This is a genomic window from Thermococcus sp. (assembly GCF_026991495.1).
Lineage (GTDB): Archaea > Methanobacteriota_B > Thermococci > Thermococcales > Thermococcaceae > Thermococcus.
The window spans coordinates 1-49235 of record NZ_JALXBJ010000055.1; the positions used below are offsets into that span (position 1 = coordinate 1).

Here is a 49235-nt window from a genome sequence, read left to right on the forward strand (position 1 = left end):
TTGGGGACGGGAGTTATAAAGTTTTCCTCCCGGCCACATCAACCTTTACTTTTGTAAAGGTCCTGGCCGAATGTAGAAGGGCAGAAGGATTTTGGCGCCGGGGCAGGGATTTGAACCCTGGCGGGCTAACGCCCACGGACTCTCCAGGCCCGCGCCTTCCCAGGCTAGGCTACCCCGGCGCATAAAAGGAAATCAGGATATGAGCTCGATCTCAATCGTAACGTCTTCCGGAACGCGGATGCGCATGATCTGGCGCATCGCCCTCTCGTCGGCCTCGATGTCCATGAGCCTCTTGTGAACGCGGAGCTCGAACTTGTCGAAGGTTGCGGTTCCTTCACCGTCCGGGCTCTTCCTCGTGGTTATCCTTATCCTCTTCGTTGGAAGAGGTATCGGCCCGCTCATCCTAACGCCGGTCCTCTCGGCGATCTGCTTGATCTGGTCGGTGACCTCGTTGAGGGCCTTAATGTCCGTGCTCGCAAGTTTGATCCTTGCCTTCTGCATTCCCTTCCCTCCCAAAAGTCAGGAATTAAAAAGAAAGGCCTTCACTCGGCCTTCTGGATGGAGATGACCATACCGGCCGCGACGGTCTGCCCCATGTCGCGGATGGCGAAGCGGCCCATCTGGGGTATCTCCTTGACCGGCTCGATTACCATCGCCTTGGTCGGCCTGAGGATGACGATTGCTGAGTCACCGGTCTTGATGAACTGCGGGTTCTCCTCGACGATGTTTCCAGTCCTCGGGTCGAGCTTAGCGAGGAGCTGCTCGAACCTGACCGCGACCTGGGTGGTGTGGGCGTGGAGCACTGGGGTGTAGCCGACGGTTATGGCAGTCGGGTGGTTGAGGACGATGATCTGGGCCTTGAAGGTGTCCTTCGGTCTAACCACGGTCGGCGGGGTGTTGGTGTGGCCGGCGACGTCACCGCGCTTTATGTCGTTCTTGCCTACACCGCGGACGTTGAAGCCGATGTTGTCACCCGGAAGGGCCTGCTGCATGGGCTCGTGGTGCATCTCGATGGACTTGACCTCGCCCTGGATCGGCTTGTGGAAGATCGTGCTGGCGGGCTCGAAGATGACCACGTCGCCAACCTTGAGGACACCGGTCTCGACACGGCCGACTGGAACGGTACCGACGCCCTTGATGGAGTAGACGTCCTGGATCGGAATGCGGAGCGGCTTGTCGGTCGGCTTCGGCGGCTCCGGGATCTGGTCGAGGGCCTCGATCAGGGTTGGACCCTTGTACCAGGGGGTCTTGTCGCTCTTCTTGACGACGTTGTCACCCTCCCAGGCGCTGATGGGTATTATCGGGAAGTTCTTGTAGCCGAGCATCTGAAGGAGCTTCTTGACCTGGTTCGCGACCTGCTCGAACTTCTTCTGGTCGTAGTTCACCATGTCCATCTTGTTGATGGCGACGATTATGTGGCCGATGCCGAGGGTCCTCGCGAGGAAGGCGTGCTCCTTGGTCTGGGGCATGACGCCGTCGGTGACCGCGACGACGAGAACAGCAGCATCGGCCTGGCTGGCACCGGTGATCATGTTCTTAACGAAGTCCCTGTGGCCCGGGGCGTCGATGATGGTGATGTACCTGTGCGGGGTCTCGAACTTGGTGTGGGCGACGTCGATGGTGATACCCCTCTCGCGCTCCTCCTTGAGTCTGTCCATGACCCAGGCGAACTTGAAGGACTTGCCCTTCTCACCCATCTGCTCGAACTTCTTGATGATGTTCTCCGGTATGTTCGCGGTGTCGAAGAGCAGCCTTCCGATGGTGGTGCTCTTGCCGTGGTCGACGTGGCCGATAAAGACTATATTAACGTGTGGCTTCTCCTTTGCCATTTTCAAACACCTCCGTACTTTTGTCTAGTCCGATTGACTAGGACGGCTTTTTAAATCTTTCGAACCTCGGCCTCCTCCGGCGGGGAACCCGCCATTTAGGGGGAGACCTCACGAGTCCCGTCCCTATCTCGGGGGGTCGATTTAAAAACTTAACTACCAGGCGATGGACTGCCTCTAACTGTCCCCGGGGCATTCTCGACTTCTCCGGTCAGGACGTCCCTGTGCCTGGCCCAGTAGTAGAAAACCACAGCACCCATACCAGTCCAGAGGCCGAGGGAGACCAGCCAGGCTGGATAGCGGTCGAGGAGCGGGCCGGCTGCCAGAAGGCCTAAGGGGCCTGAGGCATTCATCAACACTATGAGGGCCGACATGACCCTGCCCCTGAGTTCGGTGGGGATCGCCCTCTGGATTTTTGAGTTGAGGGGCACGTTAACGAAGGCCTCACCGGCACCCCAGGCCGCTCCAATGGCTGCGAGGGTTATGAAGGCCTGATGTCTCGTTAGACTGGCAAGGGGGCTGATTACCCACACGAACGCCAAAATCATCAAACCGCTGAGGAACAGGGCGGTAAAGAGGAATCTACCTGCCTTCTTCCCCACTTTCAGGGCTATTATCATGTTCCCCACGAGCATGCCGCCCATGAAGAAGCTCTCGAGCAGTCCGAACTGCTGGCTGGAAAACCTAAGAACCACCCTGAAGGCGTAGGGCATTACAACCGCCCCAAAAGGCTGGCCCAGCGCGGCCATGAACAGGGCAAACGTCATTATCGTCATCAAGTAGCGGTTGGAACGAAGGAAATGCAGGCCCTCTTTTATGTCCCTTACGACCTGGGAGGCGCTTTCAAGCTCCCTGACTTCCCACTCGTACTCGATGAGGGTCTCGAAGAGGCCCGAGCCAAAGAAGCTCACCGCGTTCACGAGGAGGGCCAGTGCAATGCCGCCAGCGGCGTAGATCATGCCTCCAAGGGCGGGGCCTATGAGCCTGGCGAGTATGTTGGAGGAGCCCGCTATGGAGTTGGCCCGCTCAAGCTCGTCCGGCTCAACGAGATCCGGGAACATCGCGTTCGTTGCCGCGCCGAAGAAAGCGCTCATCGTCCCCATCACAACCTGGACGAGGAGAAGCTGGTAGACGCCGAGGAGATGGAACGCGAGAATGCCAAACAGGAGAAGACCCCTCGCGAGGTCAAAACCAACCATCAGCCATTTTCTGTTGTACCTGTCCCCGATAACTCCGGCGAACGGCATTACGATGAGAACGGGAACAACTTCGGCCAGGATGAAGGCCGTCATCATACCTCCGCTGTGCGTTTTATCAAGGACGTAGAGCGGCAAAGCCACATCCTGAACCGCCCAGCCGAGCTGGCTGATAAAGCGGCCCACAGCGAAGAGCCAGAAGTTCCTGCCGAGCATTCCTCAGCCTCCTTGATTAGCCAATTCGACAATCGCATAATTCTAAAATGTGAAAATCAGGTCAGCTCTACTCTCACGTCCCCGTTCACCGTGCTAACTTCCACCTCAAAGGTCCCCGCCCCTACGACCGGGTTCGCTGGATCTATGCCGATGAACCGAACGTCACCGTTCACGCTTTTTGCCCTAACCCTTGCATCGCAGAAGTCCGTGAGACGAAGCGTCACGTCGCCGTTCATTGAGTTTACGTTCATATCGTCGTCGAGCTCTTCAACCGTCAGTTCTATCTCACCGTTGACCGTCGAGACCTTCCGCGGGCCAACCAGCATGTGCACCCTTATCTCACCGTTGACCGTCTTTATGAGCTCTGCCTCACACTCTCTAAGTTCGATTTCCCCGTTGACTGTCGTGACGTTCGTGAAGCGGATGCCATTGGCTTTAATCTCCCCATTGATGTTTTTAGCCCAGACGATGGCCCTTTTTGGCACTCTCACATCAATATCGGCCCAGCCCTCTCTACCTCCAAAGAGGCGAAATCTTTTCTTTGGCCTTTCCTCTACCCTCAAGACGTCCCCGTTCTGTTCGAGAACGACGTCAACATCGCCGTGAAGGGTGTAGTTTACCTCTGCGTAGTCGTTTTCCCAGACTTCAAGGCTAATCAGGCCGTTGATGGCCTTCACCCTGATTTCCCGGACGTTTTCAAACCTCATCCCCCTCCCCCCACAGGTCAACAATAACGGCTCCCCTCACGCTGGAAATCCTTACCCTGTGTTCTCCGCTCCCGAGGAGCCTTTCAGGGTTTACAACAACCTCTCCGCCCTGCTGGACGGTTTCTATCACCGCATCGCAGTCCTCCGGAAGTTTCAGGACTATTGAACCCATCACCGTCGAGAGGTCGAGGCTTCCCTCAAGCTCCAGTACCTTGAGCTCAAGGCTCCCCATCGAAACGGCCACTTGGGTGTCTTCCGTTACGTACAACGAGCCCTCAACCCTTGCTGTGGCAACTCCGAGACTATTGACACCGCATTCCTCAAGTTGGGCGGTGGCTTCACCGATTGCAAGGGAATCGAACCTGATTCTCCTCGCTTTGAGAGAAGCCCTCTTCATACCCCCGCTGACCCTCACATCTCCAGGAACACGCAGGGCTAATCTGGCGCGCTCCTTCTCCTTCACCGGCAGGTTCCTGAGCTTCCAGCGGGTCGATGTCAGCACCTTAAGGATAGTCCCATCCCTTTTCACGGTGAACGCGTTCTCGGGCTCGGCATCAACATGAACCGTCCCATCTTCAGTGGGTACCACCTCAACGTCCGCGTCCACGAGCTTCATCCAGACCTCCTCGATGCCCTCAAACCTCACAGCCATCCCTCCGAGGTGAAGTCAAAGAGGGGCCCTCTCCCCCACCCAACTGTTCTGGCTCTCTCGGGTTTCATCCCCCTCACCCCAAGTAGTCCATCAGCTCGTCAATGAGTTCCTTCACGCGCTTGTTCAGGAGCGTCCTGTCAACGCCCAAACCTTCGATGAGGCCGGCGCTCTGCTCCTCAACTATCTCCTTTGCCTTCCTCACGACGAGCTTGTAAGCCCGCTCGTCCTCTATGGTATAGGTCTTTCCTCCCGTCCTTATCCTGACTGTGCCGTCTCTGGCCGAGATTACGACGTCCTCGATGCGTATCTTCGCCCTGCCTTTCCCAACAGTGACGGAAACGTCTCCCGAGCGGAGCGATACGGAATCGCCCAGACTCAACGTCTCATCTCCGCTCCTGTAGGTGACCCTGTTGCCTTCGACTTCAATCGAGAACTCCTCAGTCTGAATTTTCAACCTGTCTCCAACTTTTGTGAGCTGGAATCCGTTGCGGAGCTCCTTGATAGTAAGCATCCTCTCCGGTTTCTTAACCCTGCCTTCGTGGACGTGTATCGGCCCAACCTTGACCTCCTGACCGGTGGGTGTCTCAATGACCTCGATGAAGGGCAACTTCACGTACTCAAAGTCCTCTCCCTCGTAAACCTTGATTATTCCAAGGTCAACGGCCATTGAACCTTTCCTGGCCTTCCCGTAAAGCCTGTCCGGGTTGATTAATCTCGATGCCGTCTCGACAAAGGCCTCGTCGGCTTTAACTTTCTTCCCAACTTCCAGCTCGCCCCACACGGCTACTGGACTTGAGAGGACTTTCCTTATCTTTCCAAGTGGTGTCCCCGCCTCAACCTCGACGGTTCCGTCTATAACCCATCCGACCATCTTTCCGCCGAACTTTACTGGATAGGCTTTTCCGTTTCCCCTCAATATTACATCGCCGAAGTCGGCACCGCTGAACTCGTAGGCCTTCTTCTCTACCTTCCAGTCAAACCTACTCTTCTCGGCCCTTCCGAGGAGGAGGCCGGCTATTGCCAGCACAACCGAGTAGGCGAAGGCCCTTCCAGCCATCCCGTGGAGCTTTGACGGTATTCCAAGCCAGCCCCCGAAGTAAAAGAAAACGCTCGTCCAGAGGAAGGCCTTGGAAAACGCGAAGATTACTCCGCTGATGGTGACGCCGAACCATTTGCCAACGCTCAGCAGTTCGAAGGCGAATATGAGGGCTATTATCGCGTAAACCAAGTACTCGTTGTAGTTCTCCAGTCCTAGGTAACCTTTGAAGAGCCATACTATCAGGAGCACCGCGGTGAACTTCTTCAAGTAGTCCGCAATTCTAAAGCGCGGACTGTCGTAAACGAATGGGTAGCTCATTCTTCCACCTCCTCAAGGGCGGTAATTATCTCGAGCAAACGCAAAAACAAACGTCCGTTTGGAGAGATCTCGTATCCCTCACCCTTCCTCACCATTCCCGTCTTCGTGAGGAGCTTCAAATGGTGGGAAACAGTAGGGCTCTCAACGCCCAAAGCCTCCTTAATCTCCTTGAAGCCCATCGGCCTCTCGGAGAGCATCTTGAGTATCCTTATCCTGTCCGGGTTTGCGAGGGCCTTGAGGGTCTTTGCCGCTTTCTCCTCGTCGAGTTCTGGCAACTTTCCGCCCTCAAGCTTCCTCCTCAGGCGGGCCTTTATCGAGAGCATGACCTCGTCAACAGGATCTATGTTCTCCTCAAGCAGTTCAAGGCGCTTCTTCAGCTCCTCAAGTTGGGCCCTTAGCTCGTCCATGCTACCACCGGGTACAGATTTTTGTAGTACAATTTTCTGTACCTAATTGGGTGTAAAGGTATATAAAAGTTTATCGGTTGCCACTCCATGAGGAGGCCTTGGGTGAATTGGAAGGTTTGTTATTCGCTTCGGCTTTATTTCCACACCTGAGCGAAATACTGGTGAAGGTTTCAGAAGGGGTTGATGAAAGGGTTGCGAAAATCGCCGTGGAGAGAATACGCCAGCGACTAAAAATTGCCAACGAGGCCTTTGGGCACTCAATGTGGGCGCAGAATAACCACATCGAGAAACACGTTCAAGCCCTTTAAACGGGCTACGCTGATGCTCCTGTTCCGAGTCTCGACACCCTTTTAAACGCTGAGACCTTCAGTTAAACCATGAACATCTACGAGATGCTCGCGCTCATTGTGGCTGGCTACGTTTTAAAGTGGCTGGTTGGGAACGAGAGGCCCTTCCACTGGCTGAATATTCTGTCCACGCGGGTTCTCCTTACGCTCTTCGTCTTCGGGAACGTTGCGAGCAAGGATTTAGGCTATTTAATCAGCATAAAGCTCGTCTTCATCTACGTGATCCTCATAATAGCCCTCTGCCTCGGCTTCTCCTACCTCTACGCCCGCTTTTTCGTGAGGGACGAGCGCTGGGCAGGGGCCTTAATGGTGCTCTCGGTTTATCCCAACACCGCCGCGATGGGCTTCCCGATAGCGAGCCTCTTCCTCGATGATATAACGCCGGCCATACTCTACTCCACAACCAACAGCCTCATAGTTCTCCCGCTGGCGAGCTTCATAGCGGCCCACTACTCCAGCGGAAAGGCCTCGATACGGAAAAGCCTCATCAAGGCCCTCAAGTTTCCGCCGACGGCGGCGAACCTTCTGGCCTTAGCGTTGGTAGTTTCGGGCATTAAACTACCCAGCTGGTTCCTCGAGCCGGTCAAGGCCGTTGGCTGGTGGAGCATTCCGCTTCTCCTCATATACTTCGGTACGATAATAGACCTCCGCGAGTTCAGGCTCAGGCACCTTCTTGAGGTCGGCCTCTTCAGGAGCGTCCTTCCATTCCTCTTCGTCATCTTCACCCTCAGGAGCGCCGGGAATACCTACTACGCCGTCCTCGTCGAGTCCGCGATGCCCCCAGCGATAATGGCCAACGTCCTCCTCGCCCACTACAGGCTCAAAGCTGGAGAGGGGATAGCGGTAACCGTTGTTCTGAGCCTTCTCGTTCTCTTATTCTTCACCAGCCTCAGGTTCTTCACGGGTTAGGAATTCGGATGCCCTAAGAAAATCCTAATAAGGTTCCACCTCCAATAACAGTTAATACTCCCGCGGGGTGTGGGTATGGGTCTGTTTGGAAAGCTGAAGTCCGGACTCAGCTCCGCCTCTAAGCACCTCAAGAAGAGGCACTTCAAGATGACCGCGGCAGAGCTTGCAGACAACTGGGAGAAGCTTAGAAAAGCGGGAAGCGTTTACTTCAGCTTCAAGAGGGAAGGTCAGGCTTACGAGATAGACAAAGTCCGCAGGGAGGGAGAAGGGAGGTGGGAGAAGATTGAAATCTGGTACTACGAAGAGAGCGAAGACGAGGGCGTTTACGAGACCAGAAGGGAGAGAGTCGACCCTACCTTCGAACTGTGGATTCATCTGAGCGAGGCCCAGTACGAGAAGCTGGTTGAAAAGCACGGGGACTTTCTTGAGAGGTTTGAGAAGGGATAAGTGCCGGAGGTAGTGGAAGTGAAGCCGGGAAGGCTTTTTCTCGTTGTCGTGCTCGTCCTCCTCGTTATGGCCACCGGCTGCATCAGCCAGGGAACAGGGACATCAACTTCCCATGCTTCCCCAGCAAAGACCTCACACACAACACCTCCCTCCGGAACTGGGCCTTCTCAGACAACAACGGAAACCGGGGAAACCTCGACGAGGATCGTTCAGCATCCAACCGGAGTCCAGACCTACAGACTGCTCAACCGCACGGTTGCGATAAACGCCTCTCTCGTTCCAGATTCCGTCTGGGAGTGCTCCGACAAAGCGCCGTCGGTCATAGAAGGCTACTACAGCGCGGTCAAGAACGAGGAGAACATCTCGGGATTCTTTGACCTTTCGGTGGTTGACGAAAGTTCTCTGGTAGAACTCCACGAAGCTCTCTATGAAGCGGTTGACTTCAAAGACCTGAAGGTTGAAAACCTGGAGTGCTTTCCAGTAAGTACGAAGCTCGTGGCCTGCAAATACCACTATTCAGCTGTTATCGTCAAGGACAGCAGAGAGATGGGCATTGAGAGGGACTACGTCACGTTTCTCTCAGGAGACAGATGCAAGATAGTCTGGACGGAGGTGGAAGGATGAAGCTCGCTCCGCTCCTGCTAATGGGGATTTTAGTGCTTTCGCTGTTTGCAATCCCACAGGCCCTCTCCAGTGACAACGGGACGAACCCGGAGAACCTCGACACGGACGGCGATGGGCTGAGCGATGCATTCGAGCGTTCTCACGGGACTTTACCCAACGACCCAGACAGCGACGGCGATGGGTTGAGTGACGGACTTGAGTTCTACTATGGAAGCGACCCCAATCGGCCGGACAGCGATGTGGATCATTTAACCGACGGCGAGGAGGTCTTCAAGTACGGGACGAGTCCGGTAAGCTACGACACCGATGGGGACGGCTTTACCGACTACAACGAGCTGACAGGCAGATACCTCGTTCAGGGAGTGGAGAAAGGGGTTCCCAGCGACCCTACCAATCCAGACACCGATGGCGACGGGCTGGACGACTACTACGAAGCGAGAGTTCTCACATACCTCTTTGGCAATGAGGATAAACCCTTTTACACGAACCCTGACTGGGACGACGACGGGATTCCGGACGGCGAGGAGCTTTACCGCTACGATGGGAGGTATCCGGCCGATGCGCGGGTTTACAACGCCGAGGAGTGGCCCGCCCCGAGTCCGCTCTTCAACACCCCCTACTACCTCTGCTTCCTCAGTTCAGACTGCGACGGCGACGGTCTAAGCGACAGGGAAGAGCTGGAACTGGGAACGCTCGTCTACGCCAGAGACACCGATGGAGACGGCCTCTGGGACGGCTGGGAGCTCAAGCTCGGCAGTAACCCCTTCAACAGGGATACCGATGGCGACGGTCTGAGAGACATAGAGGAGATTATGCCAGAGCTGGTAGAGATGGAACTGGGTGGTGGAGTTCCATCGTGGCTACCAGAGGACCTCAAAGAAACGAAAATCTGGGACGGAGTAAGTGAGACGGAAATGAACCTCTTAGAATACCTTGAGTACTATACCATCCAGGCCAGGTGGGGAAGGAGTCTCTTCTGTTCCCCTGATGAGAAAAGTTTGAGCGTTCGTTATAGCATTCCAGAGGACGTTTTCAGAGGAAAGACCTTTGAACACGATGGTCAGGTGTGCTTTATCCTACCCGCTACAGACCCAACGAATCCAGACACCGATGGTGATGGCCTGACCGACTACGAAGAGCTACACTTCGATTATCTCTACACCTCCTACAACCGCGAGAGCAACGCCACGTACCTCCTTGAAGGAAACCCGATAATCCTCGACCCAACGAATCCAGACACAGACGGAGATGGAATCCTCGACGGGAGCGATGCGGTTCCGGCCCATTACGACTTCGACGGGGACGGCCTGATAGAGGAGGACGCCTGCGCCTTCGCTCTGGACTGCGACAAGGACGGCGTCACCGATTCCGTTGAAAACCGCTCGAAGACCGATCCAGCAAACCCAGATACTGACGGCGACGGCCTTACCGACTGGCAGGAGCTCTTCTGGTACGGCACGAATCCCCTCGCTCAGGACACCGACGGGGACGGCTTTACGGATTTTGAGGAGGTCAAAGCGGGAAGCGATCCGAACGATCCAAACTCAAAGCCCTCCTCGCCACCCAGCGCAGAAAAGCCCGAGTACAAGAAGGTGGACACGGCAATTAAGGAAACGCCGAGGCCAAAGGTCCACAGGCACGTTGAGTTTTTCCTCGATGGAAAGAGAATCGAGCCCGATAACTTTATCACGGTAGTCGTTGACAGTGACTCGGTCAGCTTTGAGATAAAAGCCGAGCCGATAACGGTAGCGTTCCCCGATGGGAAGGAGAAGGAATACCATCTCACCGGCGTCTCGCTGGGAGGGGACGACAGGGACAGGCTGGAGAAGGTAAGCGGAACCGAATACACGCTCAACCTGCCGAACGTCACGAAGATTGGCTTTGCCTTTGTCTCGTTCAATGTGGAGCTCACCTTCTCCGACGGGAACGAAGAGAAGTCCTACACCTACGAGTTCAACATTGAGGCAAAGTACAAGGCAAAGCCCGAAGTAAAGCTCGTAAGCTCGGAGTGGCTCAACAGCACCGACGTTGGACTCCTCTACTTCGAGTGCCACCACTGCAAGAACGTCACCATAAGCGCGCCGGGAGCTTTAATCAACGGAAAGCCCAAGAGGATCATAGACTTCGGCTCGACGAGGCCGGTTAAGCACTTCTACATCAGGCTGATTCCAAGGCGATACACACTTCCCGGGGAAAACGTCGGCGTTATCTACACCAAATACGAAAACAGCGTTGAAGTCCTCAGGACGGGCAAGGACATAGGGGTTCTCACGGCTAAGATGGTCGAGGCGAAGAGTTTGGGGGCGAAGATAACCTACGGGATGGTGGCCTTAGCTAAGGGCGTGAAGACCATCGTTGGCGGCGTTGAGGCCTTCATTCCAGAGGAAGAGGAAATGCCGGAGACGGAAGGGGTGGAAACTCCAGACTCGGTTCGCTTTGACAAAGAGGCCTTCAAGAAGGGCCTACTGGACTGGGTGAAGGAGCAGCTGGTCGATAAAACCTTCGACTACATCACAGAGAAAGCCGTCCAGTACGCCAACGAGGCGGAAATGAGGGCGAGGAGGGAGAAGACGGCCTACCACGTAACCGTTAAGGCCTGCAACGAGTACTACTGCAGGGCCTATGGCTTCACCGTTCTTGGCTACGGCTACGAGTTCGGATGAGCCTGTGACCCTTTCTTTTTTCTGGAGGTGATTGGGAAAATCCAAAAAGGTTCGCTCGGGGGTGATACGTTGAGGCGTTTCCTCCTTGCTTTGGCTTTATTGTTTGTGGTCATTTCAGCCGGCTGTATGGGGGGAACAGGCCAAACGAGTTCCTCTAGTCCTTCCAGCTCAACGACCGCCCCGCCCCAGACAGAGGAGGCCGAACCCTGGGCGTACCATAACCTTAACCTCGAACCGACGGAGGAGCTTGCCTATTCGGTTCACACGGGTTCACTATCTGGAACAAACGCCGAGGTGAATGTTCTGCTGATAGAGAGACCGGCAAGATTCGCCAAGACGAGCGCCAACTTGGAGGCCTCTTCCGATGAAATCTCGGCAAAAAACGTCGTCTTTCAGGTTGGGGATAACTTCTACTACTTCGAACTCAGCGATAAAGGAGTCTATACCGAGAGCGGAAGGGTTGTCGGCGACCTCTTCGACTTCGTGAGGTTCGATGAGGACAGGTACCTTGGCTGGGAAAACGGGGTGGTTCGCATCTACACGCGCTCTCTCAACAAGTACAGGGAGAAGAAAGGAGCCATGGCCTATGCGGTAACGAGGATCGGGGGAAAAGTGGCGATAGTGACCTCCATTGAGGAGAACCTCACCGTCACGACCTTCGAGAACGGTGAAGCCGAGAGCGAGGAGTACACCTTCGACTGTCCAATTCTCTCCATGCACCCCGGCTTTAGAGATGAGGGCATTGCGGGGTTCTACCTTGGAACGACCTGCGGGTTCTACTACGTTGACCCTGACCTAAACACCCATGACTCGGGTTTAGGAGATGGGAGCTGGGAGATAATCTCAAACGACCACGACGACGTCGGGAGCGTGGTTGCCTACTCAAGCGACTCCAATGAGGTAATCTCTGCCTACTACGACTGGGACGACAAAGCCCTCTACGTGAGCGAGCCCCTGAAGGTTGAGGAAAAGCCCTCCTCGGCCTCGGTTGGCTGGTTCTACCTTGCCCTCTCCTACAAAAACAGGCTCGAAATCTACGAGCTTGGAGAGGACAGCGCCTACCACCACGTCGGGACGATTACCTTCCCAGAGGAGATCCTCGATGTGAAAGTTGTCCAGCCCGATGAGGACACGCTTGAAATGGGGGTCGCATGGAGGAACGGCTTCGCCCATATCGTCGTTAAAACTTCCGAGATCAGGGGAGAACACACCTTCAGCGTTGGGAAAAAGCTGAGCGATGAAAGCACTGGAACGCGGACTTCGACCCAGAGTTCAGGGCCTTCGACCGAAACGCAAACATCAACGAGCACGACAACCCAGAGTGCCCCAGAAACGGCTCAGGGCCTCGGGGAGACCTTTGAAGTGCGGGGACTCAACTTCACAAAGGGCGATTACCGCTACTTCGGCCTCAGGCTCACCCCAAAGAAAGGCCATTTGGAGTACTTCCCCTACGGAGACGATGGCTACCTCTATCAGATAATCGAGAAGTACGTGCTCAGGGTATACCCCTATGATTCCGACTACTGGAGTGGAGAGTCTTCGACTCCGGAGATAGAGATGCCCACGCCCGACCTTCTTCCCGAGGAGCCGAAGGCCTTCTACGGCGTTCCCAACGGGGACGACTACCTGTTCGCAGGTAAAGATGGAAAGCTCCACGTTCTCGTTGGTTACGGAGGCGAAACTGAGGTCAACGGCGTAACAGTCCACACCTTCAAAGCCCACGTGATTTACGATTTCGACGCTACGGGAGTAGTCATCGACAAAGGGGACAACGAGTACATCGCATGGAACGGCAGAACCATGAGGGTGTACGCCTACACTAGTGACCAGCACTACGAGATGTGGGATAGGGGCGAGGAAATCCGCGTTGAGCCTCACGAATACAGGTTCCCAAGCAACATAATCGAGGTCAACCCGTACCTTGATGACGACTTCATAGTTGTCAGAACGGCGGACGGACTCTACATCGTTCCCAAGCCAAACGGGCGCTACGGAGACGACGCCAGTGTTTACCCCGTCCTTAGAACCTACGTGAAGTTCGTGGGTGCGATTCACTACTGGGGAATCGGCAGTTTGGTTGCCTACTATGGAAACACTCTCCACCAGCTCGAAGTTGACTACAACCACGATGCGCATAAGATTCAGGTTTCAGTAAACTCCCCGGTGAAGGTTAGGAACGTGATTGGAATGTACGGACCGAACTCGCAGGAGCCGTACGTAATCCTCTCCACCATTGACGGCAACCTTTTAGTCTACGACTACGTCTGGGACGATGAAAAGGAGAACTACGTCTTCAAGCCCGTGAAGAGCTACAGCCTTGGAGTTCCTCTGGTGAAGTTCTACGCCGACTACAGGGGGGACTGGAACTGGATAAAGGTTCTCGGACTCAGCAGGGACGGGACGTTCTACAACCTTGAGATAAGGGGGTTGAAGAAGGATTGACGCTCTACTCTTTCTTTTTGTCCCGGGCGATGTCCTTTTTAATCCTTAATGTATTTCTGGCATGGTGGTACTATGGAGCGCGTCGTCGAAATCCTCCGCGAAATACTTGAGATACCCTCGCCGACGGGCTACACAAAGGAAGTCCTTAGTCACATCGAGAAGAGGCTCGGCGAAGCTGGAATAAAGACGTACTACACCAACAAAGGCGCCCTGATAGCGGGCAACCATCCGGAGCCCGAGCTCGTCATAGCGGGCCACGTTGACACTCTCGGCGCGATGGTGAGGGGAATCCTGCAGGACGGACATTTAAGCTTTACCCGTATCGGAGGCCTTCTCCTCCCGACGTTCGAAGGCGAATACTGCACGATAATCACCCGCTCCGGGAAGCGCTATCGTGGCACGCTCCTCATCAAGAACCCGAGCGTTCACGTCAACAGGGAGGCAGGAAAGAAGGAGCGGAAGGAGGAGAACATGTACATAAGGCTTGATGCAGAAGTCGAAAAGAAGGAGGACACCGAGAAGCTTGGAATAAGGCCTGGGGATTTTATAGCCTTCGACCCGAAGTTCGAGTACGTTAACGGCTTCATCAAAGCCCACTTTTTGGACGACAAGGCGAGCGTCGCGGTTATGATTGACCTGCTTTTGGAGCTTGGGGCAGAAAAACTGGAAAAGCTCCCTGTGGCGTTCTTCTTCTCGCCCTACGAGGAGGTCGGCCACGGCGGTTCAGCAGGCTATCCACCGAGCACTAAGGAGCTGCTCGTCGTCGACATGGGCGTCGTCGGAGATGGAGTTGCCGGGAAGGAGACCGCCGTCTCGATTGCAGCGAAGGACTCCAGCGGGCCGTACGACTACGAGATGACGAGCAAGCTCATCGAGCTCGCCGAAAAGAACGATATTCCACACGTCGTCGACGTCTTCCCCTACTACGGCTCCGACGGTTCCGCTGCCTTAAGAGCTGGCTGGGACTTCAGGGTTGCCCTCATAGGGCCGGGGGTTCACGCGAGCCACGGCATGGAGAGGACGCACGTTAAAGGCCTGCTTGCGACGAAGGAGCTGATAAGGACTTACATCGGAGAGAAATTTGGGCTTTGAATCCGTCTTTAATTTTATTCCCTTCGCCTTCCGGGCAAAAGGATAAATAAGGAAAGACCCAGAGTTTTTGATGGGAATGGCAATGGGAATTGAAGTTAAGGAAGGCAAAATCATCATCTCAAGGGAGCTTAGCGATTTAGATTACTTCGTTTTGGATGTGGCCAAATTAATTGGAAAATACACAAGATACGTCATAGTAAGTGGATACGTCACAATACTCCTGGGACGTTCAAGAGGCACCGAGGACGTTGATTTTGTTATTGAACCCCTCTCCAGGGACAACTTTAAAACGATGTGCATGGAGGCGCTGGAAAGAAGATTCGAGTTCCTGAATCCAGAGGATTGCAATGGCCTCTATGAGATGCTTCAGCAAAAGATGGGGATTAGGATGGCGAGAAAGGATGAGATAATTCCAAATGCAGAAATAAAGTTTCCGAAGGATACCTTTCATAAAGAAGCCCTAAAGATGCGCATTCCTGCCGTGCTCAATGGGAATAAAATCTACATCTCACCCATGGAACTTCAAATAGCGTACAAGCTATACCTCGGAAGTGATAAGGATATAGAAGATGCGGTTTTCCTCTACGAACTTTTCAAGGACAACCTTGACCGGAGGCTCCTTTATGACTATGCAAAAAGGCTCAAGGTTGACCTCCCTTTCTAAAAGGGATATGGACGAAAGGCTGGCCTTCATAAGACTTTACGTCAAAAAGTTGAAGGAAAACCCCGATGACATATTCAGGCAACAGGTCAGGCTCGTTAATTCCTTCCTAAAGGCCGCGAAGAACTTTCCGCTTACAAAGGAAGAGTACCTTAAACTCAAGGGCGAGTTAAAAGTAAAGAAAAAGCCCGGATGAATGCTCACTCTATCTTTGCACCGCACACCGGGCAGAACTTCGCGCCCTCGGGAACTATGTGGCCGTTGGGACAGCGCTTAATCTCATGCCCGCAGTAGGGACAGAAGCGCGCTCCCTTGGGAATCGGCTTTCCGCAGTAGGGGCATATCTCCTGCTCCTGGTTCTGGGCTGGGGCGGCATTCTGGGACTGTTGGGGCTGCCCTTGGGGCTGGTAGCCAGCGGGAGGAACGCCACCGCCAGAGTAGGGCTGGGCTGGTTGAGCGGGCTGAGCCGGTTGCATGAGCTGTGGGAGGAGAACCATTCCAGTGCCGACTGAGGCGCTCCCACTCTTTCCGAGTTCAGCTGCCACCTGCTTTGCCGTGTCCAGCTGCATTACAGCCTGGGCGTTGCCCGTCTGCATTATCCAGAAGAGCCTCTGGCGCCATTCGTCGGTCGTGTTGACACCTTCAATCTTCACATCGACGAGCTCAAGGCCTAATCTGCGGAAGTCCTCCATAAGCTTGACCTTCACCTGCGTGCTGACCATGTCGAGGTTCTGGAAGAGGTCGACGATTGAATAAGCCGAGAGGTGCTTCATCATGCCCTCGTTGAAGTAAGCCCTGATGAACTTGGTTACATCCTGAGTGTCGTAGAGGCTCTGGCCGCCAACGACCTCGGTGATGAAAAGCACGGGATCGGCGACCTTGAACCAGTAGACGCCGTAGTACTTTATCGGAGCTAATTCTCTCGTCTGTGTTTCTCCCCCGTATCTACCCTGGAACTCCTTCATGCTGACGAAAATCACCGTAGCTTTGAAGGGGCTGTTGCTTCCGCCGACGAGCTTGTATAAAAGCGGAAGGTTCTGCGTCGTCAGCGTGTGCCTCCCGGGGCCGAAGACGTCGTAGACCTTGCCGTCGCGCATGAAGACCGCTACCTCGTACTCGTGGACTATTAACTGAGCTCCCCACTTTATTACCTCGTTTGGATAGCGCCAGATTATCTCGTCTTCACCAGGATTGACCCATTCAATAACCTGCACCATCTCACTCACCCACCACGACGCTCATCCTTTTGTCTAAAGCCTCCTCAAGGGCCCTCAGCTTATCGTCGAGCTCAAGGACGGAAAGCCCCAAAGCCTGCGGATTGACGACCTCACCGCTAAGTGATTTCGCCTTGCTGACTATTTCCTCGGCCAGCTCTATCACCTTAGCGTCGTACTCTATTAACGCTCCAATCTCCTTCTCCCTTATCTTAACCCTGTCGAAGTAGCCTGCGTAACCCGCTTCCGCGTGCCTCACCCTGCCCTCAAGGCCGACGAGCTTTTTCCTGAGCGAGTCCATCGCGACCAACTGGGAGCAGTTGAGCATCGCGCACCTCTGCAGGGCCCTTTCAATCTCTTTCCTTGCCTGAACCAGCAGATCGGCAACCTTTCCGCGGACGAGCCTGTCGTCCTCCCTCAAGAGTTCCTTTTTCTTGTAGCCGTGGAAGCCGGGAATAACAAGCTCAAGCTTCTCCAAAAGCTTTGTTTCCTTACCCATATTACCACCTCACACCTTCTTAAAGTAGACGTTGCCCCTCTTAACCCTCATTACCTCACTGACGGTTCTTCTTTTGACCGAGCCCTTCGAGAATATCCCCGCTCCTGCTGCTATTCCTGAGACGAGACCGCCTATTATCCCCCACGCGTTGGAGTAGAGGGCAGAGGCTATGAGCCCGAGAATAACTCCAGCGCCTATAACTCCCGAGCCGAGGAGTGTCGCTTTCTTCCTTGCTTCGCTCATGAGCGGGTAAACAGCTCTTATGATCCTGCCGTCGGTTCCGTCAACGTAGTTGCCCCTGAAGGTTTCCCCGCCGTACTCGTAGGCTATCCCCCAGATGGGATAGTGAACGAGCCCCTGGAACTTGACCTCAAGCTCTGGTTTTCCGAGGTAGGAGCTCTCCTCACTGGCTTCTTTTTTCAGAGCGTTCTCAAGCCTCGACCGGGCTATCGCCTCGGCTTCCTCCCTCTTCATCTCGGGCTCGTGGTAGGTCCCCTTCTTCCCCATAGCCTCATCGAAGAACCTCTTTCCCCTGACCGGGAAGGGATAGTCCATTAGAAGTGTCTTCAGGGGTGAACCCGCGGGAATGCCGAGGAACTCAACCTCCTCAACGGTTTCGCTGGCCTTTCCGTGGAGGTAGAAGAAGTAAACCGGAACCCAGTGGAGTTTCTTCTCAAGTATCTTGGCGTCAACTATGTCAGCGGGAGCGCCGTACTGCCTCGAAAGGAACTTCAGGAGCTTTCCTGCAGGGTCTTCCTTCATCGGCGGGAAGAAGTAGTGCTCTTCCTTAGCCTCCTCTCCCGTGTGGACGTGGAAGGTCGTTCCGCAGTAGGGGCAGGTGACTACGCTAACGGTATCTGGAACCTTAAACTTGGCCGAGCAGGTTGGACATTGAACCTCCATCTCAGCCACCCCTCTCGACCCTCTGCCCTTCGAGGACTCTGCTCCCGAAGAACCAGCCGAGTCCTCCTCCGACGGCCATGAGGATGGCCGCGCCTATGAGATTGCCTGTGAACGCCGCACCAAAGGAGCCGAGGAGAACGCCTATCCCTGCTCCCGTCATGTACTCCGCCCTTCTGAAGACGTTCATGGGCTCGGTCGCGGCTACCCTCTTTCCGTCCCAGCCCGCGAAGACGGCTTGAAATATGGAGTTGCGGTACTTGTAGTAGACAGTCCACATCGGGAGAAGGAGCAGCTTAACGTCCTTAGGCTCGTCAGTGTGGATGTCGAAGAGCTCTATCCTGTCCGACTTGTCGAGGAAGCGGTTCCTCACTATGTCGACGGCATCCTCCCTCATCATGAGCTTGGCGTGCCTTTCGTCCATCTCCGTGTTGAGTATCTCAAGCTTGACCTTACTCCATTCGTCCTCGTCGAGGTCGAGGAGCCTCTTTCCCTCTGGCTTGGTCTTGGAGAAGTGCTTTATGAGGTCGTCCACGCCGAGGCTCTTGATCTGCCTTCTCGCCGAGCCAAGCAGGTGCATGTTCTCGTTCACCCTCTCCGTGTAGTGCCTCTCAACCGTGTGGCAGCGGGTGTTTCCTTTGGAGTCTGTGTGGCACTCCTGCTCCCGCCTCATATAACGAACCGTTCCGTAAACGTGGACGATACCGCTCCAGTAGGGGGCGTAGTGGCCCTCCACCTCTACGATCTGAAGGTCGTCCTTTATTCTCCTGAGATCGAAGTCATTCTCAACGTGCTCCCAGAAGGCCTTTGCTATGGCGTTCTTGTTTATCGATGGAACTATGAAGATGCCCTCGGTTTTCAGGTTCCCGCTTATGTGGTTGGGAAAGCCGCAGTAGGGGCATATCGCAACTATCGTCTCCGGCGACACCTCGAGCGGCGCGCCGCACCTTTCGCACCTGAAGCCAGCTTCCATCGTTACACCTCACATAACTTACTCCCTCACCTTATTTAACTTGTGGCTGTTTTAATTTCAAACCCTATTCTGGAGCAACTTAAATTTCTATATCTTCATTGTCAACATAGAAATGGGCATCTAACAAACCAAAATGTTTATATAACGAACCCAATTTACTGAACATCATACAAAAGTTTGAAGGTGAGATGATGCTGATAAAAAACGACAAAACGACCGCTTTTAAAAGCTGGAGATTAGACCCCTTTGAAGAGCTCCAGCGGGTGTGGGGCGCCATCACTGGAGACACCTCCCTTGGAATTCCCCACATAGTCGGCAGGGCCTCTTTTGTTGGGGGCAATGTCTCGGGACTCGAAATCAAGGTGGTGCTCCACACAGAAGAGGAGGAGCTCGTCTTTAAGGACGGTAGCGACGTCTATTTTATAATATCCGCTAACCCTCAAGACGGGCTCGAGGGGATATACATGAAGCTCACCAACGCTCTGAGGAATGCGAGATGAAACGGAAAAACTCAAGCATTTCCATCAACGCCCCAAAAGAGGCTGTGGAATCTGTCCTCAACGACGCTCCCTCGTTCATTACAAACTGGCCCTACGTGGTGAGGGTAAGCATGAAGGAGGGCCTAAAAGTTGAGATCATGATGCCCAGGTTCTTATTCAGGTTTAGGGATGTTTACCGGTTTGATCATCACGCCGATTACAACAGTCACATATACGACGGAAGGGGTGCAAAGGGGCATATAGCCCTCGTGGTTACGCTGAAAGAGTGGCAGAAAGAAATCAGCGCCGTCCTTGAGCTGTCTTATAAAGGAAAAGGCGAGTTCTGGCTTGGAAAGACACTCCAGAACTTTGTTGAGAGCATAGGTTCGATTCTCAAGGAACTCGCTGAGAACAGGCCCGTTCAGGAACAGATTCAAACTTACTCAAGAGCCCGGGGTAGTACAGCAGCAAACGTGGACTTTGCCGACCCAATGAGCGTTGCAAACTTCCTCTCCAAGTCCAGAATGATCCACAGCGGGCTTCACATCCTCGGCGAGGGGGGACTCTTAGGTCTTGTAAGTGAACTCAGGACCACCATGCCGGATAGAATCCTCTACGTCTCAGGAATAACCAGCGACGGAACTAGCTCCTTCAAGGTCCTCCTCGACGGCAGCAGGGTGCTGGCTATAGAGCACAGAACCCAAGAGGGCGTGAAGGCAGTGAAAGTGAAGAACGACGAAGATGCCCGAGCTGCCTTTGATATGGCGGCTGGAATCAGGGGGGCTTATATGGTTAACGTTTGGGTTCCAGTTGGAGGTGTTTAAATGATAAGGAACATGAACAGCTACCCACTCTATGACGACGGGGGACATAAAGTGTTCTGGCTTGGAATAGAGGAGAGCGAGGATGAAAGAGGGATTCTCACAAACCAGTACCTTGTCGTAGATGGAAAAGAGGCGGCTCTGATAGAGCCCGGAGGATTCTTCGTCTTCTCCCGCGTGCTGAGAAACATCTCATCAATAGTTCCAACAACACAGGTAAAGTACCTCATGTACTCCCATCAGGACCCAGACGTTGTGGCCGGACTAAACCTCTGGTTCGAGTACGCTCCCCTGGCGAAGCTCATCATCTCCGACCTCTGGGTCCGCTTCATACCCCACCTCGCGGTTTTAAGCTCCGGCAGGACAATCGGAATCCCGGATAAGGGGACGGATATCAAGCTCGGCGACTCTGTCATCAGGGCGATCCCGAGTCACTACCTCCACAGCCCCGGCAACTTCTCCTTCTACGATGAGAGAAGTGGAATTCTCTTCAGCTCCGACATTGGGGCCGCCGCATTTTCAGATGGGGAGTGGTACCTCTTCGTGGAAGACTTCAAAGACCACGTAAAGCACATGGAGGGCTTCCACAGAAGGTACATGAGCTCCACGAAGGCGCTGAGGGCGTGGGTGAGGTACGTTAGAAAGCTCAGACCAAAGGTCATAGCACCTCAGCACGGGGCCATCTTCGGGGATAAGCACGTCGGCGAGTTCCTCGACTGGCTGGAGAACCTTGAAGTCGGGATAGACGTCTTCGAAGGGGAGTTCTATGGGGAGTGAATCCCTAAAATCCTCTTCACCAGCCCAACAAGCTCCCACAGGTTTTCCACGTAGTAGTCGGCCACCTCAACCTTTCCAAAGCGCGTCACGTTGACAGTCCTTAAACCGGCCCTCTTTCCGGCCAAAACATCGTGAATGCTGTCGCCGACCATGATGGCCTCCTTCGGCTTCAGACTGAGGGCCTTCAGGGCCTTCTCTACGAGGTAGGGGCTCGGCTTGACCCCGTCGAGGTTGGAGTAGTCCTTTCCGATAACGACCTCAAAATAGCGGTCGAGGCCGAAGGCACTCAGAACCAGCCTCGTGTTCTCCTCGGTGGCGTTGCTAACCGCACCGAGCTTTAAGCTCAGCTTTCTGAGCTCTTTGAGCGCGTCCACATCGGGGAAGGGCCTTACCTTCCCAAGCCTGAGCATCTCCTTCCGGTATCTATGGTTGACCCCATCTATTATCTTCCACATCTCAACCGGGTCTATGCCAAGATTTTTAACGTACGTCCTCGGCAGTTCGCCGGTTACGGTCTTCCTGTAGGTCTCGTAGTCTATGAAAATCCCTGCCCTTTCAAGCTCGGGCTTCACCAGCTCCTCGAACCACTTCCTGTGGTCGTAGCCCTCGTAGTAAACGAGGGTCTCGTCAACGTCGAAGATGATACCACTCAGCATCGTCTCCCCTGTATAAGCCCACCGCCGGCTTTTTAGGGTTTGCGATTGGTCCATACAAAAGGCCTCCTGTACCGTGCCTTCGGTTTCCACTAATCTAACAGGAGTGGGTGTTGTTGTTACTATCAAAAACCTTAAATACCTCCGGGTTTGTTCAGGTATGCAGTAGGAGAGGGGCGGTTAAAATGGAGGACATAGAAGTGCTCAGGGAAAAACTGCTGGACGTCATAACTGCCGTTTCTGAGGTCTACATAGGAAACCCGGGGGTGATTAAGAAGGCGCTGGCTGCCTCGCTCGTGAACGGCAACGTCCTGTTCGAGGACCATCCCGGACTCGGAAAGACCCTCTTAGCGAAGGCCCTCGGAAGGGCTTTGGGCCTTGACTACGGGCGCGTCCAGTTCACTCCCGACCTGCTCCCGAGCGACATCCTCGGAACCAAGGTCTGGCGCCAGAACCTCGGGAGGTTCGAACTCGTGAGGGGGCCGATTTTCACGAACGTCCTCTTAGCGGACGAGATAAACCGCGCCCCGCCGAAGACCCAGGCCGCGCTCCTTGAGGCGATGGAGGAGAGGCAGGTAACTATAGAGGGCGAGACCCTAACCCTTGAGAGACCCTTTTTCGTCATGGCAACCCAGAACCCAATAGAGTACGAGGGGACGTATCCCCTTCCGGAGGCCCAGCTCGACCGCTTCGCCCTCAGGATGAGCGTGGGCTATCCAAAAAGCCTGGAAGATGAAATAGCCATCCTCAACGCGAGGCTCGGCTGGGGAAAGGACGACCCAACGGTTGATATGAAGCCCGTTATGGACAGGGAGACGTTCCTGAGGGCTCAGGAAATGGTTGAGACGGACATCTACGTGGACCCCTCGATAATCCGCTACATAGCTGAGCTCGTCAGAAACGCCAGGTCGGACAAGCGGGTTGAGGCCGGGCCGAGTCCCAGGGGCGCCTTAACGCTCCTCAAAATAAGCAAGGCCAACGCCATGCTCGAGGGAAGGGACTTCGTCGTGCCCGACGACGTTAAAGAGTACGCCTTCGAAGCCCTTGCCCACAGGATCGTCCTCAAGCCCGACTACAGCTTTGAGGGCGTCAGGGGGGAGCAGGTGGTGAGGGAGGCGTTGAGGAAGACGAAGGTCCCGAAAGGGGCTGAAGGGGAATGAAGAGGGAGCACGTGACTGCCATAACCCTCCTGCTCCTCCTGCTCATGGCCCTGGCCGTAAGTCACTTAGGGCCCGGCGGGGGACTTGGAAGGGTCGCGAAGGACATTGCGAGCGGCCCGGACAAGCAGCCCAAGGACTTTTACCTGGGGGATAAAGGGGACGGAGGGAGCCCTCCCTACAGTAACTTCACCTTCAGCCCTACGATGCTGAAAACCTACTGCCCCGTTGCCCTCCTCCCCCATGACCCAGGTTTGGTGTGCGCCAAAGTGCCCGCAAAGTCGGTCCCAATCCACTACGGGCAGGGCTATCAGCTGGTCGTCTGGTTCAGGGGCTTCTACAGCCTCGTGGTCTCAGAGGGACCGGCGGATCTTAAGGTGATAAGCGGCATCAACGGGAACGCCCCAATAAAAGCCGTAAAGCCGCTCCTGATCACGACCTACAACCGAAACACCTCGGTCGTATTCAGAGTTGAGAACTACGGCTACGGGAACGTTACCGTGCACTTCGGAATCCCCGGGAGGCTGAGGATTCTGAAGAAGACCACGACTTTCATCTACTACTCCTACGACTTCAAAGCAACGGAGGAGTACCGGCCGGGCTACTACCCATTCTTCGTCCTTTCCTCTAAGAACGGGCGCCATTACGCCCTCCTATCCTGGGTGGCCCTCCTGAGGAAGCCCAGGGTTGAGATAACCTCCTGGCCGAGCTCGGTGAAGGGAAACGGCGATATGAACGTCGAAATCACCGGCAGGGTCTACTTCGACAACGGCAGCCCCGCCCCTCCCGGCCAGGTGGTTCTAAAAGTTGCAAAGAGCAAGAACAGCACGGAGAAGGTCAGTATTGGAGCGGGACCTGTGAAAAACGGCACTTTCAAGGTGAGCGCGGTGATTCCAGCTGCAATGGCAGCGGGGAGGTATCAGCTCATAGCGTACTACAAGAGCACCATGGCCTATCCATCAAACAGCGACCCGGTGCTCGTTGTGAAGAGGATTCCGGTAATCAGCGTGGTGAACTCCACCACCTCCGGGGACTCAACTATCCTGAGGGTCAGGCTTCACTGGAGGGGAGTCGGAATCCCGGGGAACCTAACGGTCTTTGAAGGCGGAAAAGCGATTGAAAGGGTTCAAACGGATAGGAAGGGCTACGCCGTTATCAAGTTTGAGGGATCCAAGGGGAAGCTAACCCTGAAATACAGCGGGGACACCTACTACGAACCGGCAACGCTGACCGTAAGCCTTCCGGTTGCCCTCAGCCCCGGGAAGGCGAAAGGGACGGTTGAAGGGCGTGAAACAAAGGGCTCCTCCAAAAGGCTCCTCCTTTTAACGCTCCTCCCTGTGGGAGTCCTCGCGACCGCTTACGCGGTATCGAGGTTCAGGAGAAATGGAGAGATAGTGATGGATTCCAAGGAGCCCGAGCCGACAGCCGGGGAGGTGGAGGTTAAACTAAAGCCCCCCAGGAACGTCTTTATGCCCGGCGAATGCTTTGAGGTGTTGCTCAACGGGGAGCGGGTTCTGAAACTCGACGGGGAGTCCCTTGGAAGGGGGAAAACCTTCAGGCTCTGTCTCGACGAGGGCTTCCACAGGCTTTCAGTCGGAGAAAAGGAGGAGGTAGTGTGGGTGTGCGGGCCCAGAGAGGGCATACAGAGGCTCTACGAAACCTCCCTCATTCCGCTACTTCCAGGGGGGAGCTCCGGTGCCTGGAGCATGACGCCTTACGAAGTGCTGGGCCTCCTCAGGGATAGGGGCTTTCCAGAGGAGGCCCTGATGAGGGCGACGGAGCTCTTCATAAAGGCGCGCTACTCAAACCATACCGTTACAGAGGACGAGTTCCTGGAATTCGCCGCAATCGTTGAGGGTATCAGGGGTGAGAAAAGTGCGGGGAAGTGAACTTAAGCCAATCGCCATAGAGGCCGGAGGGGCGGCCCTCCTCATGCTGATGTTGGGCTTCGGCCCGGCTCTCGTTATCTCGGCCCTTCCCGGGATAATCCTCATAGCCGGCGCTTCAAAGGCACCCCGGCCGAGGGATCTGATCGTTAGGGGAGCTGGCTTCCTCCTGCTCGCTGCTGCGGTTCTTGCCTTCGGCGGCACCAGCTGGCTGTGGCGGGCCGGCCTCTTCACAGCCTTCTGGACTGCCGGGGTCTACTGGCTGGCATGGTACCTCAAAAGCCACGGCAACGATGCCCTTGAAAAAAACGCCCTCGGGGCCATCGCAATCGGAGCGCTCGTGGGGGCCCTCTACTTCTACCCCGACCGAGGAGCCACGTTCACTGTGGTGACCGAGCTCTTGGTCGTGGGCGCCCTGATCTCCATCGCCTACGCGATCTCAAGTTACGTATACTCCAAGCTCCACGATGAAATTCCCCTTGGCTCGGAGGGAATCGCCAAGAGCACTCCGAGGAAGGACTCCTATGCCGGGGAGCTTGAACGGGCCATAAAGGACTTCGTCGAGAGGGGCGACAAGGCGGCGCTGCTCGTTGAGATCCTTGAGAACAGACCCCTGAACTATCCAAAGTGGGTGGTAGTTGATGTCGTGAGGAAGATCGTGGAGCATGAGGACGACCTCGGCGGTGCCCTTACTCCCACGTGGCTCAGGGTGAAGTACGCCCGGCTCGCGAGGGAGAGGAGGAAGAGGCTCGTCTCCGAGGTTCTCCACTCACTGCGCATGAAGGGGGGCGGGGGAGTTGAACGTCCCTAAATACCTCCTCTTCCTCACCTTCGCTGGGTTCGTCATGGCCGTCGTCAGCGGGGTTCCCGGCTTCGCGTACGCGGCTTTAATACCCGGCACGACTCTGGCGCTCTCCTACCTCTTTGAGCCGCCGGCCGGCTTCTCCATTGAGAGGGAAATCGACGGGGACTCCACGAGCATAGGAAGAACCCTGACGGTAAGGGTTCGGCTTAGGGCCAGGAGGGGAAGCGGTGTGGTGGTAGCCAGGGATCACGTCTCTCCGGGTCTTGAAATCATAGAGGGAAGCAACAGGAGGGTCTTCCTCAAGCCCCCAGGGAAGGAGCTCGCCGTGGAGTACACCTACAAACTCAGGGGAACGAAGAGGGGCCGTCACACCGTCTCCCCCGTTGAGGTCGAGGGGCACTCCCTCCTGAGGAACATGCAGCCGTCCTATGCGGTTTTTGGGAGGACAGAGGTTGTTAGGGTCGCACCTAAGATAAGGAACGTTCCGAGGGTGTTCGTGAGCAGGCTGTTCTCGAAGATAACCGCGGGGGAGCCCGGGTACTCCCACATCGGGAATCCCTCCACGGACTTCAAGGAGATAAGGGATTACAGACCAGGGGATCCCCTAAGGGCGGTTAACTGGAAGGCAACCGCCAGAACTGGGAGGGCGCTGGTAAACGAGTACGAACCCGAGGGGAGAACCACGGCCATGCTGTTCATAGACGCAACCAGCACAATGAGCGCGGGGGGAAAGGGGAGCACTGCGATAGAGAACGCAGTTGGGCTGGCCATCTCCCTCGTGAGGGCTCTCCTCAGGATCAACTTGCGGGTGGGGCTCTACGTTATCGGCCCCGGAAAGTTCGAGACGCCCCGCTCCGGTGCGGCCGCCATGGAGAACTTTTCGAGGCTTTTGGCATCGGTGGGTGTATCGGGGAGGGAGGAAAGCCTCAACGGGGCCGTGGAGAAGGTCAAAAAGGCCCTTATGGGAAAAGAGCCCGTCACAATCCTGATAACCAACCTGACGCCCTCGAACCTTTACGAAGCTAAGGAGGCTGTAAAGATGATGAAAAGGATCTCCGGCAGGAACAAGGCCGTCGTCGTCGATCTAAACCCCTACTGGACTATAAGCGATGAGCTCGGGAGCCTCGCACACTACCAAAAGCTCAGGTTCGGGGAGGAGCTCGCCACCGAGATCGTGCACTGGGACGTCTCAAGAGAGCCCGAGGGGGTTGTACTGAAAAAGATCTTGGGGGCGATGAATGGTGTTAGACATGGAAGGCGCTAAAAGCTGGACGCTCGCCTCGATCGGGGCGCTTTCATCGTGGTCTCTTGCCCAATCGAGCATTGGGGCTGCCCTTCACAGAGACATCATCCTCTGGACCGGTCTGAGCATCGACCCCCTTTTAATCCTCCTTCCGGTGATAACCGGCGCATCCCTCCTACTGGCCCAGGAGAAGGGGGCCATCAAGACCGCCGCCCTCTTAGGCTTCCTCTACTTCCTGCCCACAGTAGGAGGCGTTAAGATCTGGGAGGTCCCGGCTTACACCATCACGTCCTCCCTCCTCTTCCTTGCCCTTACCCTCTTCATCTACATGGAGGAAACATCCCGCGAAGCCAAGCGGCTTGAGAAAGCGGGTTTTGAGCCGGATGAACTCTCGGAGGTTTTCCTCTGGAACCTCAAGACCTCCTCCGCCTTCGTGGTCCTCGGCTTCCTAATGGCCCTCGCCCTCCAGCTACGCAGCGGCTTTGGAACTTCCTCCTACGGCCCCCTCCCTCTCCTCTCCCTTCCCCTGCTGGCCGTCCTTTTGGGGGCGTTCGTGGCCTTCCACGGAAGGAGAAGTGAGGGGGAGGCGAGGAAGCTCAGGAAAGTCGCGAAGGTCTACATGGTCGCCGGGGATACTTTCGAGGTTTCAAAAAAGGAGATAACCATGGACTCGACGTTCCTGCTCCTCGAAGGCGGAAGCCCTGTGGCCAGAACCGTGTTCCTGGAGCTGGACGAAGGGGCCCCGGACAGCATCACCCTGAGGTCCCCCTGGGATCTCAAGACCCTCTGGAAGGTTTATGAGTACGAGGACGGCGATACGAAGTACGTTCTGCTCTCCCAAAGGTAGCTTAAGTCCCTTGCTCCCAGCTCTCTAAGTAGCGCCTCTGCTCCTCCGTGAGCTCCTCAATCCTTATCCCCATCGAGGCGAGCTTTATCCTCGCCACCATCTCGTCTATCCCCCTCGGGAGGACGTAGACCCTGGGTTCGAGCTTTCCGCGGTTCTCCTTGATGTATTCCGCTGCCTTCGCCTGGAGGGAGAAGCTCATGTCCATTATCTCGGCCGGATGGCCGTCTGCGGCCGCGAGGTTTACAAGCCTCCCGTCAGCAAGGAGGTAGAGCCTCCTCCCGTCCCTGAGCCTGTACTCCCTTATGTTGGGCCTGACCTCGTTTACCTCCACTGAGAGGGCTTCGAGATCCGGTTTGCTTATCTCGACGTCGAAGTGTCCGGCGTTCGCCAAAATGACCCCATCCTTCATCAGCTCGAAGTGCTCTCCGCGGATGCAGTTGATGTCCCCAGTCGAGGTGATGAAGATGTCGCCGACCTTGGCAGCGCTCTTCATGTCCATAACGAGGAAGCCGTCCATCCTTGCCTCCAAAGCCCTAATCGGGTCCACCTCGACGACTACAACAGTCGCGCCGAGGCCCTTAGCGCGCATCGCTATCCCCCTGCCGCACCATCCGTAGCCGACGACAACGACGTTCTTGCCCGCGACGAGCAGATTGGTCGTCCTTATTATGCCGTCCCACGTTGACTGGCCTGTTCCGTAGCGGTTGTCGAAGAGGTATTTGGTGTAGCTGTCGTTCACCGCTATGATGGGGAACTTTAAAACCCCGTCGCGCTCCATGGCGCGGAGCCTTATGACGCCGGTCGTCGTCTCCTCGCTCGCGCCCCAGATCTCGGGAACGAGCTCCTCCATCTCGCGATGAACTGTGCTTATCATGTCCGCACCGTCGTCTATGATTATGTTAGGCCGTACGTCCAAAGCCCTGTGCATGTTCTCGTAGTACTCCTCCCTGCTCTCCCCCCTGATGGCGTAGACCCTGACGCCGGCCTTCGCGAGGGCCGCGACGACATCATCTTGGGTCGAGAGAGGGTTGCTGGCGGCGGCTGAAACCTCTGCACCCCCCGCCTTGAGGGTCAGAAGCAGAAAAGCCGTCTTCATCTCTAAGTGAAGCGTCGCCGCAATTCTAACGCCTTTGAAGGGCTTCTTTCCCTCGAAGTCCCTCCTTATGCTCTGAAGAACAGGCATAAAGCGCGAGACCCAGTCTATCTTCCTCTCACCGCTCGGCGCGAGGCTCATGTCCTTAACACAGTAGTCCTTAGTGCAGTCCATACAACCACCGGGGGGATTTCTCAACGTCCTTTAAAAAGCTCTCCGAAGTTCTGGTGGTTGCTTCGATTAGCGTGCAGAACCCCGGGGCAAACCTTAACTCCCCTTCCGCATACTTCCCCCGATGCCTATGCTGGGAGGAGTCTTAGTTCCCCACGTCACGCCCTTTGATAGGAATGAGGAGATAGACGAGCCAACTCTCAGAGAACTCGTGAACCACTTTATCAACGCAGGTCTAAACGGCCTCGTTTCCCTCGGGAGCAACGGGGAGTCCCCTTACCTGAGCTTTGAAGAGAAGCTCAAGGTCGTTGAGACGACTTTGGACGAGGCGAACGGGAGGGTTCCAGTTGTTGCTGGGGCCACCGAAAACTCAACGAGGGGGGCTCTGAGGCTCGGAAGAGCGCTCCTCGACCTCGGAGCCGATGCCCTTCTAATCGGCCCGCCCTACTACTTCAAGCCTTCCAGCAAAGAGCTCTTCGCCCATTATTCAACCTTAGCTGAGGGGCTCGATGGAAAAATCTTCCTCTACAACGTCCCCAAGTTCACGGGAACAAACATACCCCTCGACGTCATAGAGCGCTTAGCGGAGGAGCATTCTAACGTGATTGGCATAAAGGACTCGAGCGGGAGCATGGGGAGGATAACCGAGCTGGCGAGACGACTTGGAGATAGATTCACCGTCCTCGCTGGAACCGCCGACGTCATGTATCCTTCGTGGGTGATTGGTGCTCATGGGGCCGTCATAGCGGTTGCCAACGTCGTCCCCGAGCTCTGCGCCGAGCTCTGGAGGGCATTCATGGAAGGAAACCACCAAAAAGCCAGAGAACTTCAGCTCCGCCTCAACCTGATAAACGAGGTTGTCGTGAAGAGATACAACCAGATAAGCGCGGTAAAGGCCGCGATGGCGATGAGGGGAATCAAAGCCGGAAAGCCCAGGCTCCCCTCTCTGCCCCTCGATGAGGAGGCACTCGGGGATATAAAAAGCGCCCTCAGGGAGGCTGGGGTTCTAAATTCCGTTTAAAGAGCTGAAAACGAAAAAGAAAAAACAAAATCAGCGCCGCCTGTAAAGGTAAGCGGCGATGAGCATCAGTAGGACCCCAAGGAGGGCGTAGTAGGGCCAGTTTACCCCTCCCGCGGTTCCCGGGCCTGTTGGGGGTTCGGTTGTGCTCGTCCCCTGGGTTTCCGTCGGACTTGGCGTGGTCGTTGTTTCGGTCGTCCCGTTTGTTCCAGGCGGGCGAGTGGAGCTTCTCTTTGCCACGGCGAAGAGTGAAAGCCCCGGAACGCTGACTTTGTAGTAAACGTATCTCAGGTCTTCTCCCTCCATTAAAGGCTTGAACTCCCCCCATTCTCCTGAGTAGCGGAGCAAGAGAACCTCTTCCGGGCTCACGTTGTTCTCCTTAAGCCATTCTTTTGAAACGCGGAAGCGCAGGGTTACATTTTTTATCGACCAGTTTGCCGGATGGCTGACGTTGAAGAGGGCGTAGACGATGTAGCCCTCAATCTTTCCGGGCTTCTCGTAGACGGCCAGCATGCCTTCAACCGGACCCACCGGGAGGAAGTAGACGCGGTAGAGGTCTGTGCTTGTGATGACCCTTATCCACCCGTTGCCCTCACTGGAGACGATTTCTCCGCTCGCCTTCCTCTTAACAACGGGCCTTGGAAGCAGCCTGACGCTGAGGCTCTTTTCCACGCTGGTGTTGCCGTAGGGGCACCTCACGGTAAGGGTGTAGTTTCCGGGCTTTAGGCCTTCGGTCCCAACGATCAGACCGCTCCCGCTGAGGTTTGCCAAAGACCACTCGACCGGGCAGGGTCTTGAGGTTCTGACCGAGATCGCACCGCCAGCGTAGAGCGCTGTGGGGTTCACGGTTATCTCCGGTGGCTCGGACGTCCCGTTTTCAGAGCTTATGACCACGAGGTCCCCGTCCTTCGTCCGTCCAGTCAGGGTCTTGACATTGCCCCCCACCGAGGTCTGAACCTTTGATGGGTCGATGCCGAAGGCCGGCTTGAGCTCGACCGCGCCCCTGTAGTGGCCCTTCCGGACTATGGTCGCGTTCGTGAGGAGCCTCCCGACGTTCATGCTGATCCCTATCTCCCTGTCCTCGGGCAGTGCCGCGAGCTCGCCGGCGGCCGTGATAAAGATGGTGCCGTTCTCTATCTCCGAGCTGAAGGAGTCTATTTTCGCCATGTACGAGGCTATAAAGGCCCTCGCGAATCTCTCGTTTCTGAAGAGGGCGAAGACCATCGAGGCGTTCCTCGGGTCGGGCCTTATCTCCATCCTCAGGCTTCCTTCGATGGTTCCGTTGCCGTGGCCGCTTATTTCGAGCTTCATCCTCTCAAAGGTGCCGTTGAAGAGCGGCCCCACCTTTGTCGCGGGCGTTGGAACTACGTATTCGGCCCTGTAGACGTCCGGTTCCCCAAAGGTCATGCTCACGTTGCCCCAGCCGTCCAGGCTCCCGCTCTCGCCGCCGAGGATTATCGCGGTGTCCATCTTCTTTGCCTCTACCGTGTAGTTGGCAGGGGGATCGAGTACCTGAATGCTAAGCGGGGTGGGCTGGGTGAGGACGGCATAGACGTTGTAGAATGCCCACTCTCCCATCTTCTCGAAGGTGTCTAAAGCCGCGGCTATGCTCTTCCCACTCTTCTTCAGGGCCTTCTCCTGTTCCTCGGGATCGAGCTCCTGGAAGGACTTCTGCTTCTTTATCTGCTCCTTCAGGTACTTGACGAGCTGCTTCTTCACCTGCTTCTTAATCTCGTCGAGGCCGGCGTTGACTTCGTCCTGCGCGCTTGGGCCGCCGTTCTGGGCCGTCTTCACCGCCTTGTATATCTCGTTGGCCACGTCGTTGTCGGCCACCTCAAGGACGGTCTCTAAGAGGAGTATCTGCAGGTCGTCGTCTGTGGCTATCGCCTTTGCGAGCTTTGTAAGGACGGCTATTTTTGCGTCCATTGGGATGTCCGAGAAGTGCGTGAGGTTGTAGTAGTAGCCCTTAGTCATCCCATACTCCTTCTCCCACCTCGCGAAGTCGTCGAGGGTGAGGGGCACTACGGTGGTGTTGTCGTTGAGGAGCATGCTGTTCACCTGCGGGGCGGAGCTGCTCTTCGAGTACTCCTCTATCGTTTTGTCGTCCGGGAAGTCGAGGTTCTCGACGATGTTGGTTATCTTGAGCGATGCCTTGACTATGCCCATCACTATGGCCTCCAGCGGGACATCTATGTCGTTGACCTTGAGCGCTCCCTCGGCCCCTATGGCAACCAGCTGAAGCTCGTTGAAGAGGAGCGAGTACTCGACGCCAACGGTGACGCGGTAGTGCGGTATCACCGTCCCAGGTTCCCTGCTGTGGTCGGCTATCGCCCTGAACTCGAAGCCGGGCGGGATACTGTGGTACCAGACGTAGCCCTCCGGGCTCATGTCGTAGTCGCCTTCGGCGTAGTAGCTGTAGTAGACGTTGTCGTTCGTGTTCTTGAGCCTCAGGTAGGTCTTGTTCCCGTTTATGCCCAGGACGTCTACCTGAACGGGGCCGACCATCTCGGTGAAGGGAACGAAGGTCTTGTTGAGGGCTTTCACCGGCGTTTTCTTGTAGTTTATCGGGAAGGTGGTGTAGTAGCCGCCGTAGGGCTGGCCGTTTTCAACGGGGCGGTAGATCACGTAGACCGTGTTCAGGTACGAGCCCGAGAAGTTCACCGGCGGTACGAACCTCGGCGGGTCGTCGAACCACCAGGGCATCCACGCCCCGTAGACCCATCTCTTCTCCCCCGGCCTCGTGAGCCTCGTCAGGTTCTTCGACCAGACGTCGGCCATGAACGTAGCATCGCTTCCCCCAAGTAGTGTCACGGAGTTCTGCTTGAGTATCTTGTTATTGTAGTATGGGTCCGGCTCGGGGATGCAGTCGCGGACGTTCAGGCTCTTCAGGTAAACCGCTTCGTCACCGACGTTCTTTATTACGAGGTTGAAGTGGTGGCTCTCGGCCGCTTCGAGGTTTCCGTCACCGTCGCCGTCGTAGGTGTAGCTGTTGAGCCCGTAGTTCTTGACGTGGCATTTGTTCCTGTTGTGCTGGCACCACGAGCGCGGGTACACCGTAGCGTCGTAGCTCACAATCTTGAAGACGGGCCCGAGGTCGAAGCTTATCTCGGTTCTCTTCTCGTCCCTCAGAACCCCGTCCGTGTCGTAAACCCTTATGCGCATCGGTATCCTGTGGTTCGCGGGCAACTCGTCGGGCATGGGGTCCCACTTCATCTTCAGCGGATCGTAGACCGTTATCGGGATCAGGGCGTGGAACTTTCCGCTCATCCCGGCCGGGACGGCAACGAGCATGCTCACCCTCCCGGTGTGCCTCTCGATGTAGCCCGGCAGGACGAGCTCTATCTTTACCACGCCCATCAGGTCGCCGGTGTTCCTGAGAGTTACAGTGACGTTGGCGAAGCGCTCGTCGTAGGGCATCGCCGTTCCGTAGTAGTTGGGGTCGCGCCTGTAAACGTAGACCGCCGTCGGGTGGCTCACAGAGAAGTCCTCTATCTTCACCTCCGCGTTCCCGAAGTAGACCCTCTTCACCGCGCTGACCTTCGTCCCCTCCGCGTTCTGGGCAGTGAACCTGAAGAAGCCGACGCCGGTGAGGTTTTCTGCAACCGTGTCGAAGGTTATGAAGTCGCCGTATTCGTAGGTGCCCGGCGTGGCGCTCCCAATGAGCTTTTCCGTTCCGTTGTAGACCAGCGTGTAGTTTACTTTAACTATCGGGCTCTTCGAGCGGGCGCTCCCGGCGAGCGTTACGACTCCCTTCACGACTCCCTCCTCCGACGGGTAAACCGCAAGGAATGCACCGAGAAGGCTCGAACCCCAGTCGGAGCCAGTTTCAACGGTGTTTCCTGGGCTTAGGCTCCCGATGTCGCAGAGGATGTCGTAGTTCTCGCTCTCCCCTCCGCTTGCCGTGTACATAACCCCGCTCGGGTGGTTCTCCACCTTCACCGGCACGTGCCCGCCCCAGTCAGTGTTCTCCATGCTCATCGGGCTCGGGTTCCAGATCACGTGGATTCCCCTCGCGTTGATGAAGGAGTTGTTCTCCATCGCCACAGAGGCGCTGCCGTTGAAGAGTATCCCGACTCCGTTGTCCTGTATGAGGTTGTTCGAGAGCATCACCCGCTCCCCGTCGCCGTAGAGGAAGGAAACCCCCGTTCCGCCGCCGGTTATCGTGTTGTGGTCTACGTAAAGAACTCCACCGCCGTAGGCGTTGATCTCTATCCCGGCACCGTTTCCGGCGATGAGGTTGTTGTGGACGCTGCCGTTCGCTTTGTCGAGCACCATGCCCCTTCCGTTCCTCATGAAGTAGTTCTCCCTCACTTCGACTGTCGAGTTGTATACCCAGAGCCCGATCCCGTTGTTATCTATGGAGCTCGAATACACCTCTAAAGAACCGCTTGAACCCATCGGGTTGAGGTGCGTTCCCTCGCCGAAGCCCTCTATGGAGCTTTCGTTTATGATGATGCTGAAGATGCCATCGGCCCATATTCCACGCCCTTTTCCGTCCCCTGTGATGTTGCTCCTCATGACTTCGAGCCCGCCGCTGGCCTTAACGCTCCCGTGAACAGCTGAGTCGCTTATCCTGACCCTTGAGTAAGCGCTGAAGCTCACGTTCCCATTTATCCTGTCCCTCGCGATGATGAGCCTCGCGGAGCCCCCGCTGACCCTGCCGTTCACGACGCTGTCAGTAAGACCGGCCATCCCCTCAACGACTACGAGGGTGGCCTTGAAAGCCCCGAGGTTGAGGTAGGGGTAGCGGTTCGGGCTTCTCACGTGCACCGCTATGACGTTCTCGCCGGGCCTCAAATAGCCGGCTACGTCAACAAGCTCCATTAGCGGGTGGGCGGTTATTCCCCCGCCGCCCCAGCCGTAGGTAAAGGAGAGCTGGGCCTCGTGGTCGAGCCTATCGACCACCTTCCTGCCGTTGACGTATATCTCGACGCCGCTTACCGCGTAGTAGTTCAGCCACGCCTGGACGGGAAGCCTCTCAAGGGTCACAACCTTCTTGAGGTAGAGGTCTGTGAACTGGCCAACCTCAGTTCCAGTGGTAAAGTGGGACTTGTAGGAGTCCGCGTAGAAGGGCTCCTCTCCACTACTCATCCCCTCCCCGGAAGCAGTGTAAATCCAGTCCTCTGGCGGCTCCCCCGTTGAGTAGAACCACGTTGAGTCGTTGCCTATCAGCTCCTCAAGGATTTCTGTGTTCCTCCTGCTCCACCCCAGGGTAGTGCTGAGGCCGAGACCGCCTCCGTTCACCAGGCAGCCCCTTATAAGAGCATCCGGGGAGATCGTCCCCACGTGGCTGTTTTCGAGCTTTGAGTTCAGGATTGTAATGCTGGAGTTGGCCAGGCCCTCCACGGTAACGTTCCCGAGCACGCTCGCGTCCCTGTCGGCCGGGCTCGTTGCCGGGATCCCATCTGTGTCCTCAACCCGGAGCGTCCCGTTGGCGCGAACCTCTATCCTGCCCTTTTCGACGGTGTAGCCCTTTAAGAGCAGCTCTCCATTAACGTAGGCGTAGAAGTCGCCAGCCTTTCCATCGGTCACGGTGGCCCTCTTTCCGCTCCCCACGTGGAGGATGAAGTAGGTCGGGTAGGGCGAAACGCTCCCGCTAACGTTGGTGTCCCAGATCTCTATCCCGCCGACGTTTCTCGCTATGAAGGCGTACCTGCTGCCGCTGACGACCGAATCCGCCAGGAAGAACCATCCCCCACCTAGATCGAGGTCGAAGTTCCTCTCGCCGTTGGAATAAACTGCCGAGTTCTCCAGCCTCATCCCACCGCCCCTCACGCAGACGCCGATCCCGTTGTGTCTGACGGTAAGGTTCATGAGCGTCTGCTGGCTGTACTGCCCGGACGTCTCCTCAAGGTAAAGCCCGCAGTAGCGGTTGTTCTCTACGAGCAGGTTCTTCACGTTCCACGTCATACCGAGGAAAGTGCCGGCGAAGCTCAGTCCCCTCTCGTTGTTCCTGAAGGTGCTGTTGACGATGCTTAGAGTTCCAGGCGAGTTCCAGTAGGGCCTGATGTATTCGAGCCCTTTCCCGCCGTGGAAGACGCTTCCGCTCACGCTGAGACTTCCGCTCGCGATAACGCCACCTTCAACGTCGCTTTCCTCGATCGAGACCGCTGAGGAGCTGAAGTTGAAGTTTCCCACGAGGTGAGAGCCGGTGAAGGAAGCGGTTCCGCCGAAGGCTCCCCCGCTGAAGCCCCTCAGCTCCGAATCCTGAATCTGGAGCGTTCCTCCGCTTCCGAAGAGATCGAGGGAGCTGCCGTCTATCAGCGACCCTTCGAGGGCATTCAGCGTCCCGTTTACCTCGACCTTTCCACCGAGGACGTGGATCTTACAGCCTCTCAGCTTCAGGGAGCCGCTCCCCGTGACCAGGAGGCTCCCGTTTACGGTGTATTCCTTGCCAGCACAGGCCTGGGTGCCGTTGACGACCCAGTCTCCCCTGACCGGCGGCCCTTCAACGGCGATCCTGAAGGTTTCCACTGTTGCAGCCCCGCAGCTGTCTACTGCCTTGATCCTCACTACGTTGGTCGTGTAGGGAACCAAGCTCCCGGAGATGTCCATGCCGCTTTCGTACCTCACGTAGGGGCCGCCGTTGATGGAGATGTAAACGCCTTCGAGGTTTCCGTTGGGGTCTTCAACGTTCACAACTGGAACGAGGGCCTCACCCGGCCGGACTTCTTCCCTCAGCTCTACCTTGAGCCGCGGCCTCTCGTTCCCCGAGCATACCCTGAAGGCCGTCTCGGCGCTCAGGCTTCCTCCACAGGGCCCCTTAGCGATCAAAAGGACGTCCAGTGGTTCTCCTTTCTCCCCTACCTTCTTCAGCTCTTTAATGAAGGGCCTCAGGTCGAGGAGGTAGCTTCCTCTGAGGCTCAGCTTATCGCCGTCCCATGAGTACGTCACGTTGGGGAAGATCCCGGCGTCGTAGCCGATGGCCTCTATGACGAGCTCGTAGCCCACCGGCGGCGCGTTCGTGTTCATCGTAAAGTTAATGGGCATGAGCAGGCTCATGACGTTGCCCTCCGGCTCGGGTGAGGTTATCTCAAGGGCACAGCCCTCAAAGCAGGGCCACGCCACCGTTACTTGCCTCTCCTCCAAGATCCTCCAGTGACCGTAGCCGTCGGATACGATGGCGCTGAAGCTGTGGTTCCCGTTCAGATGGCCGGAGAAGGTTTTTCCGCAGGTGTAGATGAGCTTCGAGTGTTTCTTACCCCTCTCGTCTAAGTACGTTATCCACTCCTCTTTGACTTTGGCAGGGTAGGCCACCCCGTCCCATACTATCCTGCACGACCCCAGTTCCTCCTCGGATGAGACTCTCACAGTGATGCTGCCCGTGTTCGCTGGGAGCACCGTTCCGTTCTCCGGGGTGGGCCGGGAGTAGTGGGCCGAACTCAGACTCGGATAGGGTACGCTGACGAGCTTCCAAGTGGCGCTCCCCCTGTTCCCGTACCTGTCAACCGGGACCACCGAGATGTTGTAGGTCTTCCCTGGGCTGAGATAGGCTACGTACGAGCCAACGCTTCCCGGTTCACCCGTGAAGTTCCCGATGACGGTGCCGTTTATCCACAGCTCGGTGTGGTTGAAGTCGTCGTCGGTGGGGTTTATCCACCATAACTCGGCCCCACCTGAGAAGACGTTGGCCCCGAACTGGGTGATCTCAGCTGGCGGCGTCGTGTCCTCGATGGTTAGGAAGAAGTAGCTGGAGTAGCCCCAGTTGCCGAGCGAATCGGAGACGACGATATAGTAGATCACGTAGCCAACCTCGCTGGTGTTGAACTCGATGAAGAACGGCCTTCCGTTTCCGTAACTTCCGGCACTCAGCCGGTACCAGCCCTCCTGGGGCGTGTTGGCATCGGGGTTGAAGTCGACTTCATACCATCCAGGATGCTCTTCGGTTACGTTGAGGAGAACGCCTGCAACGCGCCCTCTCTCGGCCTTAGCGTACACTAACTCCCCCCTTCTGGACGTTACAGTGAGGTTCACGAGGCTTTCCTTGACGGAGGGAGGCGTGGAATCAATCTCTATGACACGGGGCTCGCTTGCGCCAGTGTTCCCAGCTTTATCCGTCCCGTAGGCCCTGAACGAATGCCTGCCGTCTGAGCTCGCGAGGATGTTGATCTGCCAGTGCGTTCCCTCTCCCATCATCGTGTGGTTCTGTCCATCAAATTCGAGCACGGCAGTTGAGAGGTTCTCGTTTGAATTCACCGCGATCCACAGCCATCTGAACCCCACCAGGGAACCGTTCTCCGGGGTCGGCGGGACGAAGCTCAGGAGAGGCGGCCTGCTGTCGACTGTGAAGTCCCTAACTTCCGTGAGCCCCGTGTTTCCAGCCTTGTCCCTAACCTCCGCGTAAAATGCGTGCTCCCCGTCCGCTACCGTTAAGGTTATGGCCCAGTAGGAGTTGTGCTTCGTCATTGGGTAGCCGATCCCGTCCAGGTAGAGAGTCGCCGCGGAGAGCTCTTCGTTAGCCCCCAATCTGAACTTCACCTGGCTGGAGCTGGTTGTGGATCCGTTCTCCGGCGTTGGTGTGATGAAGATGGCCTCTGGGGGCGTTGTATCAACTGTGAGGATCAGCCAGCCGCTCGCTCCCATGTTGCCGACGGTATCCGTCCCGTACACCCTGATGCGGTGCCTCCCATCCGGGAGCGTAAGGGCGAGATACCAGCTCCTCCCCATTCCCCTCATGGTGTGGTTCACACCGTCAAGCTCCAGAACGGCCTCCTCTAAGTCTTCGTCGGCTGCAATGCTTACCACAACGCTGTGGGTGTTCAAAAGGGAGCCGTTGCGGGGTGTTGGCGAGATAAACTCTATTGAAGGCGCGGTGGTGTCCACGGTGAAGCTCCTCCTCTCGCTCGTCCCGTCGTTTCCAGCGAAGTCCGTCCCGATGACGTAGAACTCGTGGTGCCCGTCAGCAACCTGCAGCGTTACGCTCCACGCTTCACCGGATCCCGCCATGGGATGCTCTTCTCCGTCGAGCACGAGCACCGCGGCTCTCAAGGGTTCGCTGGAGGATATGGAGAAGGTAACACTGCTCCGGTTGAGGACTGAGCCCCCCTCGGGCGTCGGTTCAACGAGGTCAATAACCGGGGGCACCGTGTCCACGGTAAAGCTCCTCATCTCGCTCTTCCCTAAGTTGCCGGCCCTGTCATAGCCGTAGACTCTGAACTCGTGTTCGCCGTCGGAGACGTTGAGTGTGAGGCTCCAGTCCCTCCCCCCTCCTATCATCGGGACCTCCCTTCCATCGATCTCAAGAACCGCCGAGGTCAGGTTCTCGCTTGACGACACGTTTACCGTGATCGTGGGGGTTCCCAGCAGGGAGCCGTTCTCTGGTGTTGGTGGAACGAAAGCCAGCGCTGGGGGAGTAGTATCAACCGTGAAGGTTCTCTCCTTCGTGCGGTTGGAGTTCCCCGCTAAGTCGTGGAAGGTAGCTTGGAAGCTGTGCTCTCCCTCGGGGAGGTTTAGCTCCAGCGTCCACTCAGTTCCCTCCCCGGACATCGGATGGGCCCGACCGTCAAGGTAGAGCGTCGCATCGGCCAGCTCCTCATCCGAGAGCAGCTTGAAGGTCACCACATCATTCCCAGTGACGTTTCCATCGGTGGGTGTCGGCGCCTCGAACCGCGCCCTTGGAGGGACTGTGTCGATGGTGAAGGTTCTTTCCTCACCGCCGCCCCAGTTCCCAGCCATGTCCTCCCCATAGACCACAAAGGTATGGGCTCCATCTGTGAGAGTACACTCATATTCCCACTCCCTTCCAGAACCGCTCATCGTGAAGTTCCTTCCGTCCAGTTCAAGAATCACCTGCCTGAGGTTTTCGCTCGCCGTAACGTTGATGATGACCCTCGAAGAGTTGATGTATGATCCGTTCTCGGGTGTCGGCGGGAGGAACCACAGCCCCGGCGGTGTCGTGTCGGCCTTCTCGACCTTCATCAGCCACCAGCGGCCCACTTCCCCGTTCCCGTTGCTCGCGGTAACGCTCACGTTCCAGAGGCCGGGTATAAGGCTTGAGTTGGTGTAGGTTGAGGAATCTCCCTCATCTTCCATGACAACGCTCCCGTTGATGAACCAAGTGACGTTCGCTCTCTGGTTCAGAGTTACCGAGAAGACTGCGCTCTCGTTGTCGAGGAGGGCGACTTCCCCGGCTTCCGGCGAGAAGGAAACTATCCTCAGCCTCTCCTCGACCCTGAAGCAGAGCTTTTCTGTTTCGTTCTCGTTCCCGAAGGTGTCGTTGGCGACTATGTACCAGCAGAAGGTTTTCCCCGCCATGTCCTCATTGGTGTTTATCGTCCAGTTGCTCCAACCGCCCACGATTTCCAATGGTGTTTTCTCCCAGACAAAGCTCCCATCGATGAATGTTGTGTTGCTCCAGAGGAGAGTATCTCCCGGATGAGAGTCGCTCCAGCGGGCGAAGACGTCCACGTTTTCACCCTCAAGAACCTCGCTGGAGCTCTGACCGGCGTTGAGCAAAACCGGTGGCGTTGCATCAACCTCAACGGTTCTCACTTCCGTTTTGTTGACAACGCCGTCAGCGGAGCCGTAGGCCCTGAAGGTGTAGGCTCCATCGCCGAGGTCAGCCATCACCGCCCACCAGTTCCTCCCGGAGCCGTTCATCGTGTAGTTGACCCCGTTCCACTCAAGGATCGCGTTGTCGAGGTCTCTCGATGAGGTGACGTTTACGGTAACCCTCCTCACGTTGAGCTTCGTCCCGTCCTCAGGCGTCGGTTCCGTGAAGCCTATGCTGAACCCCTGCCCCGGATAGACGTACCACGTCCACGAGACTCTGTCGCTCCCGTTTTCATTCTCAATAATCGCCGTTACGCTGTACTCTCCCTCTTGAGCCGTTGAGTTCGTGTAGCTCGACGTGAGGACGTTCTCCTCCCGGTAAACCTCGCTCTCGCCGACGTACCATGTGACGTTCACAACCTGATTAACGGTCAAGGTGAAGGTTACTGAATCCCCAACGTAGCTCTCAACGGGGCTCTCAGGAGAATACGAGGTTATCTCCGGTGGCGAGTAGACCTTGAAACAGTGGCTCGGCGTTTGGTTCGTGTTTCCGAGTTCGTCGATGGCAACGATGTACCAGCAGTAGAGGCCGGGCTCGTCCATGCTTATCGAGAAGTTGCTCCAGCCCTCGGTTCCCTCAAAGAAGGCCTCGTCCATTTCCTCCCACGAGCCGGTGACGTTCGAGTAGAGCTCCGCCTTCATCAGGTGCGGGTCGCTCCAGAGGGTGTAAATTTGAACGCTCCCACCCGGCGGGATTCCGTCCGGGTTTTGGCCGACGTTTGAGTAGGCCGGTCCTTTTGTGTCAACCTCGAAGGTTCTCTCCCCGCTCTTTCCAGCGTTTCCTGCCAAATCCCGCCCGTAGGCCCTGAAGGCGTGGCTTCCGTCGGGAACGTCAGTCTCGTAGCTCCAGCTCCTTCCGGAACCGGCCATCGTGTGGTTTACCCCGTCAAGCTCAAGGGTCGCGGAGCTGAGGTTCTCGTTTGAGACGAGATAAAAGACCACGTGCGAGTAGTCAATCAGGGAGCCGTTTTCGGGCGTGGGGCTGACGAAGGAGAGCGAAGGCGGCGTCGTGTCAACTTCCACCTGGGCGAGCGGCGCAACGATGCCCGACCGAGTGATGTTCGCGCCAACGAGATTGTTCCCGGTGTCCAACGACTGACCTCCAGTGCCGTCGAGCGTCCAGCCCTCCTCAAAAAGCCACACCCGGAGCGTGTCCTCCTGAAGGCTTCCAAGTTCATCGTCGTCGTAGTGAAAGGTTAGATAAACCCACGAGTCCATCGAGACGTCGAGGTACTCACCGAGCGCTCCATAGCCCTCCGGCGGTGCGGGCTTCTCCCCCGGGGAAACGCCTCTGAGCATGCAGTTTCCCGGACAGACTACATCGGTGAGGACTCCGTTTATCAAGTTCGAGCTCAGCGAGCCGTTGAACTCATCAACGACGCTTATGGCCCATGCGTTTTCCTCGGAGAGGTTAGTGCTGAGGGTGTTGTCGTATATCGAGGAATCCCCCGCTGTGTAGAGGTAGAGCGCATAACCCTCATCCTCGCCGATTCCCGAGATGGCCACGTCGTTGTCGTGGAGGGAGGATGAGGCCTCGAATACCAGTATCCCGTCCGCGCCATCTCCGGTAACGGCCACCGTGTTCCCGCTGACGGTATCGCTCTCTTCCTCGTAGACGTAGATTCCAATCCCCTGGAAGCCTGAAACGCTCACCCCGTTGTTCCTCACGGTGTTGTTCCCACCGTGGCTGAGGTAGATTCCGTGGCGGACGTCCTCGTCCTTTTCGGCTACGATTACCGTGTTCCCATCGACGGTGCAGTTGGTGTAGCCGTCGACCCAGATCCCGACGTTGGATACCGAGGAGTTGATTACCAGCCCGGTTACCGTCACGTTGTCCGAGTCAACGTATATCACGGGCTTCATGCCCTCTTCTAAGTAGGAGCCGTCGCCCCTCACAACGGCCCCGGGTCTTCCCTTCAGCGTCAGGGGATGGTCAATCCCGACGCTCTCCTCGTATTCCCCGGGGAGAACGACAACGGTTCCGTTCTCAGGGGAAGCGTCTATCCCGTCCTGGAGAGGAGTTTCGCTCGGGTTTAGCGTGCCCCCCTCGTACCCCCACCCGCTCTCGTTGACGTAGACAGTTTCCGCTGGAATGAGCGTCGTTGCGGTGTCGTTTACCCACGTCGTGTTGATGTTTCCGCTGGCGTCCTTCGTGAGGATTCCGATGGTGTGAGTCTCGCCGGGGGACAGCTCGTCGAGCACCCACTCCCCATCTGAAGTCTCGCCCTGGTACTTTCCGTCTATGTAGACGAGCGCCCCCTCGAAGTCCTCATCTTTTGGATTGTCCCACGTCCAGTGGATGTAGTCCGTTCCAACCTCGTGGGTGAGGTTTTGGACGGTTCCCGGCGGAGTCGTGTCAACGCAGAAGTCCACGCTCGCCGAGGCGGTTTCGTCGCCAGCTACAGCGTAAACCACCAGGTGGTTCCCCCTTTCCCCTGCTTCTATGGTGGTGTTGGGGGTGAAGGTGACGTTGGGTTGACCGTTGAGGGAGTAGCTCCAGCTGTCAACGGGTTTGTTAGCGGTGACGTTGAGGTATATGGTGGTGGTGTTGTATGTCCTGTTCTCGGGGGAGATTATCTTCACCTTAAGCCCCTGGCTTTCCCCGGGGGTGTACTCAACCGTTATGTTGTCGAAGTACATGTGGGAGTAATATGCCGAGTAGTCCCAGCCGCCTATTACTACCTGAAAGCGCGTGGCGTTCTCCATGGTGTTAGTGTAGACCGTCTTCACGAGGTTCCCGCTCTCCCAGTATTCAAAGCGGTCCCTGTAGATGACTATCCTGAAGGGGACGTAGCTCCTCGGTATCGCCCTGTCCTCGGTTATGCTCTTTCCGGGGTAGCGGTAGGAGATTTTGTCGGAGGGCCAGCTTACGTAGTGCACAGCAACGAAGCCGTCTGAGTCTGCGTCGAGGATCTTCACGAGCATCTCGGCTGTTCCGGGGTCGGTAAACTTCCAGTCCCCGGACAGGGTTACAGAGCTCCAGCCGTCTATCTCGATTGGCCTGCTGACCAGCGTCGCGTGGCCGTTGTCCCATCCCTGATGCCCGTAGGTTGTGAACTGCGCCTCGCCGTTGGCTTCCCTGTAGGAGTTTCCGCTTCCGACAACATCTTCCGTCCACTTTGTCGTGTCCAGGCTGTTGTCGTTGAAGTCATCGTAGAAGACGTAGTTCCCGTCGGCGGTTGCAACGTGCATAACACCTACAAAGCCAACGTTCAGATAGGAAGCCAGCAGCAGGTAGATAATGAAGATGGACGCCCTTCTCATTTCCGCCTCCTCCAAAAGGTCGCTGTAATGATTGAGATGAGCAGCGTGATTCCAGGGCCGCAGATTCCCTTGCCTGATGAAGCGCTGCCCGTTTCAGAAACCGTCGCTGGGCTGGTTGGGCTGGATGAGATCGCGGTGGTCTCGTTTGAACTGTCGGTGGTTGTCGTGGTCGTTTCGCCGGGATTGCTTGTGGTGACCGGCTCGTAGCTCACACCTATGTCATCGAAATAGACGTGGGAAACCAAGGGCGAGGCGTCCCATCCCCCTATCGTGAGCCTTATCCTTTCAGCTTTTCCCATGCAGTCCGTTTGAACCGTCGTCACAAGCTTCCCGCTCTCCCAGAACTCGAAGCGGCCGGGGTATACAACAAGCTTGAAGGGAACGTAATGCTTTGGTATCTCCCGAGGCTCGCTCTTTGAGGTGTTGCCGTACTTGTAGGTTATCTTCAGCCCGTTCCAGCTCACGTAGTGGACCCAGAGGTGCTGCCCTTTTGCCGGGCCATCGATGCCCATGACCATCTCCGCGGTGTGCGGGTCGGTAAACTTCCACCGCCCGGAGATCGTTATGGACTTCCAGCTCCCGAGCTCTATCCACCTGCTCACGAGGGCAGAATGGCCCTTTTCCCACCCTCCATGCCCGAATATAACGAACTCTGCCTCGCCGTTTTCTCCCCTGTAGGAGTTCCCGCTACCAACAACGTCTTCAATCCATTTCGTTGTGTCGAGGCCCTTGTCGTTGAAATCGTCATAAAAAACGAAATTTTCGGCACTCACAGGCCTGTAAAAACCAATGAGACCCATGTTTAGGCAAGAGCCTAAGAGAAGGTATACCAACAGCAGGGTCGCCCGTTTCATGGTCCCGCCCCCCTTCAAGAAGAGCCCGGGCGTGGGGGCGCAAGCTTTAGAGAGCCCAGCTCCCCAGTCCCTGACCCTTCTCCTCAGCATTGGAATAACATATTGGTATATTCCCTTCGAAGTATAATAGGGTTTCGGCGAATATTTTATAACAAAAAGACGCACATCGGGCGTTTACTACCCACCCCTGCCCAAAAATGACCTCATTTCTTAGAAAAATTTACATCATTCTTCAAAGAGTGGTATTCCCGGCTTCCGGAACTGCTCGTCCAGATCCTCCCTCCTCGTTCTGACCCTCTCGTAGAGCGCCTTCACTTCGCCGTCCTCAGGATACCTCTCCCTCAGCACGGTGAGGACTCCCTCAAGGAAGCCCAAGATCGAGACCGCGATGAAATCCTCGCCCCTCTTCGCTTCGAGCCCCTCGTTCATTCTGACGAAAGATTCTACCCTCTCGACAAGCCTCTCCTCGCCAAGCCTTTTGAGGAGGGCCTTTATCTCATTCACCTCGGGAACCTCCATCTTCCCACCCCCTAAACCTTCAGCGAGAAGAACCTTATCGCGTTTTCCTCGGTCTTCTTCTCGACTTCCTCAAAGTCCAGGCCTTTAACCTTTGCCACCTCTTCTATGGCCACCCTAACGTTGCAGGGGACGTTGCGCTGGCCTTTAAAGGGGCTCATGTACGGGGAATCGGTCTCCACGAGGATCTCTTCGGGTTCAAGGACTTTAACGGCTTCCCTGACCTCGGGAATGAAGACTATTCCGGTGTTTATCCCGATTGGATGCCCGTTCTCGGCTATCTCCCGGGCCAAATCAGCGCTCCCGGCGAAGGAGTGGAAGTAGGCTCTAACGCCGGCCCGCTGGACGAGCTCGAAGGCTTCTTTTTCGGCCTCCCTCGCGTGGATCACAACCGGCAGTTTCAGTTCAATGGCGAGGTCGAGGAAATGCTGGAAGATCTCCCTCTGGTTCTTCCTCCCCCTCTCGTTCTCGGCGTAGTGGTAGTCGAGGCCTATCTCCCCTATTGCAACTATCTCGTCCCTGTGCTCAAGGATGAAGGCCTCGACTTTTCCGACCTTCTCCCAGTTGCCCCTCCTCGCCTCGTTTGGATGGTAGCCGAGCGTTGGAAAGACGAAGCCGAAATATGGCTTGAGGAGCTCCCAGCTCTTCCAGACGTGGGCTTTCCTGTATTCGGTTATCGAATCAACCACCGCCCTCAGCTTCCCCCTGCACTCTTCGATCACCCCGGGGGCTTCCTTCTTGTAAAATTCGAAGTGAGCGTGCGCGTCTATCATTTCTCTCCCTGAGTAATGACCAAGATTCCATAGAAAAGCTTTTCTGAGGTTTGATCATATCTAACCTTGATGCACCATGCCCCCCATTTCACCCGAGCTCAGGGATTACATGAACAGGATAATTGAAACGCTGCGCGATAAGCCCGTTAAGGAAATCCTGAGCTATGCAATCTTCAACGAGCAGGAGGAGGCTGAATATTACAGAAAGTTAGCACGTCACACCCCGCGGGAGAGCGTCAAGGCCCTCTTCCTTCAGATGGCCGACGAGAGCGCTGAGCACTACAAGAGGCTCTACGAGCTGTTCAAAAAGCTCTATCCCAACGAGGAGCCCGTCGAGGTTGAGGCGCCACCTGTGGAGGTCGCGCCCTTTTACCCCAAGTTTGAGAGCGTGGACGACTACCTTGAGGCCTTAGAGTACTGCATGAAGAGCGAGCTGTTTGCCAAGGACACCTATGAGATACTCTCGCAGAGGGCCTCCAGCGAAGACGCAAGGATCGTGTTCGTCCAGCTCTCCAACATGGAGAAGGAGCACTACATGAGGATTAAGAAGGCCTACGACCTGCTCGCGGAGTTCAGGGACAGGAGAACCCTGCCCGAGAACCTAGAACCTGGTGCATACCTCTTCCCAGATAAGGTCAAGGCCCGCTACGTCCTCCTCGACCTAATTGCCAATGCAAAGGACATCTACGTCTTCAGCAGGGATCCCCCGAAAAAGCTCAGGGAGTGGTTCAAGAGGGGAGACATAAACTTTGCCTGGATCAGTACGGCCCCCGTCAAGGGCTCCATAACGCCAAAGATGCTCATTGAGTCGGGCACTGGCATGTGCGAGCTTTTGAAGAAGGGAAACGTTGTCCTGCTCGTCGAGAACTTTGAGGTAGTGGCAATGAGCGTCGGCTTCAAGAAGGCCTTTGAGTGCGTCTCCATGCTCCGGGACGCGGCCATAATGTACGGTTCATACCTCCTCGTCCACGCAAACAGGCCCGCCATGAGCGAGAGGGAGTGGGCGGTTTTAGAGGCGGAGTTCGAGGTCATAGGTTAGTCCTCTTTCTCGTCTCCCAGATCACCCTGCCGTTCCGCCTCATAACCTTCAGAATCCTGTGGTAGGGGATCTGGGTCTCCCCCAGGAAGAAGTAGCCGTGGCCGAGCTCTATCTCCTTCACCGGGATCCTCTTAACCCCCCCGTAGGAGCCGCGGTGTTCAATGACGACGTAGTAGTCAGCCTCGTCCTCATTGGGGTCATACTTGATCTTCGACAGAACCTCCTTGACGGAGCCCTTCCTCATGGGACCACCCTTCACTAAAATTTTGAAAACCGCCGAAAACCAAAAAGAAGGCAAAGTCACTCAAGGACTTCGAGTATCTTGGCCTTGATGATGCCCTTGCCGCCTGTCGGCTCCACCAGAGTAGCACCGCAGACGAGGCAGCGGACGGTCGTGGAGGGGTGGCTGAAGACTATCTGCTCGTTGCCGCAGTCGATGCACTTCACCTTGATGAACCTGCTCTTGGGCATGGGTATGAGGTTCTTTGGAAGGGCCAACCTTCACACCTCCACCAGCTCAAACTTCTTCACGCGGAAGCCCTTTCCCCTCGTGTGGGCCCTGCCGCAAACCGTACAGCGGAAGCGGAGGTCGAGCTTCTTCACCGGCTTCTCCCTTCCGGCCGGGTTCGGCCTCGGGAAGCCGCGGTAGCCCTTCATGATCCTGCGGAATCTCCTCTGGCCCTGACTCAGCTCACTCCTCGGCCTCTTCTTGACCTTCTCGACCTTGTGGATGGTGTGCTTCTTGCAGTACGGACAGTAAGTCCTTATCTGCTTTGGGTACTTCATTCTCCCACCTCCGGAGGACCCGGTGGGCTCCTACGGACACCCCCGAGTCATGAGGCATGACAGTGCCTTCGCTCTCGGTATCGCGGAGGGCTTAAAAAGTTTTGTGAGGATCTCCCTTCACCTTCTCGTCCCACTTCCTGAGCATCACGTCGAGGGCGAGGAGGCTGTTGAGTTTGAGCCTCACTCTGCCATTCTCCCAGTCTATCGAGCCCTTGAACTCGTTCAGCAGGTCAAAGACCTTCTCTACTTCCTCCTCAGGAAGGTTCCTCCCGTAGAACTCCCCGTTACAGTGGGGGCATTTGAAGACGAACTCCCTGAAGGCCTTCATGAACTCCCCCCTATCGCCCAAGAGCTCGCGCATCCTCCCGCCCTCTTTGGCTATCATCTGGTTGATGAGCTCGGCCCAGTCGAGGGGCGAGCCGCAGAGTGGACACCTTGCCATCTCCACCGCCTCTTGCACTACCTTACCCCCGCCCCGAGCTTTACCTCTTTGTCCGGCATGAGCAGGGCAACGTTTTCCCCGTCGTCGGCAGCGAGAAGCATCCCCTGGCTCTCGATACCGCGGAGCTTCTTGGGCTGGAGGTTCGCCACGATGACGACGGTCTTGTTGAGAAGCTCCTCCGGCTTGTAATACTTCTTTAAGCCAGCCACTAAAGTCCTGACCTCGTCGCCGAGGTCAACCTTGACCACGTACAGCTTGTCGGCGTTGGGGTGGTCTTTCACCTCTATTATCTTTCCAACCCTGAGGTCGAGCCTCGCGAAGTCGTCAAAGCTTACGTAAGTCATCTCCTCACCCCCCTTTACCTTCTCCTTCCCGGAAGTTTTAGCCCCCTTGGCCTTTTCCTCCTTTACCCTGGGAACCTCCCCGTAGATGTCCTCCAAGAGGGCCAGGGCCTCCTTCTTTCTCCCCTCCCCGAAGCGCTCAAGGACGACCTTAACGACGTCCTCTTTCTTGTAGTACTTCTCAAGGAGCACTTTGGCGCCCTCCGGGTTGTTCCTTCCTATGTAGTTCACTATGAAGTAGATTACCTCCTCGTCACTCACCTTCCTGAACATCGGGAAGGCCTTCCTGACGCGGTGGCCGGCTTTAAGCTCGCTGAAGGCCCATCTCCTCTTCTCCTCAAGGTTGAGGAGGTGCCATATTTTCTCGCCCGCATCGGGCAGGAAGGGCTCAAGGAGGATTCCGAGGGCCTTGACTATCTGGAGCGAGACGTTTACCGTTGTGGCAGTTCTCTCGCGGTCGGTTTTGGCGGTCTTCCACGGCCTCTGGTGGTCGAAGTAGCGGTTTCCGAAGATCGCCAATTCCATAACGCGCTTTAGAGCATCCTTGAAGCGGTACTGGCTTATGAGCTCACCGACCTCTTTAAAGG

41 protein-coding genes and 1 tRNA gene are annotated in these 49235 nt (G+C 56.3%); 19 read left to right on the forward strand and 23 right to left on the reverse strand.

The window, feature by feature from the left end; translation table 11 throughout:
* Window positions 1–92 precede the first annotated feature (92 nt).
* The 8 genes from MVB78_RS06875 to MVB78_RS06910 form a co-directional block, all read right to left on the reverse strand.
* Window positions 93–179 (reverse strand) — tRNA-Ser (locus MVB78_RS06875).
* 13 nt (window positions 180–192) lie between these two features.
* Window positions 193–501, reverse strand: coding sequence for a 30S ribosomal protein S10 (gene rpsJ / locus MVB78_RS06880; RefSeq protein WP_297489678.1), 309 nt, complete (start codon window positions 499–501; stop codon window positions 193–195).
* Between the two features lie 41 nt (window positions 502–542).
* Window positions 543–1829: a translation elongation factor EF-1 subunit alpha gene (gene tuf, locus MVB78_RS06885; RefSeq protein WP_297489680.1), complete on the reverse strand. Its 1287-nt coding sequence runs from the start codon at window positions 1827–1829 to the stop codon at window positions 543–545.
* A 149-nt stretch (window positions 1830–1978) separates the two neighbouring features.
* Window positions 1979–3238: an MFS transporter gene (locus MVB78_RS06890; protein ID WP_297489682.1), complete on the reverse strand. Its 1260-nt coding sequence runs from the start codon at window positions 3236–3238 to the stop codon at window positions 1979–1981.
* Window positions 3239–3294: 56 nt separating this feature from the next.
* Entirely contained in the window at window positions 3295–3945 is a 651-nt protein-coding gene (locus tag MVB78_RS06895; protein ID WP_297489684.1) for a DUF4097 family beta strand repeat-containing protein, read from the reverse strand.
* A complete protein-coding gene (locus MVB78_RS06900; protein WP_297489686.1) occupies window positions 3935–4597 on the reverse strand; it encodes a hypothetical protein in 663 nt (220 codons plus the stop codon). Before MVB78_RS06900 ends, MVB78_RS06895 begins: the two co-directional genes overlap by 11 nt.
* 73 nt (window positions 4598–4670) lie before the next feature.
* On the reverse strand, window positions 4671–5954 hold the full coding sequence (locus MVB78_RS06905) for a hypothetical protein (protein ID WP_297489688.1): 1284 nt from the start codon (window positions 5952–5954) through the stop codon (window positions 4671–4673).
* The gene (locus MVB78_RS06910) at window positions 5951–6361 is read right to left on the reverse strand and encodes a helix-turn-helix transcriptional regulator (RefSeq protein WP_297489691.1); all 411 of its coding nucleotides are present in this window, start codon (window positions 6359–6361) and stop codon (window positions 5951–5953) included. The genes MVB78_RS06905 and MVB78_RS06910 overlap by 4 nt, the downstream gene beginning before the upstream one ends.
* A gap of 98 nt (window positions 6362–6459) precedes the next feature.
* Between MVB78_RS06910 and MVB78_RS06915 the strand changes: the two genes are divergently transcribed.
* The 9 genes from MVB78_RS06915 (at window position 6460) to MVB78_RS06955 (ending at window position 15742) form a co-directional block, all read left to right on the forward strand.
* Window positions 6460–6669, forward strand: coding sequence for a hypothetical protein (locus tag MVB78_RS06915; protein WP_297489693.1), 210 nt, complete (start codon window positions 6460–6462; stop codon window positions 6667–6669).
* A gap of 69 nt (window positions 6670–6738) precedes the next feature.
* On the forward strand, window positions 6739–7617 hold the full coding sequence (locus tag MVB78_RS06920; RefSeq protein WP_297489694.1) for an AEC family transporter: 879 nt from the start codon (window positions 6739–6741) through the stop codon (window positions 7615–7617).
* 75 nt (window positions 7618–7692) lie between these two features.
* A complete protein-coding gene (locus MVB78_RS06925) occupies window positions 7693–8064 on the forward strand; it encodes a hypothetical protein (protein WP_297489696.1) in 372 nt (123 codons plus the stop codon).
* Complete coding sequence (locus tag MVB78_RS06930) at window positions 8065–8688, forward strand: hypothetical protein (protein WP_297489698.1); 624 nt, start codon at window positions 8065–8067, stop codon at window positions 8686–8688.
* Window positions 8685–11351: a calcium-binding protein gene (locus MVB78_RS06935; RefSeq protein ID WP_297489700.1), complete on the forward strand. Its 2667-nt coding sequence runs from the start codon at window positions 8685–8687 to the stop codon at window positions 11349–11351. The genes MVB78_RS06930 and MVB78_RS06935 overlap by 4 nt, the downstream gene beginning before the upstream one ends.
* Before the next feature lie 69 nt (window positions 11352–11420).
* The gene (locus tag MVB78_RS06940) at window positions 11421–13793 is read left to right on the forward strand and encodes a hypothetical protein (RefSeq protein ID WP_297489702.1); all 2373 of its coding nucleotides are present in this window, start codon (window positions 11421–11423) and stop codon (window positions 13791–13793) included.
* A 72-nt stretch (window positions 13794–13865) separates the two neighbouring features.
* Window positions 13866–14885 (forward strand): M42 family metallopeptidase, encoded by a 1020-nt coding sequence (locus MVB78_RS06945; RefSeq protein WP_297489704.1) that lies wholly within the window; start codon window positions 13866–13868, stop codon window positions 14883–14885.
* Between the two features lie 70 nt (window positions 14886–14955).
* On the forward strand, window positions 14956–15549 hold the full coding sequence (locus MVB78_RS06950; RefSeq protein WP_297489706.1) for a hypothetical protein: 594 nt from the start codon (window positions 14956–14958) through the stop codon (window positions 15547–15549).
* 7 nt (window positions 15550–15556) lie between these two features.
* Window positions 15557–15742 (forward strand): hypothetical protein, encoded by a 186-nt coding sequence (locus tag MVB78_RS06955; RefSeq protein WP_297489708.1) that lies wholly within the window; start codon window positions 15557–15559, stop codon window positions 15740–15742.
* 4 nt (window positions 15743–15746) lie between these two features.
* On the opposite strand, the gene MVB78_RS06960 is transcribed toward MVB78_RS06955, so the two are convergent.
* The 4 genes from MVB78_RS06960 to MVB78_RS06975 are packed head-to-tail and all read right to left on the reverse strand — an operon-like array spanning window position 15747 to window position 19132.
* A complete protein-coding gene (locus MVB78_RS06960; RefSeq protein ID WP_297489755.1) occupies window positions 15747–16763 on the reverse strand; it encodes an SPFH domain-containing protein in 1017 nt (338 codons plus the stop codon).
* A 1-nt stretch (window position 16764) separates the two neighbouring features.
* Window positions 16765–17259, reverse strand: coding sequence for a hypothetical protein (locus MVB78_RS06965; RefSeq protein WP_297489710.1), 495 nt, complete (start codon window positions 17257–17259; stop codon window positions 16765–16767).
* Between the two features lie 9 nt (window positions 17260–17268).
* On the reverse strand, window positions 17269–18162 hold the full coding sequence (locus MVB78_RS06970) for a hypothetical protein (protein ID WP_297489711.1): 894 nt from the start codon (window positions 18160–18162) through the stop codon (window positions 17269–17271).
* 1 nt (window position 18163) lies between these two features.
* Entirely contained in the window at window positions 18164–19132 is a 969-nt protein-coding gene (locus MVB78_RS06975) for a hypothetical protein (protein ID WP_297489713.1), read from the reverse strand.
* 191 nt (window positions 19133–19323) lie between these two features.
* On the opposite strand from MVB78_RS06975, the gene MVB78_RS06980 reads away from it, so the two are divergent.
* Genes MVB78_RS06980 through MVB78_RS06990 form a run of 3 tightly spaced genes read left to right on the forward strand, consistent with a single transcriptional unit; the run spans window position 19324 to window position 21209 of the window.
* Window positions 19324–19632: a hypothetical protein gene (locus tag MVB78_RS06980; protein WP_297489715.1), complete on the forward strand. Its 309-nt coding sequence runs from the start codon at window positions 19324–19326 to the stop codon at window positions 19630–19632.
* Window positions 19629–20435, forward strand: a complete 807-nt coding sequence (locus tag MVB78_RS06985) for a hypothetical protein (RefSeq protein WP_297489717.1) — start codon at window positions 19629–19631, stop codon at window positions 20433–20435. The genes MVB78_RS06980 and MVB78_RS06985 overlap by 4 nt, the downstream gene beginning before the upstream one ends.
* Window positions 20436–21209: an MBL fold metallo-hydrolase gene (locus MVB78_RS06990; RefSeq protein WP_297489720.1), complete on the forward strand. Its 774-nt coding sequence runs from the start codon at window positions 20436–20438 to the stop codon at window positions 21207–21209. It abuts the gene before it with no gap.
* On the opposite strand, the gene MVB78_RS06995 is transcribed toward MVB78_RS06990, so the two are convergent.
* Entirely contained in the window at window positions 21197–21865 is a 669-nt protein-coding gene (locus MVB78_RS06995) for an HAD family hydrolase (RefSeq protein WP_297489722.1), read from the reverse strand. The genes MVB78_RS06990 and MVB78_RS06995 overlap by 13 nt on opposite strands.
* 182 nt (window positions 21866–22047) lie before the next feature.
* On the opposite strand from MVB78_RS06995, the gene MVB78_RS07000 reads away from it, so the two are divergent.
* Genes MVB78_RS07000 through MVB78_RS07020 form a run of 5 tightly spaced genes read left to right on the forward strand, consistent with a single transcriptional unit; the run spans window position 22048 to window position 27800 of the window.
* Window positions 22048–23022, forward strand: a complete 975-nt coding sequence (locus tag MVB78_RS07000; RefSeq protein WP_297489724.1) for a MoxR family ATPase — start codon at window positions 22048–22050, stop codon at window positions 23020–23022.
* Window positions 23019–24908 carry a DUF4129 domain-containing protein gene (locus MVB78_RS07005; protein WP_297489726.1) on the forward strand — a complete coding sequence of 630 codons (1890 nt, stop codon included), beginning with the start codon at window positions 23019–23021 and terminating at the stop codon, window positions 24906–24908. Before MVB78_RS07000 ends, MVB78_RS07005 begins: the two co-directional genes overlap by 4 nt.
* Window positions 24895–25716, forward strand: coding sequence for a hypothetical protein (locus MVB78_RS07010; RefSeq protein ID WP_297489728.1), 822 nt, complete (start codon window positions 24895–24897; stop codon window positions 25714–25716). Before MVB78_RS07005 ends, MVB78_RS07010 begins: the two co-directional genes overlap by 14 nt.
* Window positions 25703–26974 (forward strand): DUF58 domain-containing protein, encoded by a 1272-nt coding sequence (locus MVB78_RS07015; protein WP_297489730.1) that lies wholly within the window; start codon window positions 25703–25705, stop codon window positions 26972–26974. The genes MVB78_RS07010 and MVB78_RS07015 overlap by 14 nt, the downstream gene beginning before the upstream one ends.
* Window positions 26949–27800 carry a hypothetical protein gene (locus MVB78_RS07020; RefSeq protein ID WP_297489732.1) on the forward strand — a complete coding sequence of 284 codons (852 nt, stop codon included), beginning with the start codon at window positions 26949–26951 and terminating at the stop codon, window positions 27798–27800. The genes MVB78_RS07015 and MVB78_RS07020 overlap by 26 nt, the downstream gene beginning before the upstream one ends.
* Before the next feature lies 1 nt (window position 27801).
* On the opposite strand, the gene MVB78_RS07025 is transcribed toward MVB78_RS07020, so the two are convergent.
* Window positions 27802–29067 carry an adenosylhomocysteinase gene (locus tag MVB78_RS07025; RefSeq protein WP_297489734.1) on the reverse strand — a complete coding sequence of 422 codons (1266 nt, stop codon included), beginning with the start codon at window positions 29065–29067 and terminating at the stop codon, window positions 27802–27804.
* A gap of 121 nt (window positions 29068–29188) precedes the next feature.
* On the opposite strand from MVB78_RS07025, the gene dapA reads away from it, so the two are divergent.
* The gene (gene dapA / locus MVB78_RS07030; RefSeq protein ID WP_297489736.1) at window positions 29189–30085 is read left to right on the forward strand and encodes a 4-hydroxy-tetrahydrodipicolinate synthase; all 897 of its coding nucleotides are present in this window, start codon (window positions 29189–29191) and stop codon (window positions 30083–30085) included.
* A 30-nt stretch (window positions 30086–30115) separates the two neighbouring features.
* On the opposite strand, the gene MVB78_RS07035 is transcribed toward dapA, so the two are convergent.
* The 4 genes from MVB78_RS07035 to MVB78_RS07050 form a co-directional block, all read right to left on the reverse strand.
* Window positions 30116–43897: a right-handed parallel beta-helix repeat-containing protein gene (locus tag MVB78_RS07035; RefSeq protein ID WP_297489738.1), complete on the reverse strand. Its 13782-nt coding sequence runs from the start codon at window positions 43895–43897 to the stop codon at window positions 30116–30118.
* Complete coding sequence (locus tag MVB78_RS07040) at window positions 43894–44751, reverse strand: hypothetical protein (protein WP_297489741.1); 858 nt, start codon at window positions 44749–44751, stop codon at window positions 43894–43896. Before MVB78_RS07040 ends, MVB78_RS07035 begins: the two co-directional genes overlap by 4 nt.
* A 225-nt stretch (window positions 44752–44976) precedes the next feature.
* Window positions 44977–45270 carry a DUF3216 domain-containing protein gene (locus MVB78_RS07045; RefSeq protein ID WP_297489743.1) on the reverse strand — a complete coding sequence of 98 codons (294 nt, stop codon included), beginning with the start codon at window positions 45268–45270 and terminating at the stop codon, window positions 44977–44979.
* An 11-nt stretch (window positions 45271–45281) separates the two neighbouring features.
* The gene (locus MVB78_RS07050; protein ID WP_297489745.1) at window positions 45282–46040 is read right to left on the reverse strand and encodes a YchF/TatD family DNA exonuclease; all 759 of its coding nucleotides are present in this window, start codon (window positions 46038–46040) and stop codon (window positions 45282–45284) included.
* 76 nt (window positions 46041–46116) lie between these two features.
* On the opposite strand from MVB78_RS07050, the gene MVB78_RS07055 reads away from it, so the two are divergent.
* Window positions 46117–47079 carry a ferritin family protein gene (locus MVB78_RS07055; protein ID WP_297489747.1) on the forward strand — a complete coding sequence of 321 codons (963 nt, stop codon included), beginning with the start codon at window positions 46117–46119 and terminating at the stop codon, window positions 47077–47079.
* On the opposite strand, the gene MVB78_RS07060 is transcribed toward MVB78_RS07055, so the two are convergent.
* The 5 genes from MVB78_RS07060 to metG all read right to left on the reverse strand — a co-directional run.
* Window positions 47069–47323 carry a DUF504 domain-containing protein gene (locus tag MVB78_RS07060; RefSeq protein ID WP_297489749.1) on the reverse strand — a complete coding sequence of 85 codons (255 nt, stop codon included), beginning with the start codon at window positions 47321–47323 and terminating at the stop codon, window positions 47069–47071. The genes MVB78_RS07055 and MVB78_RS07060 overlap by 11 nt on opposite strands.
* Window positions 47324–47379: 56 nt before the next feature.
* On the reverse strand, window positions 47380–47550 hold the full coding sequence (locus MVB78_RS07065) for a 30S ribosomal protein S27e (protein WP_297489757.1): 171 nt from the start codon (window positions 47548–47550) through the stop codon (window positions 47380–47382).
* Between the two features lie 30 nt (window positions 47551–47580).
* Window positions 47581–47865, reverse strand: a complete 285-nt coding sequence (locus MVB78_RS07070; protein WP_297489751.1) for a 50S ribosomal protein L44e — start codon at window positions 47863–47865, stop codon at window positions 47581–47583.
* Window positions 47866–47956: 91 nt separating this feature from the next.
* Window positions 47957–48307 carry a hypothetical protein gene (locus tag MVB78_RS07075; RefSeq protein WP_297489759.1) on the reverse strand — a complete coding sequence of 117 codons (351 nt, stop codon included), beginning with the start codon at window positions 48305–48307 and terminating at the stop codon, window positions 47957–47959.
* 17 nt (window positions 48308–48324) lie between these two features.
* On the reverse strand, window positions 48325–49235 hold a 911-nt coding region (gene metG / locus MVB78_RS07080), incomplete at its 5' end, for a methionine--tRNA ligase subunit beta (RefSeq protein ID WP_297489753.1).

Excerpts from the sequence above, each read along its gene's own strand:
- MVB78_RS06905 (WP_297489688.1), bottom strand. The coding sequence starts at position 5,954 with ATGAGCTACCCATTCGTTTACGACAGTCCGCGCTTTAGAATTGCGGAC.
- MVB78_RS07070 (WP_297489751.1), bottom strand. The coding sequence starts at position 47,865 with ATGAAGTACCCAAAGCAGATAAGGACTTACTGTCCGTACTGCAAGAAG.
- MVB78_RS07060 (WP_297489749.1), bottom strand. The coding sequence starts at position 47,323 with ATGAGGAAGGGCTCCGTCAAGGAGGTTCTGTCGAAGATCAAGTATGAC.
- MVB78_RS07075 (WP_297489759.1), bottom strand. The coding sequence starts at position 48,307 with ATGGCAAGGTGTCCACTCTGCGGCTCGCCCCTCGACTGGGCCGAGCTC.
- MVB78_RS06975 (WP_297489713.1), bottom strand. The coding sequence starts at position 19,132 with ATGGAAGCTGGCTTCAGGTGCGAAAGGTGCGGCGCGCCGCTCGAGGTG.
- MVB78_RS07045 (WP_297489743.1), bottom strand. The coding sequence starts at position 45,270 with ATGGAGGTTCCCGAGGTGAATGAGATAAAGGCCCTCCTCAAAAGGCTT.
- MVB78_RS06900 (WP_297489686.1), bottom strand. The coding sequence starts at position 4,597 with ATGGCTGTGAGGTTTGAGGGCATCGAGGAGGTCTGGATGAAGCTCGTG.
- MVB78_RS06970 (WP_297489711.1), bottom strand. The coding sequence starts at position 18,162 with ATGGAGGTTCAATGTCCAACCTGCTCGGCCAAGTTTAAGGTTCCAGAT.
- MVB78_RS06950 (WP_297489706.1), top strand. The coding sequence starts at position 14,956 with ATGGGAATGGCAATGGGAATTGAAGTTAAGGAAGGCAAAATCATCATC.
- MVB78_RS06945 (WP_297489704.1), top strand. The coding sequence starts at position 13,866 with ATGGAGCGCGTCGTCGAAATCCTCCGCGAAATACTTGAGATACCCTCG.
- rpsJ (WP_297489678.1), bottom strand. The coding sequence starts at position 501 with ATGCAGAAGGCAAGGATCAAACTTGCGAGCACGGACATTAAGGCCCTC.
- MVB78_RS06925 (WP_297489696.1), top strand. The coding sequence starts at position 7,693 with ATGGGTCTGTTTGGAAAGCTGAAGTCCGGACTCAGCTCCGCCTCTAAG.
- MVB78_RS07065 (WP_297489757.1), bottom strand. The coding sequence starts at position 47,550 with ATGCCCAAGAGCAGGTTCATCAAGGTGAAGTGCATCGACTGCGGCAAC.
- MVB78_RS06995 (WP_297489722.1), bottom strand. The coding sequence starts at position 21,865 with ATGCTGAGTGGTATCATCTTCGACGTTGACGAGACCCTCGTTTACTAC.
- MVB78_RS06980 (WP_297489715.1), top strand. The coding sequence starts at position 19,324 with ATGCTGATAAAAAACGACAAAACGACCGCTTTTAAAAGCTGGAGATTA.
- MVB78_RS06895 (WP_297489684.1), bottom strand. The coding sequence starts at position 3,945 with ATGAGGTTTGAAAACGTCCGGGAAATCAGGGTGAAGGCCATCAACGGC.
- MVB78_RS06955 (WP_297489708.1), top strand. The coding sequence starts at position 15,557 with ATGGACGAAAGGCTGGCCTTCATAAGACTTTACGTCAAAAAGTTGAAG.
- MVB78_RS07000 (WP_297489724.1), top strand. The coding sequence starts at position 22,048 with ATGGAGGACATAGAAGTGCTCAGGGAAAAACTGCTGGACGTCATAACT.
- MVB78_RS07055 (WP_297489747.1), top strand. The coding sequence starts at position 46,117 with ATGCCCCCCATTTCACCCGAGCTCAGGGATTACATGAACAGGATAATT.
- MVB78_RS06935 (WP_297489700.1), top strand. The coding sequence starts at position 8,685 with ATGAAGCTCGCTCCGCTCCTGCTAATGGGGATTTTAGTGCTTTCGCTG.
- MVB78_RS07050 (WP_297489745.1), bottom strand. The coding sequence starts at position 46,040 with ATGATAGACGCGCACGCTCACTTCGAATTTTACAAGAAGGAAGCCCCC.
- MVB78_RS07040 (WP_297489741.1), bottom strand. The coding sequence starts at position 44,751 with ATGAAACGGGCGACCCTGCTGTTGGTATACCTTCTCTTAGGCTCTTGC.
- MVB78_RS06910 (WP_297489691.1), bottom strand. The coding sequence starts at position 6,361 with ATGGACGAGCTAAGGGCCCAACTTGAGGAGCTGAAGAAGCGCCTTGAA.
- tuf (WP_297489680.1), bottom strand. The coding sequence starts at position 1,829 with ATGGCAAAGGAGAAGCCACACGTTAATATAGTCTTTATCGGCCACGTC.
- MVB78_RS07020 (WP_297489732.1), top strand. The coding sequence starts at position 26,949 with ATGGTGTTAGACATGGAAGGCGCTAAAAGCTGGACGCTCGCCTCGATC.
- MVB78_RS06960 (WP_297489755.1), bottom strand. The coding sequence starts at position 16,763 with ATGGTGCAGGTTATTGAATGGGTCAATCCTGGTGAAGACGAGATAATC.
- MVB78_RS06985 (WP_297489717.1), top strand. The coding sequence starts at position 19,629 with ATGAAACGGAAAAACTCAAGCATTTCCATCAACGCCCCAAAAGAGGCT.
- MVB78_RS07005 (WP_297489726.1), top strand. The coding sequence starts at position 23,019 with ATGAAGAGGGAGCACGTGACTGCCATAACCCTCCTGCTCCTCCTGCTC.
- MVB78_RS06920 (WP_297489694.1), top strand. The coding sequence starts at position 6,739 with ATGAACATCTACGAGATGCTCGCGCTCATTGTGGCTGGCTACGTTTTA.
- MVB78_RS07035 (WP_297489738.1), bottom strand. The coding sequence starts at position 43,897 with ATGAGAAGGGCGTCCATCTTCATTATCTACCTGCTGCTGGCTTCCTAT.
- dapA (WP_297489736.1), top strand. The coding sequence starts at position 29,189 with ATGCCTATGCTGGGAGGAGTCTTAGTTCCCCACGTCACGCCCTTTGAT.
- MVB78_RS06890 (WP_297489682.1), bottom strand. The coding sequence starts at position 3,238 with ATGCTCGGCAGGAACTTCTGGCTCTTCGCTGTGGGCCGCTTTATCAGC.
- MVB78_RS06990 (WP_297489720.1), top strand. The coding sequence starts at position 20,436 with ATGATAAGGAACATGAACAGCTACCCACTCTATGACGACGGGGGACAT.
- MVB78_RS07025 (WP_297489734.1), bottom strand. The coding sequence starts at position 29,067 with ATGGACTGCACTAAGGACTACTGTGTTAAGGACATGAGCCTCGCGCCG.
- MVB78_RS06965 (WP_297489710.1), bottom strand. The coding sequence starts at position 17,259 with ATGGGTAAGGAAACAAAGCTTTTGGAGAAGCTTGAGCTTGTTATTCCC.